Source organism: Microbispora siamensis (assembly GCF_016863095.1).
Classification (GTDB): domain Bacteria; phylum Actinomycetota; class Actinomycetes; order Streptosporangiales; family Streptosporangiaceae; genus Microbispora; species Microbispora siamensis.
In genome coordinates this window covers 1-55575 of record NZ_BOOF01000051.1, presented here as the reverse complement: position 1 = coordinate 55575, position 55575 = coordinate 1, and the positions used below count along the sequence as shown (strand labels likewise).

Annotated in this window: 52 protein-coding genes and 1 riboswitch (1 of these 53 only partly in view); of the genes, 20 read left to right on the top strand and 32 right to left on the bottom strand. The window is 72.3% G+C overall.

What is annotated here, in order from left to right; translation table 11 throughout:
- The 5 genes from Msi02_RS35175 to Msi02_RS35155 form a co-directional block, all read right to left on the bottom strand.
- Positions 1 to 951, bottom strand: partial view of an ABC transporter permease gene (locus tag Msi02_RS35175; RefSeq protein WP_204052149.1) — the 5' portion only. 1287 nt of this gene lie to the left of the window's left edge; only the first 951 of its 2238 coding nucleotides appear in the window; the start codon lies at positions 949 to 951; the stop codon falls past the left edge of the window.
- 79 nt (positions 952 to 1030) lie between these two features.
- Positions 1031 to 2455: an ABC transporter substrate-binding protein gene (locus tag Msi02_RS35170; RefSeq protein WP_204052148.1), complete on the bottom strand. Its 1425-nt coding sequence runs from the start codon at positions 2453 to 2455 to the stop codon at positions 1031 to 1033.
- Positions 2456 to 2516: 61 nt separating this feature from the next.
- On the bottom strand, positions 2517 to 3278 hold the full coding sequence (locus Msi02_RS35165) for an SDR family NAD(P)-dependent oxidoreductase (protein ID WP_204052147.1): 762 nt from the start codon (positions 3276 to 3278) through the stop codon (positions 2517 to 2519).
- A 355-nt stretch (positions 3279 to 3633) separates the two neighbouring features.
- Positions 3634 to 4473, bottom strand: a complete 840-nt coding sequence (locus Msi02_RS35160; RefSeq protein WP_204052146.1) for a phosphoenolpyruvate hydrolase family protein — start codon at positions 4471 to 4473, stop codon at positions 3634 to 3636.
- Between the two features lies 1 nt (position 4474).
- Positions 4475 to 5713, bottom strand: coding sequence for a Tm-1-like ATP-binding domain-containing protein (locus Msi02_RS35155; protein ID WP_239109024.1), 1239 nt, complete (start codon positions 5711 to 5713; stop codon positions 4475 to 4477).
- Between the two features lie 91 nt (positions 5714 to 5804).
- Here Msi02_RS35155 and Msi02_RS35150 point away from each other — a divergent pair, with 91 nt between their 5' ends.
- The 3 genes from Msi02_RS35150 to Msi02_RS35140 all read left to right on the top strand — a co-directional run bounded on the left by Msi02_RS35150 (position 5805) and on the right by Msi02_RS35140 (position 10023).
- A complete protein-coding gene (locus Msi02_RS35150) occupies positions 5805 to 7196 on the top strand; it encodes an aminotransferase-like domain-containing protein (RefSeq protein ID WP_204052144.1) in 1392 nt (463 codons plus the stop codon).
- Between the two features lie 174 nt (positions 7197 to 7370).
- A complete protein-coding gene (gene casG / locus Msi02_RS35145; RefSeq protein ID WP_204052143.1) occupies positions 7371 to 9026 on the top strand; it encodes a steroid-24-oyl-CoA synthetase in 1656 nt (551 codons plus the stop codon).
- 79 nt (positions 9027 to 9105) lie between these two features.
- Positions 9106 to 10023: a DMT family transporter gene (locus Msi02_RS35140; protein ID WP_204052142.1), complete on the top strand. Its 918-nt coding sequence runs from the start codon at positions 9106 to 9108 to the stop codon at positions 10021 to 10023.
- A gap of 51 nt (positions 10024 to 10074) precedes the next feature.
- On the opposite strand, the gene Msi02_RS35135 is transcribed toward Msi02_RS35140, so the two are convergent.
- From Msi02_RS35135 to Msi02_RS44650, 6 genes are all read right to left on the bottom strand, one after another.
- On the bottom strand, positions 10075 to 11679 hold the full coding sequence (locus Msi02_RS35135; RefSeq protein WP_204052141.1) for a beta-1,3-glucanase family protein: 1605 nt from the start codon (positions 11677 to 11679) through the stop codon (positions 10075 to 10077).
- A 180-nt stretch (positions 11680 to 11859) separates the two neighbouring features.
- Positions 11860 to 12489, bottom strand: coding sequence for a PaaI family thioesterase (locus Msi02_RS35130; protein WP_079316733.1), 630 nt, complete (start codon positions 12487 to 12489; stop codon positions 11860 to 11862).
- Entirely contained in the window at positions 12486 to 13355 is an 870-nt protein-coding gene (locus Msi02_RS35125) for a MaoC/PaaZ C-terminal domain-containing protein (RefSeq protein WP_204052140.1), read from the bottom strand. Before Msi02_RS35125 ends, Msi02_RS35130 begins: the two co-directional genes overlap by 4 nt.
- A gap of 55 nt (positions 13356 to 13410) precedes the next feature.
- A complete protein-coding gene (locus Msi02_RS35120) occupies positions 13411 to 15603 on the bottom strand; it encodes an acyl-CoA dehydrogenase family protein (protein WP_204052139.1) in 2193 nt (730 codons plus the stop codon).
- Positions 15604 to 15609: 6 nt separating this feature from the next.
- Complete coding sequence (locus tag Msi02_RS35115) at positions 15610 to 16755, bottom strand: steroid 3-ketoacyl-CoA thiolase (RefSeq protein ID WP_373308333.1); 1146 nt, start codon at positions 16753 to 16755, stop codon at positions 15610 to 15612.
- Entirely contained in the window at positions 16659 to 16976 is a 318-nt protein-coding gene (locus Msi02_RS44650) for an AMP-binding protein (protein ID WP_373308332.1), read from the bottom strand. The genes Msi02_RS35115 and Msi02_RS44650 overlap by 97 nt, the downstream gene beginning before the upstream one ends.
- A 199-nt stretch (positions 16977 to 17175) precedes the next feature.
- Between Msi02_RS44650 and Msi02_RS35110 the strand changes: the two genes are divergently transcribed.
- Positions 17176 to 18108, top strand: coding sequence for a 3-oxoacyl-ACP reductase (locus tag Msi02_RS35110; RefSeq protein ID WP_204052137.1), 933 nt, complete (start codon positions 17176 to 17178; stop codon positions 18106 to 18108).
- A gap of 28 nt (positions 18109 to 18136) precedes the next feature.
- Here Msi02_RS35110 and Msi02_RS35105 read toward each other — a convergent pair whose 3' ends face one another.
- The 4 genes from Msi02_RS35105 to Msi02_RS35090 all read right to left on the bottom strand — a co-directional run bounded on the left by Msi02_RS35105 (position 18137) and on the right by Msi02_RS35090 (position 21880).
- Complete coding sequence (locus tag Msi02_RS35105) at positions 18137 to 19576, bottom strand: hypothetical protein (protein WP_204052136.1); 1440 nt, start codon at positions 19574 to 19576, stop codon at positions 18137 to 18139.
- A gap of 92 nt (positions 19577 to 19668) precedes the next feature.
- Positions 19669 to 20445: an SDR family oxidoreductase gene (locus tag Msi02_RS35100; RefSeq protein ID WP_204052135.1), complete on the bottom strand. Its 777-nt coding sequence runs from the start codon at positions 20443 to 20445 to the stop codon at positions 19669 to 19671.
- A gap of 27 nt (positions 20446 to 20472) precedes the next feature.
- Positions 20473 to 21213, bottom strand: coding sequence for an SDR family NAD(P)-dependent oxidoreductase (locus Msi02_RS35095; protein ID WP_204052134.1), 741 nt, complete (start codon positions 21211 to 21213; stop codon positions 20473 to 20475).
- A gap of 49 nt (positions 21214 to 21262) precedes the next feature.
- Positions 21263 to 21880 (bottom strand): TetR/AcrR family transcriptional regulator, encoded by a 618-nt coding sequence (locus tag Msi02_RS35090; RefSeq protein ID WP_139572198.1) that lies wholly within the window; start codon positions 21878 to 21880, stop codon positions 21263 to 21265.
- A 158-nt stretch (positions 21881 to 22038) separates the two neighbouring features.
- Here Msi02_RS35090 and Msi02_RS35085 point away from each other — a divergent pair, with 158 nt between their 5' ends.
- Positions 22039 to 23574 carry an FAD-dependent oxidoreductase gene (locus tag Msi02_RS35085; RefSeq protein WP_204052133.1) on the top strand — a complete coding sequence of 512 codons (1536 nt, stop codon included), beginning with the start codon at positions 22039 to 22041 and terminating at the stop codon, positions 23572 to 23574.
- 11 nt (positions 23575 to 23585) lie between these two features.
- Positions 23586 to 24758, top strand: a complete 1173-nt coding sequence (locus Msi02_RS35080; RefSeq protein ID WP_204052132.1) for an alpha/beta hydrolase family protein — start codon at positions 23586 to 23588, stop codon at positions 24756 to 24758.
- Positions 24759 to 24811: 53 nt separating this feature from the next.
- Here Msi02_RS35080 and hsaA read toward each other — a convergent pair whose 3' ends face one another.
- The gene (hsaA, locus tag Msi02_RS35075) at positions 24812 to 25978 is read right to left on the bottom strand and encodes a 3-hydroxy-9,10-secoandrosta-1,3,5(10)-triene-9,17-dione monooxygenase oxygenase subunit (protein ID WP_204052131.1); all 1167 of its coding nucleotides are present in this window, start codon (positions 25976 to 25978) and stop codon (positions 24812 to 24814) included.
- 172 nt (positions 25979 to 26150) lie between these two features.
- On the opposite strand from hsaA, the gene Msi02_RS35070 reads away from it, so the two are divergent.
- From Msi02_RS35070 to Msi02_RS35060, 3 genes are read left to right on the top strand one after another with little or no spacing between them, the layout of a single operon-like run.
- Positions 26151 to 27320: a 3-ketosteroid-9-alpha-monooxygenase, oxygenase component gene (locus Msi02_RS35070; protein WP_239109023.1), complete on the top strand. Its 1170-nt coding sequence runs from the start codon at positions 26151 to 26153 to the stop codon at positions 27318 to 27320.
- A complete protein-coding gene (locus Msi02_RS35065; RefSeq protein WP_204052130.1) occupies positions 27317 to 27571 on the top strand; it encodes a ferredoxin in 255 nt (84 codons plus the stop codon). The genes Msi02_RS35070 and Msi02_RS35065 overlap by 4 nt, the downstream gene beginning before the upstream one ends.
- Entirely contained in the window at positions 27568 to 28365 is a 798-nt protein-coding gene (locus Msi02_RS35060; RefSeq protein WP_204052129.1) for an SDR family NAD(P)-dependent oxidoreductase, read from the top strand. Before Msi02_RS35065 ends, Msi02_RS35060 begins: the two co-directional genes overlap by 4 nt.
- Before the next feature lie 55 nt (positions 28366 to 28420).
- On the opposite strand, the gene Msi02_RS35055 is transcribed toward Msi02_RS35060, so the two are convergent.
- A complete protein-coding gene (locus Msi02_RS35055) occupies positions 28421 to 29173 on the bottom strand; it encodes a TetR/AcrR family transcriptional regulator (protein ID WP_204052128.1) in 753 nt (250 codons plus the stop codon).
- Positions 29174 to 29285: 112 nt separating this feature from the next.
- Between Msi02_RS35055 and Msi02_RS35050 the strand changes: the two genes are divergently transcribed.
- From Msi02_RS35050 to Msi02_RS35040, 3 genes are read left to right on the top strand one after another with little or no spacing between them, the layout of a single operon-like run.
- Positions 29286 to 29876 (top strand): NADPH-dependent FMN reductase, encoded by a 591-nt coding sequence (locus tag Msi02_RS35050; RefSeq protein ID WP_204052127.1) that lies wholly within the window; start codon positions 29286 to 29288, stop codon positions 29874 to 29876.
- A 1-nt stretch (position 29877) separates the two neighbouring features.
- The gene (locus Msi02_RS35045) at positions 29878 to 31620 is read left to right on the top strand and encodes an ABC transporter ATP-binding protein (protein WP_204052126.1); all 1743 of its coding nucleotides are present in this window, start codon (positions 29878 to 29880) and stop codon (positions 31618 to 31620) included.
- The gene (locus Msi02_RS35040; RefSeq protein ID WP_204052125.1) at positions 31617 to 33431 is read left to right on the top strand and encodes an ABC transporter ATP-binding protein; all 1815 of its coding nucleotides are present in this window, start codon (positions 31617 to 31619) and stop codon (positions 33429 to 33431) included. Before Msi02_RS35045 ends, Msi02_RS35040 begins: the two co-directional genes overlap by 4 nt.
- Before the next feature lie 36 nt (positions 33432 to 33467).
- Here Msi02_RS35040 and Msi02_RS35035 read toward each other — a convergent pair whose 3' ends face one another.
- The 3 genes from Msi02_RS35035 to Msi02_RS35025 are packed head-to-tail and all read right to left on the bottom strand — an operon-like array spanning position 33468 to position 36621.
- The gene (locus Msi02_RS35035) at positions 33468 to 34214 is read right to left on the bottom strand and encodes an SDR family NAD(P)-dependent oxidoreductase (RefSeq protein WP_204052124.1); all 747 of its coding nucleotides are present in this window, start codon (positions 34212 to 34214) and stop codon (positions 33468 to 33470) included.
- On the bottom strand, positions 34214 to 35695 hold the full coding sequence (locus tag Msi02_RS35030; protein ID WP_204052123.1) for an FAD-dependent oxidoreductase: 1482 nt from the start codon (positions 35693 to 35695) through the stop codon (positions 34214 to 34216). The genes Msi02_RS35035 and Msi02_RS35030 overlap by 1 nt, the downstream gene beginning before the upstream one ends.
- An 11-nt stretch (positions 35696 to 35706) precedes the next feature.
- Positions 35707 to 36621 (bottom strand): VOC family protein, encoded by a 915-nt coding sequence (locus Msi02_RS35025; protein ID WP_204052122.1) that lies wholly within the window; start codon positions 36619 to 36621, stop codon positions 35707 to 35709.
- 252 nt (positions 36622 to 36873) lie between these two features.
- Between Msi02_RS35025 and Msi02_RS35020 the strand changes: the two genes are divergently transcribed.
- Positions 36874 to 37677 (top strand): SDR family NAD(P)-dependent oxidoreductase, encoded by an 804-nt coding sequence (locus Msi02_RS35020; protein ID WP_204052121.1) that lies wholly within the window; start codon positions 36874 to 36876, stop codon positions 37675 to 37677.
- 58 nt (positions 37678 to 37735) lie between these two features.
- Here the strand turns inward: Msi02_RS35020 and Msi02_RS35015 are convergent, their stop codons facing one another.
- The 4 genes from Msi02_RS35015 to Msi02_RS35000 all read right to left on the bottom strand — a co-directional run bounded on the left by Msi02_RS35015 (position 37736) and on the right by Msi02_RS35000 (position 39931).
- Positions 37736 to 38074: a TraR/DksA family transcriptional regulator gene (locus tag Msi02_RS35015; RefSeq protein WP_139572185.1), complete on the bottom strand. Its 339-nt coding sequence runs from the start codon at positions 38072 to 38074 to the stop codon at positions 37736 to 37738.
- Positions 38061 to 38903, bottom strand: coding sequence for a rod shape-determining protein (locus tag Msi02_RS35010; RefSeq protein ID WP_204052120.1), 843 nt, complete (start codon positions 38901 to 38903; stop codon positions 38061 to 38063). The genes Msi02_RS35015 and Msi02_RS35010 overlap by 14 nt, the downstream gene beginning before the upstream one ends.
- A complete protein-coding gene (locus tag Msi02_RS35005; protein ID WP_204052119.1) occupies positions 38900 to 39229 on the bottom strand; it encodes a TraR/DksA family transcriptional regulator in 330 nt (109 codons plus the stop codon). The genes Msi02_RS35010 and Msi02_RS35005 overlap by 4 nt, the downstream gene beginning before the upstream one ends.
- A gap of 330 nt (positions 39230 to 39559) precedes the next feature.
- Positions 39560 to 39931, bottom strand: a complete 372-nt coding sequence (locus Msi02_RS35000; protein ID WP_204052118.1) for a hypothetical protein — start codon at positions 39929 to 39931, stop codon at positions 39560 to 39562.
- Between the two features lie 270 nt (positions 39932 to 40201).
- Here Msi02_RS35000 and Msi02_RS34995 point away from each other — a divergent pair, with 270 nt between their 5' ends.
- The gene (locus Msi02_RS34995) at positions 40202 to 40627 is read left to right on the top strand and encodes a hypothetical protein (RefSeq protein ID WP_204052117.1); all 426 of its coding nucleotides are present in this window, start codon (positions 40202 to 40204) and stop codon (positions 40625 to 40627) included.
- 33 nt (positions 40628 to 40660) lie between these two features.
- Positions 40661 to 42907, top strand: coding sequence for a protein translocase subunit SecD (secD, locus tag Msi02_RS34990; protein WP_204052116.1), 2247 nt, complete (start codon positions 40661 to 40663; stop codon positions 42905 to 42907).
- A 61-nt stretch (positions 42908 to 42968) separates the two neighbouring features.
- Here secD and Msi02_RS34985 read toward each other — a convergent pair whose 3' ends face one another.
- Complete coding sequence (locus tag Msi02_RS34985) at positions 42969 to 43691, bottom strand: glycoside hydrolase family 25 protein (RefSeq protein WP_204052115.1); 723 nt, start codon at positions 43689 to 43691, stop codon at positions 42969 to 42971.
- Between the two features lie 11 nt (positions 43692 to 43702).
- Positions 43703 to 43849: riboswitch (cyclic di-AMP (ydaO/yuaA leader) on the bottom strand.
- A gap of 268 nt (positions 43850 to 44117) precedes the next feature.
- Here Msi02_RS34985 and uppS point away from each other — a divergent pair.
- Positions 44118 to 44843, top strand: a complete 726-nt coding sequence (gene uppS, locus Msi02_RS34980; RefSeq protein WP_275414204.1) for a polyprenyl diphosphate synthase — start codon at positions 44118 to 44120, stop codon at positions 44841 to 44843.
- Positions 44840 to 46321 carry an oxygenase MpaB family protein gene (locus Msi02_RS34975; RefSeq protein WP_204052113.1) on the top strand — a complete coding sequence of 494 codons (1482 nt, stop codon included), beginning with the start codon at positions 44840 to 44842 and terminating at the stop codon, positions 46319 to 46321. Before uppS ends, Msi02_RS34975 begins: the two co-directional genes overlap by 4 nt.
- A gap of 15 nt (positions 46322 to 46336) precedes the next feature.
- On the opposite strand, the gene Msi02_RS34970 is transcribed toward Msi02_RS34975, so the two are convergent.
- The 7 genes from Msi02_RS34970 to Msi02_RS34940 form a co-directional block, all read right to left on the bottom strand.
- Positions 46337 to 47521: an acyl-CoA dehydrogenase family protein gene (locus Msi02_RS34970; protein WP_204052112.1), complete on the bottom strand. Its 1185-nt coding sequence runs from the start codon at positions 47519 to 47521 to the stop codon at positions 46337 to 46339.
- 8 nt (positions 47522 to 47529) lie between these two features.
- Complete coding sequence (gene dmpG / locus Msi02_RS34965; RefSeq protein ID WP_204052111.1) at positions 47530 to 48552, bottom strand: 4-hydroxy-2-oxovalerate aldolase; 1023 nt, start codon at positions 48550 to 48552, stop codon at positions 47530 to 47532.
- 11 nt (positions 48553 to 48563) lie between these two features.
- Positions 48564 to 49472, bottom strand: coding sequence for an acetaldehyde dehydrogenase (acetylating) (locus Msi02_RS34960; protein WP_204052110.1), 909 nt, complete (start codon positions 49470 to 49472; stop codon positions 48564 to 48566).
- A gap of 19 nt (positions 49473 to 49491) precedes the next feature.
- The gene (locus tag Msi02_RS34955) at positions 49492 to 50280 is read right to left on the bottom strand and encodes a 2-keto-4-pentenoate hydratase (protein WP_204052109.1); all 789 of its coding nucleotides are present in this window, start codon (positions 50278 to 50280) and stop codon (positions 49492 to 49494) included.
- 105 nt (positions 50281 to 50385) lie between these two features.
- A complete protein-coding gene (locus tag Msi02_RS34950) occupies positions 50386 to 51459 on the bottom strand; it encodes a ferredoxin--NADP reductase (RefSeq protein ID WP_204052108.1) in 1074 nt (357 codons plus the stop codon).
- Between the two features lie 5 nt (positions 51460 to 51464).
- On the bottom strand, positions 51465 to 53138 hold the full coding sequence (locus Msi02_RS34945; RefSeq protein WP_204052107.1) for an FAD-binding protein: 1674 nt from the start codon (positions 53136 to 53138) through the stop codon (positions 51465 to 51467).
- Positions 53135 to 54001 (bottom strand): alpha/beta fold hydrolase, encoded by an 867-nt coding sequence (locus Msi02_RS34940; protein ID WP_204052106.1) that lies wholly within the window; start codon positions 53999 to 54001, stop codon positions 53135 to 53137. Before Msi02_RS34940 ends, Msi02_RS34945 begins: the two co-directional genes overlap by 4 nt.
- Positions 54002 to 54233: 232 nt before the next feature.
- Here Msi02_RS34940 and Msi02_RS34935 point away from each other — a divergent pair, with 232 nt between their 5' ends.
- The 3 genes from Msi02_RS34935 to Msi02_RS34925 form a co-directional block, all read left to right on the top strand.
- The gene (locus tag Msi02_RS34935) at positions 54234 to 54806 is read left to right on the top strand and encodes a flavin reductase family protein (protein WP_079316703.1); all 573 of its coding nucleotides are present in this window, start codon (positions 54234 to 54236) and stop codon (positions 54804 to 54806) included.
- 62 nt (positions 54807 to 54868) lie between these two features.
- Positions 54869 to 55249 carry a VOC family protein gene (locus Msi02_RS34930; RefSeq protein ID WP_204052105.1) on the top strand — a complete coding sequence of 127 codons (381 nt, stop codon included), beginning with the start codon at positions 54869 to 54871 and terminating at the stop codon, positions 55247 to 55249.
- Positions 55250 to 55360: 111 nt separating this feature from the next.
- Positions 55361 to 55575: hypothetical protein (locus tag Msi02_RS34925; protein WP_204052104.1), on the top strand; the 215-nt coding region annotated here is incomplete at its 3' end.

Below are 55575 nucleotides of genomic sequence, written 5' to 3'. Positions count from 1 at the left end.
ACCCCACACGGCGGCGGACCGCGGCGTGGGCGGCCGGTACCGCTCGCGGGTGCGCACCGCCGCCACCCGCAGCCGGTCCTGCGGCAGCACGATGAGCACCACGAACAAGATGATCATCGGCAGCGAGACCCGGAGGTTGCCGGTCCACGTCCACTCGGTCGGGAAGAACGCCATGACGTACGTCGCCGCCATGCCGAGCACCATCGCGCCGGCGAAGGTGCGCGGGATGCTGCGCAGCCGCCCGAACATGGCCGCCGCGAACGCGTCGATGACCAGCAGCGTGAGCTGGTTGGCCTCCAGCGCGCCGCCGCCGATCGGGGTGACCAGGATGCCGGCCAGCACGGCGAGGGTCGAGCCCATCGCCCACGACAGCATGGCGATCCTGTCGGGGTCGTGGCCGCCCAGCCGCAGCAGGTCCGGGTCGTCCACGGCGCCCCGCATGACCACCCCGACGCGGGTGCGGGTGAACAGCAGCCGCAGCCCGATCGCCACCGCCACGGCGACCACGAGGCAGATGAGCTCGTGGACGCGGACGACGACGCCGCCGAACTCGATCTTCGCGCCGGCCCCGAAGAACATCTCCATGATCCGGGCGTCTTCCGGGTGCCAGATCCACTGGGACAGGTAGACCATCCCGAGCAGGATGGCGACGGTCACGACGATCTTGGTCACGTCCGCCGTCTCGCGCAGCCCCTTCATGATCAGCGTGTGGAGCAGGGCCCCCATGGCGGGCCCGGCCACGCCCACCACGACGATGAGCGACAGCCAGGCCGGCCAGCCCCAGCCGTACGTGAACTGCCAGTACAGGAACGTGCCCAGCATCGCCTGGGCGCCGTGGGCGAAGTTGAAGATTCCCGAGGTGGTGTAGGTGAGGACCAGCCCGGACGCGGCGATGGCGTAGACCGCGCCGAGGACCAGCCCGAGGATCGTGAAGGTCAGAAACGTCGTCATGCGAGGCCTTAGCTCGAAACGGCTGCTCTGGACGGCGAGGACGGCGGCGGGCCGGCGGACCGGCCCGCCGCCGGGGCGATCAAACCTGCGGCTTGATCACGTCGGAGGTGAGGAAGGTGGTCGCGATGCGGTCCTCGTTGAGCTTGGTGCCCCAGGTCGACGGGTCCGTCTTGAGCAGGTTGCTCTTGTCACACGCGAACTCGCCGATGGCGGCCGGGGCGACCTGCTTGTACGTCGAGCCGGTGAGCTTGACCAGCAGGGTGCAGTCGGACGGCATGTTGGCACCCGGGTCGGTCGGGGCGTGCAGCCCGCCGCCGGTCCACTCGTGGATCTGCGACAGCTTGTTCACCATGCACTGGCGGGTGAGGTCGGCGCCGCAGTCCTTGGCCGCGGTGGCCCACAGCAGGAACGCGGAGGTCGCCTGCATGCCGAGCAGCGCGGTCTTGCCGCCCTCGGCGTTGACCAGGTCGAGGTACTTCTTCACCGCCGGCACCTTGTCGGCGTTCTCGAACGGCTGGAAGATCAGGCCGGCGTGGATGTTGTCGCCCTGGCCGCTGGTGTTCCACTTCGCGACGGCGTCGCTGTACCAGGTGGCCTCGAACACCAGCGTCGGGTGAGCGTCCACGCGGTCCAGCGACTCGAGCAGGCTGAAGGCGGCGGGGTCCGGCGACTTGGACGTCCACAGCGCCTTGACGCCGCACGACTTGAACTTCTCCGCGAACGGCACGTAGCTCGGGTCGCCCTCGGCGTTGAGCTGGACGCCGCAGTCCTTCGGCGTGATGCCGATCTCCTTCATGGCGGACTTGATCTTGTTGCTGCCCGTCATCACGGCAGGCGAGTTGGACATGATCAGGTCCACGTCCGAGGCGAACTCGGGGAAGGTCTTCGCGGCCAGCTTCAGCGGGGCGGCGTTGTAGTAGTCGACCGGGTACGGCACGGCCTCGAACTTCATCGGGCCCATCGCGGCGTTCGGCCCGACGGTGTAGCCCGCGACCACCGGCAGCTTGCAGGCGACGCGGTACTGCTCGGCGGCGTCGTCCATCGCGAAGCCCTCGCCGACGAGCATGAAGTCCTGCTTGCACGCCTTCTGCATGACGGTGGCCGCCTGCATGTAGGCCGCGTCGTACTGGTGGCCCACGATCTGGCGGCCGTTGATGCCGCCCTGCTTGTTGCACCACTTGATCATGGTGCTCACCGCGTCGCCCATCTCCTTGGACAGGCCGGGGGCCTTGGTGAAACCGCGGTCGTCGCCGTAGCCGATGGTGATCGCCGTGTCGGTGACGCCCTGGTCGGTGGCGCCCTTGGCGTCACCCGGTCCGCAGGGCGACGCCAGGGTGCCGAACGTCTCCTGACCGCCTGGAGCGGCGGACGACTGCGCGTCGCCGCCACTCGCCGGGACCGCCGCCGAGCCGCCGCGCTCGCCGGCGCAGCCCGCCAGCATCGCCATGGCCATCACGGGGGCCAGGGCACCGGCCGCCACGCGGCCGATCGCCTTGCCGTTCATCCGGTGGTTCTCCTTTCACTGACCGCCAGACGGCGGCAGGTGGTGCGGGGGGTGCGGCGGCTCAGCCGAAGAAGGCCTGCCCGCCGTCGAGGGGCACGGTCGCGCCGGTCAGGTAGCGCAGATCCGGGCCCACGAGCGCGACCACGGCGCGGCCGATGTCCTGCTCGCAGTCGCCGATGTAGCCGAGGGGGATGGTCGTGCGGAACGCCTCCGCCTCTTCGGGGAAGGCCTCCGTCCACCGCTTCAGCCCCGGAGACAGGGCGTGCGGGGCGATGTTGTTGGCACGGATGCCGTCGGGTCCCCACTCGGCGGCCGCCGTACGCGTGAGCGAGCGCAGCGCCTGCTTCGCGGCGGCGTACGCGCCGTACGTGGTCGGGTCCCAGCGGACCATGGCCGAGGTGACGAGGTTGACGATGCTGCCGCCGCCGCGCGCCTTCATGTGGGGGTGGCAGGCCTTCATGAACGCGAACGCGGCGAACGGGCCGCTGCGGAAGCCCTTCTGGAAGTCGGCGTCGCTCATCGACAGCAGCGGGCCGTACGCGCCGGTGTAGGCGTTGTTGACGAGGATGTCCACTCCGCCGAACCGGGTCACGACGGCCTCGACCACCGCGGGGATCGCGTCGATCTCGGTCACCTCGCACTGGAACGGCTCCGCCGTCCCGCCCCGCTCGCGGACCAGCTCGCAGGTCGTCTCCAGCTTCGCCGCCGTACGGCCGAGCACCGCGACGGCGGCGCCTTCCGAGGCGAGGGCGAGCGCGATGCCCTGGCCGACGCCCTGGCCCGCTCCCGTAACAATCGCGACTTTTCCGTCCAGGCTTCCCATACGTCTTCCGTCCGCCGTGTGTTGGGCCGAAATAGTGGTGTGACGCGGCACACCGAAAGCGAGCAGTCTCGCTCAATGGGAACAGGCTGCCTGCCGGGGTGACGGCGTCGCGGGGCCGTCCCGGTCACCGGGAGGGTCGCCTCCGCGCAGGCCGGCGCGGGGTTGGCTGGGCACCGGTGCAACATCTGGCAGGCCGGTGCCCGCACGGGAACACGGCGGAAGACGGCTGTGAGTGCCGGCTCCTCGGCTATCGCGCGACGATCACCGCGTCGGCGATGAAGGCCGCCGCGGTGACCGACCGCGGCGGCAGATCATGGAAGGGTTCGTCCGGGGACCGTTTTCTGCGGCCGGACACTCAGTCCGAGACGGGCCCGCCGAGCCGGAGGCTCTTGAATTCGGTCGCCTGGGCGGCGATCGCCTTCTCCGTGGGGAGGCGTTCCATCGACGACGCCCCGAAGAAGCCCGCGATCCCGTTCGTGTGGTCGAGGACGAACTGGGCGTCCTCCGGTTCGGCGATGGGGCCGCCGTGGCAGAGCACGATGACGTCGGGGTTCACCGCGACGGCGGCGTCGCGCATCTCCTGCACCGCGGCGGCCGCCTCTTCGAGGGTGAGGGCGGTCTCCGCGCCGATGCTGCCGCTCGTGGTCAGCCCGACGTGGGGCACCAGGACGTCGGCTCCGGCCTCGGCCATCGCCGCGGCCTGCTCGGCGTCGAAGACGTAGGGGGCGGTGAGCAGGTCACGCCGGTGCGCTTCCCTGATCATGTCCACCTCGAGCCGGTAGCCCATCCCGGTCTCCTCGAGGTTCTGCCGGAACCTGCCGTCGTACAGGCCGACGGTGGGGAAGTTCTGCACACCGGCAAAGCCCATCGCCTTGAGCTGGTCGAGGAAGGGGCCCATGAGACGGAAGGGGTCGGTGCCGCAGACCCCGGCCAGCACGGGGGTGTCGCGCACGACCGGGAGGACTTCCCTGGCCATGTCGACGACGATCGCGTTGGCGTCGCCGTACGGAAGCAGCCCGGCGAGCGACCCCCGGCCGGCCATGCGGTAGCGGCCCGAGTTGTAGATGATCAGCAGGTCGACGCCGCCGGCCTCGGCGGCCTTGGCCGACAGGCCGGTGCCGGCGCCCGCTCCGATGATGGGCCGGCCGGCCTCGACGGTGGCGCGCAGGCGTTCGAGAGCGGTCTCGCGGTTCATCTCATCCTCCGGTTCGGCGTGCGCTGATGAGGCGGTGCAAGGCTTCGGCCGCGGCCCGGCCGAAGCCCGGATCGTTGATGGCGGCGTCCACGTCGTGGACGGGGACGCCGGTGTCCTTCAGGCCGTCCCGGAGCGCGGCGAAGCAGGCGGCGTCGGCGTCGGGGTCGGCGAAGGGCCCTCCTTCGACGTCGATCCCGGAGACGCCCTTCAACGGCAGGTAGACCTCCACCGGCCCGGTGGCGCGGCTGAGCTTGCCGCCGATCCTGGCCCCCAGCTCGGCCATCTCCTCGCGGGTCGTCCGCATGAGGGTGACCGTGGGGTTGTGCACCAGGAACTTCCGGTCCGCGAACTTCTCCGGGACGGTGTCCCGGGGGCCGAAGTTGACCATGTCGAGAGCGCCGACGCTCACCACCTGCGGGATGCCGGCCCGTCCCGCCGCCTCCAGCCGGTGGGGGCCTGCGGTGAGGACCCCGCCGACGAGGTCGTCGGCGAGTTCGGTGGTGGTCAGGTCGAGGACGCCGTCGAGCATGCCGGAGGCGGCGAGGGCCTCCATCGCCCGCCCGCCGGAACCGGTGGCGTGGAAGACCAGCACCTCGTATCCGGCGCTCGTCAGGTAGTCACGGGCCTCGTCGACGGCGGGCGTGGTGAGGCCGAACATCGTGGCGGCGACGAGCTTCCGCTCGTCGCCGGCGGTCTCCTGCCGGACCTGGGCGTACCGCTGGGCCATCCCGGCCGCCGCGGCGGCGGCGTTGCCGAGAACCGCGCGCGAGAGCCGGTTGATGCCGGAGATGTCCACGACGGAGTACATGAGGGTGACGTCGACGTCCCCGACGTAGGGGCCCACGTCACCCGAGGCCATGGTCGAGACGAGCAGCTTGGGCACGCCGACGGGCAGGGCCTGGAGCGCACGCGCGGCGACGGACGAGCCGCTGGAGCCGCCGATCGCGAGCAGGCCGTCGAGGCGTCCCTCGTCGAACAGCCGCCGGACGATCACGGCGGCGCCGGTCGCCATCGCGTCCATCGCGGCGCCGCGGTCGCGGGCGTCGCGGAGCCGGTCGAGCTCGGTGCCGGCCGCCCGCGCCACCTCGTCCGCGCCGATGTCGGCGAGTTCCGCCCCGTGGGCGAAGGTGCCCACGTTGATCAGGAGCACGTCGCAGCCGGCGTCGCGCAGCCGGTCGCGGACCCAGCGATACTCCTCGGTCTTGGTGTCCAGCGTCCCCAGCAGCACCACCGTCGCCACCGCGACCTCCCTGTCGTCATCGGCCTGCGCGTACGGACGAGGATGTCGGGCCGTCACCGGATCGGCCAGGCCAATCACGCAGAATTGGTCCATGGCACGTGCGGAACATGTCGACAGCGCCGCGTTGGCCCGCTTGATCGGGGGGTGGCGGGCTGCGGACGTGCCGCTGCCGCACGCGCTCGCCGACGCGCTCGCCGAGCTGATCGCCGGGAACGTGCTGGTCGACGGGGCCGCGCTGCCGCCGCAGCGCGCGCTGGCCGCCGCGCTGGGGGTGTCCCGCGGGACCGTCGCCGAGGCGTACGCGGAGCTGACCGCGCGGGGACGGCTGACGTCCCGGCAGGGGTCGGGGTCGCGCATCCGGCGCGGCCGGAGCGCGGGAGGCGATCACCTCGTCGAGGGACGGCTGGCGTCCTTCGGCCGCACCCGCCGCCCCGTGGAGCTGGACCTCTCCAGCGGCGCCCTGCCCGCCCTGTCGCTGGTGCGGGACGTCGTCTCGGCGGTCGACCTGCGCGAGCTCGACGTCTACCTCGCGGACGACGGCTACTACGCGGCGGGGCTGCCCCGGCTTCGCGCGATCGTGGCCGAGCAGTACACCACGCAGGGGCTGCCGACCGGGCCGGAGCAGATCCTCGTCACCTCCGGCTCCCAGCAGGCGGTCTGGCTGTGCGCGTCGTCCCTGGTCGCGCCGGGAGACGAGGTCCTGGTCGAGGAGCCGAGCTACCGAGGCGCGATCGAGGCGTTTCGTACGGCCGGGGCGCGGCTGACGGGGGTGCCCGTACGGCGGGACGGCCTCGATCTCGACCACCTCGAACGGGTCGCGCATCGGGCCGCCCTCCTCTACTGCCAGCCCGCGGCGCACAACCCCACCGGGATCAGCTGGCCGGCGGCGAGCAGGGAGCGGCTCAGCGAGATCGTCGGCAGGCACGACGTGCTGACGATCGAGGATCGATCCTGCGCCGACCTCGTCCTCGACGACCGCGGGGTCCGGCCCCCGCTGCCCGATCCGGCGAAAGGCGGCTCGGTGATCCGGATCGGCACCGCGTCCAAGCTGCTCTGGGGTGGGCTGCGGGTCGGGTGGATCCGCGCCGAGCGGCCGATGATCGTGCGGTTGACGCAGGCCAAGGCGGCACTGGACCTGGCCGCTCCGGTGATCGACCAGATGGTGACCGCCGAGCTCCTGGCGCAGGCGGATCGGGCCCGGCAGGAGCGCACAGCCCGCCTGCGCGCCCACCTCGCCGAGGCGGCGGCGGTCCTGGCGCAGCGGCGCCCGGCGTGGCGGTGGACGCCGCCGCACGGCGGCACGGCGCTGTGGATCGACACCGGAACCGATGCCGTCGCCCTGGCCGAACGCGCACGGAGGAGGGGCGTGCTGGTCACGGCCGGCCCGGCCTTCTCCCCCTCGAACGCGCAGCGTTCCCGGCTGCGGCTGCCGTTCTGGCGGCCCGTGGACCAGTTCGCGCACGCGGTCGAGCTGCTGGAATGACGCGCTGCTCTCCGGTGGCGGGCCGCTACTGCGCCGTGCCGAGCCCCGGCATGACCATCGGCCGTCCCGGTGACCGGGAGTGCCGGCGTCCCGCGTCCGGCCTTTGCCGACAATTTCGGCCACGGACGGACTCCGGCTCGCGGCGCATCCCGGTATGAAGGGGAACTGATAGGCATGTCGACAGATCCGAGGCTCGCGGCGGCGGCGGTGATGGCCGGGCTCACCGGTCCCGGCGGGGCGTTCGAACTCGCCGAGGAGGAGGTCCTCGGCGCGCGCATGACGGTCTTCAAAAACCGGCGTCGCAACCTCGGAGAGGTGCTCGCCGCCTCGGCCGCGTACGGCGACCGCGACTACATCGTGACGGCGGACGAGCGGCTGAGCTTCGCCGAGCACGCGCGCCAGGTGGCCGCGCTCGCCGCCGCGCTGCGGGAGGAGCACGGTGTGCGCCCCGGCGACCGCGTCGCGATCAACGCGGCCAACCACCCGGGCTGGATCGTCTCGTTCTGGGCGTCGGTGGCCGCCGGCGCCATCGCGGTCGCGTACAACGCGTGGTGGTCACGCGGGGAGGTCGAGTACGCCCTCGGTCACACCGAGCCGAAGGTGCTGGTCGCGGATGCCAAGCGGGCCGCGCTCGCCCCCAAGGGGACGACGGTCCTGACGATCGAGGAGGACCTCCCCCGGCTGATCGAGCGGTACGCGGGCGCTCCGCTGGCCCCGCACGCCGCCGCCGAGGACGACCCAGCGGTGATCATCTACACCAGCGGCACCTCGGGCCGTCCCAAGGGCGCGGTCCACACGCACCGCAACCTCACCTCGGTGGTCGAATACCACCGGATGAACGACGCGCTGGCCCAGGCGTTCGGCGACCCGATGGACCCGGCGGACCGGCGCTACCTGCTGGCGCTGCCGCTGTTCCACATCGCGAGCCTGCACAATCTCGCGGTACCCCGCCTCGCGACCGGCAGCGCCGTCGTGATGCACCTGGGCGCCTTCGACGTGGACCGCGTGCTGCGGCTCATCGAGCGGGAGCGGGTCACCAACTGGGGCGCGGTGCCGACGATGGCCAACCGCCTGATCGAGCACGGCGACCTGTCGGGCTACGACCTGTCCTCGCTGACCGCCTTCGCGCTGGCCTCGGCGCCGTCCTCCCCCGCGTTCAAGCAGCGGCTGCGCGAGGCGTTCCCGGTCGCCCGGCAGTCCCTGGTGGACAGCTACGGCCTGACCGAGTCGTCCACCGCGATCGCCGTCGCCACCCCGGCCGACCTGGAGGAGGCCCCGGGGACGCTGGGCCGCCCGATCACCGCCGTTCGCCTGGAGATCCGCGACCCCGAGGGCAAGCCGCTGCCGGAGGGCGAGGAGGGCGAGGTCTGCGTCCGCAGCCCGTACAACATGCTGGGCTACTGGCGGGACCCGCAGGCGACCGCGCAGGCCGTACGGGAGGACCGGTGGCTGCACACCGGCGACATCGGGGTGATCGAGAACGGGCGGCTGCGCCTCAGCACCCGCCGCTCCGACCTGATCATCCGGGGCGGGGAGAACGTCTACCCCGCCGAGATCGAGAACGTGCTGGCCGAGCACCCGGCGGTGGTGGAGTGCGTCGTGCTCGGCGCCCCGCACCCCGACCTCGGCCAGGAGGTCGTCGCCGTGGTCGTCACGGCGGCCGGGCAGGACGTGGGCGAGGACGACCTGCGGGCGCACCTGCGCGACCGGCTCGCGTACTTCAAGGTGCCGTCGCGGTGGCGGATCACGACCGAGGCGCTGCCGCGCAACGCCACCGGCAAGGTGATCCGCCAGGAGGTCAAGCGCGGACTCGGCATCGCCGACTCCTGAGGCGTGGATCCGGTGCCGGGGGGTAGCGCGGGTAGGCGGATCCGATCACGCCGGACAGCCGGAAGCCGGGGGGACGCCCATGACACGTGTGAGCGAGAGCCGGACCGCGAATGTGACCGGCCCGGCCGCGGGTCATCCGTCCGTGTCGATGGCGCTGGGGGCGCTGTTCGTGTCGGCTTCGGCGGTGCTCATCCACCTGTCGGGCGCCTCACCCGGGACCGCCTCGTTCTACCGCTGCCTGCTGGCCCTTCCCGCGCTGGTTCCGCTCGCGCTGCTGGAACGCCGTCGCGAGGGCGCGGTGGCGGCGCGCCGGCGGGCCGTCACCCTCGCCGCGGGCGCCCTGTTCGCCGGCGACATGCTGCTGTGGACGGCGGCGATCGCCGAGGTCGGCGCCGGGCTGTCCACCGTGCTCGTCAACGTCCAGGTGGTGATGGTGCCGCTGCTCGCCCTGCTGGTGGACCGCGAGCCGCCGCCCCGCCGCTTCTTCGTGTCCCTGCCCTTCCTCCTGCTCGGCGTGGTCCTGGCGAGCGGGGTGGCCGAGGGCGGCGCCGGCGGGAGCCGGCCGCTGCTCGGGACCGTCCACGCCGTGCTGGCGGCCGTGTGCTATTCGGGCTTCCTGTTCCTGCTCCGGCGGGAGGGCCGGCGCGGGCAGGCGGTGCAGTCCTACCTGTGGGTGACCGTCGCCGCCGCCGTCACCTCGCTGGCCGCGGGCGCCCTCTGGCAGGGCGTCGACCTGGCTCCCGGCTGGGCGGCCGTCGGCTGGCTGGCCCTCGTCGCGATCTTCGGACAGGTGCTCGGCTGGCTCCTCGTCGCCGTCGCCGCGCCCCGTCTCGCCAGCCATGTCGGGGCGATCCTGCTGCTGCTCACGCCCGTCGGAGCCCTTGTCCTCGGCTGGGCCGTCCTCGGCGAGCACCCCTCCCCCCTCCAACTGGCGGGCTGCGCCGTGATCCTCGCGAGCGGCACCCTCGTCACCACCCGTTCGGCCCCAGACTCCTGAGCAGGGTGATCCGGCCCGGCGGTACGCCCTCGCACCGCCGGGCCGGACTGCTCACTGAATGGTGAACCGCTGGGCGGCGGTGCCGTTGCAGTCGTAGATCTGCAGGCGGGTGCCGTTCCCGGTGGCGCCGCCGGGGGCGTCGATGCACCGGCCGGACTGCGGGTTCTGGATCGACCCGTTGGACAGCCGCACCCAGTTCTGCGCGCCGGTGTTGTTGCAGTCGTACAGCTGCAACGGGGTGCCGTTGGCGGTACCGCCCGACTGCACGTCGAGGCAGCGGCCGAGGGTGCGCACCGTCTGCCCGCTCCAGGTCCAGAACTGGTCCTTCGCGTACGACTGGCAGTCCCACAGTTGCACCGGCGCGCCGTTGCCGCCCGTGTCGTCGCCCGCGACGTCGACGCACTTGCCGCCCGGGCCGATGATCGGCCGGCCGGAGGCCGTGCCACCGGTGCCGAAGCTCCCGATCGTCATCCCCGCCGACGACGGGTTGGGCTGGTCGATCGTCGGGGCGAACCCGCCGACGTCGTCGTAGGAGAAGCCGTAGGCCAGGTTGTTCAGCGAGTTGGCGTGGATCGTCCTGCTGAACAGGTTCGACGCGGACTGCCCGTAGAACTTCGTCGCGTCCGTCGTCGGCTGGGTGTCGTACATGACCCGGCCGGCCGTCGACAGCGTCGCGCGGTTGAGCGCGGCGCACACCCGCGCGCCGACCGCGAGGATGGCCGCCTGGTCGGGCTGGTTCTGCGGTTGCATGCCGCCGGAGCACGCGAAGACGTCGCTCGTGGCCGGTTTCGTGAGCGTGCCGATGACGGTGCCGGACGCGTTCCTGAACGTCCAGTTCGTGCCGCTGGTGGTGCCGGTGAAGGTGCCCAGCGATGTCTGCACGGTCAACGGGTGCGTGGCGTAGTAGGACCACACCCCGCTCACGTAGGAGTCGAGGTAGGTCGAGGGGAACTGGCCCTTGGCGATGGCGTGCGCGGGCGCGAGCACGCGCAGCGGGAGGCCGTCGGAGGCCCGCGTCGTCGTCAGGCCCGACCACGGCGACCCCAGCCCGGCGAACGCGTCGAGGATGCCGGCGCGGTTGCCGGGGATGCCCTGCGTCTGGGTGTTGCCGGAGGCGTCGGTGACGCTGACCGTCATCGGGATGCTGAACATGTCGACCGTGGTCGAGTTGATGAAGATGCCCGTGCCGCCGTTGCTCGTCCGCGCGAACTCCGTCCAGTCGTAGAGGATGGCGGCGTTGGGGTCGCTGTCGACCCAGGGCGCCGGCTCGACCAGCCCGTTCGTGGTCAGGAAGAACCGCAGCTTCGCGCCCATCGACAGGTAGACGCGGCCGCCGGACAGGTTCGGCGCCAGCGTGACGGTCGTGCTGGCGCCGTTGCCCGGTCCGGGGATCGAGATGTCGGGCGCCGGGACGGGCCCGTTGGGGATCGACGAGGGGAAGCTCCACGGGCGCCACGTCCCCGAGGCGTCCACGTATCCCTGCTGGCCGGTGGCCGCGTTGCGGGCGACGACGTAGACGTACGTCGCGTCGCCCCGGCCGGAGTTGTTGGTGATCTTGAAGGGCAACTGCGCGACGGCGGCGTTCGCCGCCTGCTGCCCGGCGGCGAGGACGACCGCCTGGGCCAGCAACACGACGGCGAGCAGAGCCGCCGCCATCGCCGGATCGACACGTGCATCTCTCGGCTCCTCTGGGGGGTGCGGAGGCAAGCTGTGAGAGCGCTCTCAGTAAAGTAACTTTACTGTTAACAGATCGCTCGTCAAGACCCGTCAACGACGCCACTCACGTGAAGAGCCGAAACTCGGCCTGGCGTGAGAGCGTTTCCCCAGACGGCCGGATCAGCGGGGCCGGTCGAGCTGCTTGTCGATGAACAGGCCCTCGGCGCTGACGCACACCTGCCCGCCCGCGGTGATCGTCCCGGTGGTGTAGATCTTCCGCCCGTCCACGGAGGTCTGCCGGCCGGTCACGGTCAGCCGCTCGAACAGCGGGGTGGGCCGGTGGTAGCGCAGGGTCAGCGTGCCCGTCATCCCGGACACACCGGCCCAGGCGTTCGCGACGCCCAGCGTGTGGTCGAGCAGCAGTGCCGACACTCCGCCGTGCACGCACCCCGGAGGCCCCTGGTAGGGCATGCCCAGCACGACCTCGCCCTCGATGGACCCGTCGTCCCTGCCGTACAGGTGCAGCGGCGGGGCGATCGCGTTCTCCGGCCCGGTCACGGGGTCGTGCCGGGTCACGCCCTCCCCCCGCCACATGTCGACCATGCGCTCGCGCACCGTGGGTGCGTGCGCCTCGAGGTGGTCGGCCACGGCGTTCAGCTGCTCGGCGACCTGGGTCATCTCGACCGCCGACAGGTCGCCCGAGTGCAGCAGCGCGTCGATCACCCGGCGGGCCGCGGCGACCGCGGCGTCCACGCCCTCGTTGTTCGGGGCCGCCGTCAGCTCCGTACGGTCGGTCCGCGTCTCCGTCATGAAATCTCCGCTGTCGCGTGGGTGAGCACGGCGGCGTCGCCACGCTCCGGGCAGGTGGACCGGAACACCAGCCGGTCGCCCTCGCGCCACACGGTGGTCCGGATCGTCTCGCCGGGGAACAGCACCCCGGCGAAGCGCACCGACAGCCCGGTCAGCCTGGTCACGTCACCGCCGAGGACGCCGTCCACCAGCGCCTTGGCCACTATGCCGTACGACGCGAGGCCGTGCAGGATCGGGTGGTCGAAGCCGGCCGCCCGCGCGAAGGCGGGGTCGGCGTGCAGCGGGTTGAGGTCGCCGTTGAGCCGGTAGAGCAGGGCCTGCCCGGGGGTGGTCGGCGAGTCGAGCACGTGGTCGGGCTCGCGGTCCGGCTCCGTCCACGGGGTCTCCGGGCCCGGCTCGCCGCCGAAACCGCCCTCGCCGCGCGCCCAGATCCGCATGGTCGTGGTCCACAGCGGGTCTCCCGAGGAATCGGCCGCCGCCTGCTCCATCTCGATCACGGCGGCCTTGCCCTTGTCCCAGATGTTCGCGACCCGGGAGGACACGACGGCCTCGCCGGCCGCGGGCAGCGGCCGGTGCACGGTGAGCGCCTGCCCGGCGTGCAGGATCCTGCGCAGGTCGATGTCGATGCCGGGCATGCTCATCGCGGTCGGCGGGCGCTCACCCGCCGAGATGCCCTGGCCGGCGACCATGGCGAAGGTGGGCAGCACGCGCAGGCCGCGCTCGTAGGTGTAGGACAGCTCGGGGTCGGCGCCCGCGTCCCTCCCTGCGCCCAGGCTGAGGTGGTAGAGCAGCACGTCGCGGCTGGTCCAGGAGATCTCTCGGGTGGCCGGCGGCGCACCCAGGGCCTCGTCGAGGTCGATCGGCATGCTCCTCAGTCCTCCGCGTCGTCGTACAGGGCGCGCTCGACGAACGTCCTGCCGGTCATGCCCTGACCTCGGGGTCGCGTGGCAGCCCGAGCAGGCGTTCTCCGATGATGTTGAGCTGCACGTCGGTGGTGCCCCCGGCGATCGACATGCAGCGGGAGCTGAGGAAGCGCAGCGCGGGGTCGGACCGCCGGCCCATCCCCTCTCCGGTCAGGGACTCCGGGCCGATCCAGTCCATCGCGGTCTCCCAGACCTCCTGGACGTGCTCGACGCCGATCAGCTTGGCCACGCTGGACTCCGCGCCGGGCTGCTGCCCGGTCAGCGACCGCAGCGTGGTCCGCAGGGCGAACAGTGCGCCGGACTGGGCGTCGCAGAGGATGCCGCCGAGCCGGGTCAGCCGCTCGTCGTCCATCTCGTCCGGCCGTTCCGCGGCGATGTGCAGCAGCGCCTCGCCGCCGCTCCCGAGCGAGGAGTCGTGCGACAGCGAGACCCGCTCGTTGGCCAGAGTCGTGCGGGCCAGCTTCCAGCCGTCCCCCGGCTGCGCGACGAGCATCTCGTCGGGGATGAACACGTCGTCGAGGAACACCTCGTTGAACAGCGCCTCGCCGGTCAGCTCGCGCAGCGGCCGGATGTCGATGCCGGGGCTGGACATGTCGAGCAGGAAGTACGACAGGCCCTTGTGCTTGGGCGCCTCCGGGTCGGTGCGGGCCAGCAGGATGCCCCACTGCGCCTGCCGGGCCATCGACGTCCAGACCTTCTGGCCGTTGATCTTCCAGCCGCCCTCGACCTTCTCGGCCCGGGTGGTCAGGGCGGCGAGGTCGGAGCCCGCTCCCGGCTCGCTGAACAGCTGGCACCACACCAGGTCGCCGCGCAGCGTCTGCGGCAGGAACCGCCCCTGCTGCTCGGGGCTGCCGTGCGCGATCAGGGTCGGCACCACCCAGGCGCCGATGACCATGTCGGCCGCGCGCAGCCCGGCGGACCGCATCTCCTCGGCGATCACGAGCTGGGTGACCGCGCCGGCGCCCTTCCCCCAGGGCTCGGGCAGGTGCGGCGCGGTGTATCCGTGCTCGGCCAGGTACGTCAGCCGGTCGCGGCCGTCGAGGTCGAGGGCCGGCCGCAGCTCGGCGCGCACCTCGGCGCGGATGCGCTCGGCCTCCGGCGGCAGCTCGACGCCGAGCTCGCGGCGCACGCCGTCCAGCGTGAGCCGGGCCACCCTTCGGCGCCACCACGCGACCGAGCCGAGCGTGATGCGCAGCGTCTGCGCCCGGCGCAGGTAAAGGCCGGCGTCGTGCTCCCAGGTGAAGCCGATGCCGCCGAGCGTCTGGATGCAGTCCTTGGCGACGGAGAAGGCCGCCTCCACGCTGGTCGCCCCGGCGACCGCCGCGGCCAGGGTCGCCTCCCCGGCAGAGGCGCCGGTGTCGTCGAGAGCCCGCGCCGCGTCCCAGGCACACACCCGGGCCTGCTCGGCCCGGGTCAGCATCCGCGCGCAGCGGTGCTTGACGCCCTGGAACTGGCCGATCGGGCGGCCGAACTGGTGGCGCACCTTCGCGTACTCCGCGGCGGTGGCGGTGGCCCAGTCGGCCAGGCCGGACGCCTCCGCCGCGAACAGCGTGGCGGCCAGGTCGAGCACGGCGCCGTCGGCGAGGCCGGGCAACGCCTCGGCCGCCACACCGTCGGCGCGCACCCGCGAGAGCCGCCTGGTCAGATCATGGCTGGGCAGGTCCTCGGTCTCCACCGCCTCGCGCGGCAGCACGACCCAGGTCGTGCCGGTCCCGTCGGCGGCGGGCAGCACGAACAGGTCGGCGACGTGGCCGCCGATGACCGGCTCCGAGACCCCGGTGACCACGGCCTCACCGTCGGCGCCCCGGGTGAGGGTCAGCCCGCCGGGCCGGAGGCCGACCGCGGCGGTCTTCTCCCCGCCGGCCAGCGCCGGCAGGTGGGCGGTGTGCCCGGCGCGGGCCAGCACGGCGCCCGCGAGCACCGTGGGCAGGAACGGCCCGGGGACCATCGCCCGGCCCAGCTCCTCCACCACGACGGCGAGTTCGAGCAGCCCTGAGCCCGCTCCGCCGGCCTCCTCGGGCAGGTGCAGCCCGAGCAGCCCCTGCTCGGCCAGCAGCGGCCAGAACTTCGGCAGCTCCTCGTGCTCGGCGTCAACCGCCTGCCGCACCACGGCCGGCGTCACGTGCCGGGCCGCGAAGGCGCGTACGGCGTCGCGCAGGTCGCGCTGCTCGTCGGTCAGTCCGATCGACATGCTTCCTCAGATCCGTTCGATGATGGTGGCCGTGGCGTGGGCGCCGCCCGCGCACATGGTGACGAGGGCGGTCGAGCCGCCGGTGCGCTCCAGCTCGTGTACGGCCTGGGTGATCAGGCGGGAGCCCGTGGAGCCCACGGCGTGGCCGAGCGCGATCGCGCCGCCGTTCACGTTGACCTTGTCCATGTCGGGGTCGAGCTCCCGCGCCCAGGAGAGCACGACCGAGGCGAACGCCTCGTTGATCTCGACGAGGTCGACGTCGGACAGCTTCATGCCCGCCTTCTTCAGCACGTGCCGGGTCGCGTCGATCGGGCCGTCGAGGTGGTAGTAGGGGTCGGAGCCGACCATGCCGGAGGCGACGATGCGCGCACGCGGGCGCAGGCCGAGATCGCGCGCCCGGCCGGCGCTCATCAGCAGCACGCCGGCCGCGCCGTCGCTGATCTGCGAGGAGTTGCCCGCGGTGTGGATGCCCTCCGGCATCACCGGCTGCAGCCTCCCCAGGGCCTCCATGCTGGTGTCGCGCAGCCCCTGGTCCCTGGTGACGACGGCGGTCTCCCCCGTCGGGCCCTCGGGTCCCATCACGGGCGCCTCGACCGCGAGGACCTGTCCCTCGAACCTGTTCTCCACCCACGCGCGTGCCGCGCGCTGCTGGGAGCGCAGGCCGAACGCGTCGGCGTCCTCGCGCGTGATGCCGCGCCGCCGCGCGATCCGCTCGGCCGCGGTGAACTGGTCGGGCATGTCCAGCGACCAGGACGGCGGGAACGGGCTGCCCGCCTCCGGGGTGACCGCCGCGCCGAGGAAGACCCGGCTCATCGCCTCGACGCCGCAGCCGATGCCGACGTCGATCGCGCCGGCCGCGATCAGCCCGGCCACCAGGTGGACGGCCTGCTGGCCGGACCCGCAGGCGCAGTCGATCGACGTGCAGGCCGTGCCGTACGGCAGGCCGGCGTGCAGCCACGCCTGCCGGGTGACGTTGTTGGCCTGCTCCCCCGCCTGGGTGACGCAGCCGCCGATCACCTGCTCGACCGCGTCGGGGGCCAGGCCGCTGCGCTCGATCAGGCCCCGCTGCACGGCACCGAGCAGCTCGGCCGGGTGCAGCCCGGACAGGGCTCCGTAACGCTTGCCGACCGGTGTGCGCACCGCGTCGACGATGACGGCCCCAGTGACGGTCTCAGCCATCGTTCCTCCTGGTTTGCGTTGAAAGCACGGACTTGGCCCACCGGTACACCGGCCGCGAGCAGGTGGTTCGCCAGAGCGTTCGCCCGGGCGTCGAGCTCCGCGAAGCTCAGCCGCCGGGCGTCGCAGACCAGCGCGAGGCGTCCGGGGACCGCCGCGGCGACGGCCTCGAACAGGGATGCCACGTTCAGCGCCATGGAAGGAGGCTAGAAATCATTTCTGTTCCGGGCAACGGCCCAGTCCCGCTCAGTGGTGCCGCCGATCGCTTTCCGCACAGCATGGAGCCCATCCTTGTGCCGCTGGGTGGGATGCCCACGATCGCGGACATCTCGACGAGTCAAAACTAGAATACATACTAGTTTTTGGCACGATCACCGATTGAGCAGGAGCGCGCAGATGAGCTCGAACACGAGCCTGGAGAACAGGACCGCCGTCGTCACCGGCGCGGGAGCGGGCCTGGGCCGCAGCGAGGCCCTCGCCCTCGCGGAACGCGGCGCGAACGTCGTCGTCAACGACGTCGGCCCGGCGGCCGAGGACGTCGCGGCCGAGATCAGGGCGCTCGGCCGCGAGGCCGTCGCGGTGACGGGCGACATCGGCGACTGGTCCATCGGCGACCGCCTCGTCCGGACGGCCGTGGACACCTTCGGCGGTCTCGACATCGTGGTGAACAACGCCGGCGTGCTGCGCGACAAGATGCTGTTCAACCTGACCGAGTCCGACTGGGACGACGTCATCCGCGTCCACCTCAAGGGACACGCCGCGCTGTCGCGCGCCGCCGCGGTCCACTGGCGGGCGGCGAGCAAGGCCGCCGGCGGCCCGGTCTACGGCCGTGTGATCAACACCTCCTCCGAGGCGTTCCTGTTCGGATCGGCCGGTCAGCCGAACTACTCCGCCGCCAAGGCCGGCATCGTCGCGCTGACCCTGTCGACCGCCCAGGGCCTGTCGCGGTACGGCGTGCGGGCCAACGCGATCTGCCCCCGGGCCCGTACGGGCATGACGGCCAACGTGTTCGGCGACGGCGGCGAGGTGGGCGGGCTGGACACCCTCGCCCCCGAGCGGGTGGCCACGTTCGTCGCCTACCTCGCCTCCCCCGCGTCGGAGGAGATCAGCGGCCAGGTGTTCGTGGTGTACGGCGACATGGTGGCCCTCATGGCGGCCCCGACCGTGGAGCGCAAGTTCACCGCCGCCGACGGCGTGTTCTCGGTGGAGGAGCTGGACGCGCAGGTCACTCCGCACTTCCACGGGCGGGACCCGTACCGGACCTACGCGGCCTACTCGGTGGCGCAGCTCGATACGACCGGTGTGCAGAACGTCGCGCGCGCGAAGTGAGAACGCGGGGCCGCGCGCCGTCGCCCGCTCAGACGGGAGTCGGCGTGCGGGACCGAACCGGCCATACGGCCGTACGGACTGAACCGGCGACGGCCGCGGCGAGAACGGGCAGGCCGGCGACCAGGGCGGCGATCGACGGCCACGGTGTCGCGAAGCCCACTCGGGGCGCCGGCTCCCACCCGGACGAGGTCGTGACCGGCCACGCCAGGAGCAGGCCGATGAGGCATCCGGCGGCCACACCCACGGCCGTGCCGATGAAGGCGGCCAGCCCCGCACGGCACGCGGCGGACCACCGCGGCCGTGCGGCCGAGCCGGCCCCGCGCGGTACGTGCCGCGACCGGGCGCCGGGGATCCCACCGGCCGCGACCAGCGCGCCTCCGAGTGCGACGACGACCGCCACCGCGACGACGATCCGCCAGCCGGACGGAGGCTGGTACCCCCGTTCGACGTATGTCTGCGCCACGCCGCCGAGCCGCCGGTCCAGCCGCTGCCGCTCGATCTCCGAGGTGCCGTGTACGGAGGGGTCGACGATCAGTTCGTCGGGCTCGAGGTCCTCGCCGAGGTCCCGGAAGACCTGCGCCGGAAGGAAGACCTCCTTCGTCGAAGGGTCGGCGGGCCTGGCGACGACCGCGGGGATCTGCTTGACCATCGGTGCCGTGGCATCCCCGCCCGAGGAGTCGTACCGGATCGTGACGGAGCGGACCTCGACGTCGTCGGCCGTGACCACCACGGCCGTGTTCTCCTCGTAGGGTGTCGACGGGTCTCCGGTGAGATAGCGGAGCAGCGCGCCGTCGCCGATGACGCCCGACGTGACGACGCCGTATCGCTCCGGCAGATCCACGTTCCCGGCGTGCAGGCTGTAGGGCCGGATCTCACGTTGGCGAAAGCTCTGGACGACGGGAACGCCCGGCAGTACGCGCTGGATGGCCGCGAGTGCGGCCGGTGCGTCCGCCGCGGAGAAATATCGCACGAGGAGGGCCCCGGGCCGGGCCTGGGGTGCGTAGTCGGCTCTGTTCTGTTCCGTCGCGGCGGCCGCCACGATGACCACCGTGACCGCGAGGGCCGTGGCGAGCATCATCGTCACGATCGCGGGCACAGTCCGGGCACGATCACGCGCGAGGTCACAGGCCGCGAGACGAACCGGCGGCAGCGGCCGGACGGAGCATCGCGCGGCGACCCCCAGCAGCAATGTGAGGAAGGGGCCCAGGCCGAGGAGGACCAGGGCGCCGCCCGTCATGGCCACCAGCAGTGTCATGGCCGACCCGAAGTCGTCGTAGTGCCCGTCCTCGTGAGTGGACCACGCGGCCAGTGCCATGATCAGGCAGCCGCTCACGAGGAGAGCCGATCCCCAGATCAGGGGACGCCGGCGTACGAGCGCACCGGGGACGGACGGGACCGACCGCGCCGCGAGCACCACCGCGCCGAGCCCGAATCCCGCGAAAAGGAACGTGAGGATCTCCGCAGCCACGGCTGCAGCCTATGAAGCGGCCGACGCGGGCGCCAGGAGCCGAACGGCGATGACCGCGGAGAGCTGCGCGCCCTCGGGTCGCGCGCCGGCCGTCAGTACGCGTCGGGGCCGCGCAGGGTTGCCTCGGCGCCGCCGTCCACGAAGATGATCTGCCCGGCCATGTGGGAGTTCTCCGGGCTCACCAGCCAGCGCAGCGCGTCGGCCACGACCCCGGGCTCGGCGTAGCCGTTCAGCGGCATGGGCACCGCCCGGTCCATGATCTTCCGCATCGTCTCGTCCTCGAACAGGGGCGCCGACATCGGGGTCAGCACGACGCCCGGCGCCACCGCGTTGAGCGGGATGCCGCATCCGGCCCACTCCGGCGACACGGCCCGTGCGCGCAGCCAGCGGACCAGCGCGGACTTCGAGGCGGGGTAGAGCAGCCGGCCCTCGCCGCGCTCGACCGCTTCCCCGGCCAGGGCGACCGCCCGTGGCTCGTCGCCGTCGAGGCAGGCGCGGACCACCTCGGGGTCGGCGGGCTGGGTGGCGGAGATCGAGGCGACCGCGGCGGCGCGGGGCCGCTCCGCCCGGGCGAGCGCCGGGCGCAGCCCTTCCAGGATCGCGGTCACGCCGAAGAAGTTGACGGTGATCGTGCTCACGGTCACCCCTGAGACGCCGGCGCAGGCCACCACGCCGTCCAGCGCGCCGTCCGCCCTGTCGAGCACCGACTCCACCGCGAGCGCCCGCCCGTCCGGCGTGGACAGGTCGGCGCACACGTCGGCGTCCTTGAGGTCGACGCCGATCACCTCGTCGCCGCCTGCCCGCAGCGAGGCCGCGAGTGCCCTGCCGATGCCCGAGGCCGACCCGGTCACCGCGATCTTCCGTGTCACGTCGTCGCTCCTTGTCGAAGGGGGGCGTCAGGTTCCGGAGCCGCCGTCGACCCGGAGGTTCGCACCCGTGAGGTATCCGCCGTCCGAGGAGGCGGCGAACGCGATCGCCGCCGCGATCTGCTCGGGGGCGCCGCTGCCGAGCAGCGAGCGGATCCGCCCGAAGTAGCGCAGGTCCGCACCCTCGGGAAACTCGATGTCGCGCGTCAGCGGGGTCGTCACCGTGCCCGGGGAGATCGGCACCACCCGGATGCCGCGCCCCACCACCTCGGCGGCGAGGCTCAGCGAGAAGGCCAGCACCGCCCCCTTCGACGCGGCGTACGCCGTCATGTACGGGTTGCCCTGGGTGGCCGCGATCGACGCCACGTTCACGATGACCCCGGTCCGGTCGGGCAGGTGACGCAGCGCCTCCCGGCAGAACAGCGCGGTGCCGACGAGGTTGACCGAGAACAACAGGGTGAGGTCGGCCACGGTCAGCGACTCGATCGGCGTCGTCCGCTGGATCCCGGCCACGTTGACCAGCACGTCGATGCGGCCGAGCGCGGCGGCCGCCGCGTCCACAGCCGCGACCACGGCCCGCTCGTCCGTCACGTCGGCCACGTGCGGGACGTACGCGCCCCGCACCAGCCGGCCCGTTTCCGCGAGGCCCCGCTCGTCGCGGTCCACGCCGAAGACGTGCGCGCCCTCGGCGGCGAGCCGGACCGCGGTGGCCCGCCCGATCCCCGAGGCGGCGCCCGTGAGCAGGACCTTCACGCCCTCGAAACGGTTCATGGCGCCGCACGCTACCGACGGGCGGGCGGGACGGCGGAGGCCGTCCCGGTCAGCGGGAGGCGGCGTTGGAGCGGGGCGCGAGCAGCAGCCGGCAGGCGATGCGGATGTCGCTCTCGGTGTCGGGGACCGAGGCCCGGCCGTTCAGGCTCGACTGCAGCACGCCATACCAGCACTGCATGAGCAGCCGGATCAGCGTGACGTCCATGACGGTCGGCTCCTGGATGCCGAGCGTCCGCAGGACGATCTGCCGGAACGTCATGTCGATCCGGCCGGCGTCGGCCACCGCGGCGGCGTTGGCGGAGTTCGCCGACTGCAGCATCGCGGTGGCGAGCGCGGGGCGGCGCAGCAACTGCCTGCTGGCCAGCACGAGCACGTCGGCGACGGCGTCCTCAGGCGCGGTGCCCGGCTTCGGCTGCGGGACGCTCTCGTCGAACCGGTCGATCTGCTCGGCCATCACGGCGGTGAACAGGTGGGTCTTCGAGGGGAAGTACCGGTACAGCGTGGCGATCGCCACCCCGGCCTCCTTGGCCACCTCGTGCATCTGGACGCGCTCGAGGCCCTTCTCGGCGCCCATGCGCGCGGCGGCCCGCAGGATCCGCAGGTGCCGGGCGCGCTGCTCCGGCGAGTTTGGCTCCGCCGGCGCCCTGACCTCGGCGATCCTCGGCACGTCTCCCCCTGACCTTTCGTGTTTCGCAACGACGATACACAGCCGTACGGGCCCACCTGCCACTGGTCCATACCACTCAGTGGGATGAGCCGGCCTGGCGCGCCTCCTGCTGCGCTTGCCTGTACGCCACCACTGTCAGGGACGACGAGAGGACGGGCATGGCGGCGCAGGCCTGGGACGACGAGTACGACGTGGTGGTGGCCGGTTCCGGCGCGGGAGCCATGACCGGCGCGCTGACCGCCGCGGCGAGCGGGCTGCGCACGGTGGTGCTGGAGAAGACGGCGCTGCTCGGCGGCACGTCCGCCTACTCCGGGGCGGCCGTCTGGCTGCCCGGCACCCAGGTGCAGCGCCGCGCCGGGATCGGCGACTCGGCGGAGTCGGCCCGCGCCTACCTCGTCGCGCTGCTGGGCGAGGCGGAGGCCGACCGGCGGGAGGCGTTCCTCGCGACCGCGCCCGAGGTGGCCGAGTTCCTGGAGCGCGACCCGGCGATCGAGTTCGAGTGGCGGGCCTTTCCCGACTACTTCCCCGCGCCGGGGCGGCTGGACGCGGGCCGCTCGTTCGTGCCGCTCGATCTGCCGGCCGAGCGGCTCGGCGACCTCGCCGCCCTGGTCCGGCCGCCCGTGGACCGCGACCGCGCGGGCCTGGGCCACGCCGAGGGGCCGCTGTCGGCCGGGCGGGCGCTGATCGGCCGGCTGCTGCTCGCCCTCACGAACACCGGGAACGGCACCGTACGCACCGGCACCGCGCTCACCCGGCTCGTCGTCGAGGACGGCCGGGTGACCGGCGTGGAGGCCGCGACCGCCGACGGCGGAACCGTACGGCTGCGCGCCGCGAGGGGCGTCCTGCTGGCCGCCGGCGGATTCGAGGGCGACGCCGCGATGCGCGCGGAGCACGGCGTCCCGGGGACCGCCGAGTGGTCGATGGCCCCGGCGGGTGCGAACACCGGCGACCCGATCAGGGCCGCCGCCGCGATCGGCGCGGCCACCGGTCTCATGGACGAGGCGTGGTGGTGCCCGGGCGTGGCGCTGCCGGACGGCCGGGCCGCCTTCACGCTGGGCTTCCGCGGCGGGCTCATGGTCGACGCGTCGGGCCGCAGGTTCGCCAACGAGTCGCTGCCCTACGACCGGATGGGCCGCGAGATGACGGCGGCGCCCGGCCGCGTGCCGGCCCATCTGATCTTCGACTCCCGCTCCGGCGGGCGGCTCCCGGCGATCTCGCTGCCGGGCCGCCCGACCGAGGAGCACCTCGAGGCCGGCACCTGGGTGCGCGCCGAGAGCCTGCCCGAGCTGGCGGAACTGATCGGCGTGCCGGGCGATGCGCTCACCGGCACCGTCGAGCGGTTCAACGGCTTCGCCGAGACCGGCGTGGACGAGGACTTCCACCGCGGCGAGGACCCCTACGACCTGTTCTTCGCGGGCAGGCCGGAGGACCGGCCGAACCCGTGCCTGGTGCCGGTGGACACCCCGCCCTACTACGCCGCGCGGGTGGTGCTCAGCGATCTCGGCACCAAGGGCGGCCTGCGCACCGACCCCGACGGACGGGTGCTCGACGGGGACGGACGGCCGATTCCCGGCCTGTACGCCGCGGGCAACACCAGCGCCTCGTTCTCCGGGCGCCGCTACCCCGGCCCCGGCGTCCCGATCGGTTCGGCCATGGTCTTCGCCTACCGGGCCGTCAGGGACATGGCACGTTGAAAGGAACGCTGATGCCACTCCCCCGATCACGCCTCACGGCGCTCTCCCTGGCCGTCCTGATCGCCGCGGCGATCATGGCACCCGCCACGGCCGACGCCCGTCCCGTACCTCCAGGGGAGCGGGGCACGCTGCTGTCCGCCCGTCCGCTGACCGGCGCGGCGGGGCTGCCGAGCGCGGCCCGCAACTGGTACGTCACCTACGTCTCCGAGGGCGCCTCGGGCAGGCCCGTCACCGTGTCGGGTGTGGTCTCGGTGCCGGCGTCGCCCCCGCCGCCCGGCGGCTGGCCGGTGATCAGCTGGGCGCACGGCACGACCGGTACGGCCGACGTGTGCGCGCCCTCGGCCGACACCGCAGGCGGGCCCGCGCACGGCTACCTGGCCTCGGTGAACCCCACGCTGGACGCCTGGGTGGCGCACGGTTTCGCCGTCGTGCGCACCGACTACGAGGGGCTCGGCACCCCGGGCGGGCATCCGTACCTGAACGGGCGGAGCGCGGCGGACAGCGTGATCGACATGGTGCGCGCGGCGCGCCGCGTGGACCCGCACATCGGACGGGACTGGTTCGCCGCGGGCCACAGCCAGGGCGGGCACGCCGCGCTGTTCAGCGCCGCCGCCACCGGCGAGCGCGGGGACGTGCGGCTGCGCGGCGCGATCGCGATCGCCCCCGGCGGCTGGGGCTACTCCCAGACCGTGGCCTACCTCCGGGCGATGCCGGGGGCGAAGGACGCGCTGGCCTTCCTGCCCACGATCCTGTTCGGCGCGGCGGCGGCCGATCCGGCGATCACGCCGGAGGAACTGGTCACCGACGAGGTGCAGCCGCTGCTCGACGCGGCGCGTACGGGATGCATGGACCAGGTGCGGGCGGTCGCCGCGGACACGACTGTGAGCAGCGTGTTCCGCCCCGGTGCAGACACCGCGACCCTGACCGGCTATCTGCGGGCGCAGGAGCCGGTCGGGCTGAAGGTCCGGGTGCCCACCCTGGTCGCCCAGGGCACGGCCGACGTCCTGGTGCCGAAGCAGACGACCGACCTCATGGTCGCCGACCTGTGCGCGGGCGCGGCGAAGGTCACGTACCGCACTTATGCCGGTGCCGACCACCGCGGCTCGGTGCCGGCCTCGTTCGACGACGCGCTGGCGTTCGCGCGGACGATTCTCGCCGGGGGAACACCCGCGTCCACCTGCTGACGGCGGTGAGAAGGGGCCCGGACGCGGTGCGTCCGGGCCCCTTTCGCCGTCCGTCAGATCAGGTTGTCCTCGACGGCCAGGCCGAACTCGCCCTTGCCGTACATCGCGAGGGCCCGCTCGACGTCGTTGGCCACGTGGACGCTGCCCGCGTGGGCGTCGCGCCAGGCCCGCTCGATCGGGTTGCCCCGGCTGAGGGAGTTGCCCCCGGCGGTCTTGAACAGGATGTCGATCGCCTCCAGCGCGCGCTCGGTGGCGCGCACCTGGTCCCTGCGCACCCGCAGCCGCAGCTCCACCGGGATCGTCTCGCCCCGCACCGCGTGCTCGTACATCTCCCGCACGTTGCGGTCGGTCTGCAGGATCGCCGCGTCGATCTCCGACGCCGCCCGGGCGACGGCGACCTGCGCGAACTGGTCCTCGGCGAACCGGCCGCCGCCGAGGCTGAGCCGTACGCGGTCGCGCATCGCGGTCACGTACGACCGGTAGCAGCCGACGGCCATCCCGATGACCGGGGCGGTGATCGTGGTGGTGAACACGGTGCCGAACGGGATGCGGTAGAGCGGGCCGGTGTTCACCTTCTGGCCGGGGCCGCGAAGCTGCGCCATCTCGTAGTTGCGCATCACGCGGTGGGCGGGCACGAAGGCGTCCTCGACGATGATGTCGTTGCTGCCCGTGCCGCGCAGCCCGATGACGTCCCACACGTCCGCGATCAGGTAGTCGGAGCGGGGCACCAGCACGGTCATGAAGTCCACCGGCTTGCCCTGGTCGCCGAGGACGAGGCCGCCGACCATCGCCCACGACGCGTGCTCGCAGCCGGAGGAGAACCGCCACCGGCCGGACAGCCGGTAGCCGCCCTCGGTCGGGACGAGCCGCCCGACCGGCGCGTACGACGAGGAGATCAGCGCGTCCGGGTCGCTCCCCCACACCTCGTCCTGGGCGGCCTCGTCGAACAGGGCGAGCTGCCAGGGGTGCACGCCGAGCACGGCGACGGTCCAGCCGGTGGACCCGCACACCGCCGAGATCTCCCTGACCACCTCGTAGAAGCTCACCGGGTCGCTTTCCACGCCGCCGTACCTCTTGGGCTGCAGCATCCGGAAGACCCCGGCCTGGACCAGCTCCCTGATCGACTCCGCCGGGACCCGCCGGTCCTCGTCGGTGGACCGGGCCCGTTCGGCGATCTTCGGCAGCAGCGCCCGAACCGCGTCCAGGACCTCGTTGCTCATCTGGGAGTCCTCCGTGTCACGCTCGTCGGTCAGATGCCGTCCATGATGGTGCGTGGAGCCGATGACCGCATGTCAGGACACTCCCGGCCAATGGGACTCGCCGTCCGGCGGGCCGCCACAGCTCCTACGTTGGCGGACTGAGAGAACGTGCGTCCTGAAGGGTCGGATCAAGGTGACTGCAGTAGAAGCCGGGAACGACGACATCCGCAGAATCGAGGCGGAGGCGGTGCCCACCCGGTTCGCCCGGGGCTGGCACTGCCTGGGCCTGTCGGAGAAGTTCAAGGACGGCAAGCCGCACACGGTCAACGCCTTCGGCCAGAAGCTCGTGGTCTTCCAGAGCGGCGACGGCAGGATCAACGTGCTCGACGCCTACTGCCGGCACATGGGCGGGGACCTGTCGCAGGGCACGATCAAGGGCGACGAGATCGCCTGTCCGTTCCACGACTGGCGCTGGGGCGGCGACGGCCGCTGCAAGAAGATCCCCTACTCGCGCCGCGTCCCGCTGCGCGCCCGCACCGCGGCCTGGACCACCATGGACCAGGACGGCCTGTTGTTCGTGTGGAACGACCCGGAGGGCAACCCGCCGCCGCCGGAGGTCACGATCCCCCGGATCGAGGGCGCGACGCGGGACGACTGGACCGACTGGGTCTGGACCGAGACCATCGTGAACACCAACTGCCGCGAGGTCGTGGACAACGTCGTCGACATGGCGCACTTCTTCTACGTCCACTACTCGTTCCCGACGTACTTCAAGAACATCTTCGAGGGCCACGTCGCCACGCAGATCATGAAGGGCACCGGCCGCCAGGACACCCGCCCGCCCGCGAAGGACGGCGAGCCGAGGCTGCTCGGCAACGACTCGGTGGCGTCGTACCACGGGCCGTCCTTCATGATCGACGATCTGACGTACCACTACGACACCATGGACATCAACTCGGTCCTGATCAACGCGCACTACCCGATCGACGCGAACTCGTTCGTGCTGCACTCGGGGATCATCGTGCAGCGCACCGACAAGCTCTCCGGGCCCGCGGCCGACGAGATGGCCAGGAAGATGAGCTCCTTCATCCTCAAGGGCTTCGACCAGGACGTGCAGATCTGGAAGAACAAGGCCCGCATCGACAACCCGCTGCTGTGCGAGGAGGACGGGCCGGTCTACCAGCTGCGCCGCTGGTACGAGCAGTTCTACGTGGACGTCGCCGACGTCAGGCCGGAGATGGTGGAGCGCTTCGAGTTCGAGCTCGACACCGCCCGCCCGGTCGAGGCGTGGAAGAAGGAGGTCGAGGAGAACCTCGCCCGCAAGGCCGCGGAGCTTTCGGCGAGCACGGGCCGGCCCGCATGACGATCCGCCCCGACAACCGGCTGCTCGACGCGCCCATGCAGCCGGTGACCTGCAGGCGGTGCGGCGCCGGGGTCGAGGTGCGCAAGGCGAGCTGGCACCAGACCAGCGTCCAGTGGAACGCCGACGCGGCCGGCACCTGCCAGGAGCGCCGCGCCGCCGGGCCCGGAGTCTTCCCCGGCTGCGCGGCGCTGCGGGACTCCATCGTCCAGGCCGCGCTCGACGGCGAGATCGCCGTACCGGAGGAATCGTGATCGACAAGGACGTGTACGGCCCCTGGGCCGTCGTCGCGGGCGGATCCGAAGGAGTGGGCGCGTCGTTCGCCCATCGGCTCGCCGACGCCGGGTTCGACCTCGTGCTCATCGCCCGCAAGCCCGGGCCGCTGGCCGAGACGGCCGAGCAGGTCAGGGCCAAGGGCGTCGAGGTGCGCACGCTGGAGCTCGACCTGACCGACCCGGGCGCGGTCAAGGCCGTCCGCTCGGTGACCGACGACGTCGAGGTGGGCCTGCTGATCTTCAACGCGGGCGCCAACAGCTACGGCCACGAGTTCGTGACCGGCGACCTCGACCGGGTGCGCGGGGTCGTCGACCTCAACATCACCGCCCAGCTCGCGCTCACCCATCACTTCGGCGCGCTGATGCGGGAACGCCGCCGCGGCGGCATCATCCTGGTCGGCTCGCTCGCCGGATACATGGGCCAGGCGCAGATCAGCGTCTACTCGGCGGTCAAGGCGTTCAGCCGCGTCTTCGCGGAGGGACTGTGGCTGGAGCTGGGCGAGCACGGCGTGCACGTGCTCGAACTCGTCCTCGGCGTCACCCGCACTCCGGCGATGGAGCGGGCCGGGCTCCGGATGGACCTGCCCGGTCTCAACGTGGCCGAGCCCGACGACGTGGCGCGCGAGGGCCTGGAGCACCTCGCCGACGGCCCGGTCTGGATCGCGGGCGGCAACGAGGAGACGGCCCGCAAGCGGAGCGGCTTCCCCCGGGCCGAGATGGTCCGCAGGGCCCACGAGGCGACGAAGCGGATGATCCCCCCGCCCAGCTCCTGAACGCGCTCGCCACCACGACAGGCGGTCACCCCTCCCGGGTGGCCGCCTGTCGTCTTCATACCTTCAGCCGGGCGGCGATGCCGTCGAGGACGCTGTCCAGCCCCAGCTCGAACTGCCAGTCGTCGTCGTCCTTCCTGACGCCGCCGCGGATGTAGCGCTCGAACGCCGGATAGCGGCCCGACTCCAGCAGCCACCTCATCCGCGACGAGTAGAGGGTGCGCAGGTCGTCCATCTTCTCCGCGCCCTCCTTGCGCATCAGCCTGACCATCCTGATCCTGGCGGTGGTCGCCCCGGTGACGAACGCGCCGACCGTGCCGATGACCGTCATCGCCGTGTCGGGGTCGAGGCCGAGGCCGTCCAGCGACGCGAGCAGCCGGTCGGTGCGCGCGACGAAGTTGGGGGTCAGCGGCCCGGTCTGGGCCGTGGTCTCCACCAGCCAGGGATGGCGCAGGATGAGGGCGCGCAGCCGCAGGGCGGACACGCGCAGGACCTCCCGCCAGTCACGGCCCTCCACGGCCCGCGCCTCCTCGGCGTAGACCGCGTCCACCATCAGCTCGATCACGTCGTCCTTGCCGCGCACGTAGCGGTAGAGGCCCATGGTGGCGACGCCCAGCCGCTCGGCCAGTCGGCGCATGGAGACCGCGTCGAGCCCTTCGGCGTCCGCGATCTCCACGGCCGCCGCGGCGATCTGCGCGTGGGTCAGCGCCGCGCGGGGAGGCCGGGCGGGGCGCTCCATCCGCTGCCAGATGGACTCGTGGGCGCCGTCCCCAGTGTCGTCGGCAGTGTCGTCCGCTTTCTTCCCGGCCATCGTCGTGCTCCTCCCGGTTCGATGTGTACATCGTACTCGGACTTGTACACCGTACGCATCGGCGCGTACGGTGTACTCGTTGCGTACGCCGTACACACCTCGTGGAGGAACCATGCCCGGAGAACCCCGGCTCAATGTGGCGATGATCATCGGCAGCGTCCGGGACGGGAGGGTGGCCCCCCTCGTCGCGAACTGGTTCGCCGGTCAGGCGGAGCGGCGCGACGACCTCGCGCTCGACGTGATCGACCTGGCCGAGACCCGGCTCCCCGACGGGCTGCGCGGGCACTTCGGCGGCGAGCGGCCGGAGGAGGTCGTCGGGCTGCGGCCCCGGGTGGAGGCCGCGGACGCCTTCGTCGTCGTGACCCCCGAGTACAACCGCAGCTTCCCCGCCGCGCTCAAACTGATGATCGACAGCTACCACCGGGAGTGGGCGGCCAAGCCCGTCGGGTTCGTCTGCTACGGCGGCATGTCCAGCGGCCTGCGGGCCGTCGAGCAGCTCCGGCTGGTCTTCGCCGAGCTGCACGCCGTGACGATCCGCGACTCCGTCGCCTTCCAGAGCCCCTGGACGCTGTTCGACGCGGAGGGGAACTGGCCGAAGGACCCCGCTGGCCCGGAGGGCGCCGCCAAGGTCATGCTCGACGAGCTCGTGTGGTTCGGGCGGGCCCTGCGCGACGCGCGCGCGGCCCGGCCGTACGGGGGCTGAGATGGGCTCCCTGCTCCGCTCCGGCCTGCGTCCCCGTCGCGGCGTCGTCGCCCTGATCGCCGTGCTCCAGATCGCGCAGGCGCTCGCCGCCCTCCTGCTGCCCACGTTCAACGCCACGCTCATCGACGACGGCGTGCTGCGCGGCGACACCGGGCTGATCGTGCGTCTCGGCGGTGTCATGGTGGCCGGGACGCTGGCACAGGTCCTGTGCTCGGCCGTGGTGGGCGTCCTCGCCGCCAGGACCGCCGCCGCCCTCGGTCACGAGCTGCGCGCCGCCGTCTACGCGAAGGTCCAGGAGTTCTCCTCCCGGGAGGTGGGCCGCTTCGGGGTGCCATCCCTGATCACCCGCACGGTCGGCGACGTGCAGCAGGTGCAGACGCTGGTCTTCATGGGGCTGACCGGCCTGGCCGCCACGCCCATGATCTTCCTCGGCGGGGTGGTCATGGCGCTGCGGCAGGACCTGCGCCTGTCCACGCTGCTGCTGGTCGCGCTGCCGGCGCTGTCGGCCGTCCTGTGGGCGATCCTGCACCGGCTCACCCCGCTGTCGCAGGCGACGCAGCGCGGCGTCGACAAGGTCAACCGGCTGGTGCGCGAGCAGATCGCCGGGGTCCGGGTCGTCCGGGCGTTCGCCGCCGAGGACCGCGAACACGCCAGGTTCGCCGAGGCCAACGGCGCCCTACAGGACTCCGCCGTACGCGCGGCGCGGCTGACGGCCGTCATGTATCCCGCCGGCATGCTGATCGGCAACCTCTGCGGCGTGGCGGTCGTCTGGTTCGGCGGGCACCTCGTCGACGACGGCGTCACCCAGGTGGGCTCGCTGGTGGCGTTCCTGAACTACCTGGCCGTGATCCTGGGGTCCGCCCTGCTCGCGACCTTCACCGTCCTGGCAGCGCCGCGCGCCCGGGTCTCCGCCCTCCGGGTGCGCGAGGTGCTGGAGACCGGGACCGAACCGATGGAGCCGCCGACCGGCACCGATCGGGCCTGGCGGGGCCGGATCTGGAAGGGCGAGGTGGAGGTCCACGACGCGCACGTGCGCTACCCGGGGGCCGAAGAGCCGGTGCTGCGGGGCGTGAACCTCCTCGTCCGCCCCGGCGAGACCGTCGCGGTCGTCGGCTCCACCGGCTCGGGCAAGACGACCCTGCTGAACCTCGTGGCCCGGCTGCTCGACCCGACCGGCGGGCGGGTGCTCCTCGACGGCACGGACGTCGCGTCGCTGCCCCCGGAGGAGCCGGCCGGCGTCGTCGGGCTGGTGCCGCAGCGGCCGTACCTGTTCTCCGGGACCATCGCCGGCAACCTCAGGTACGGCAGGCCCGAGGCGACCGACGCCGAGCTGTGGCACGCGCTGGAGACCGCGCAGGCGCGCGACTTCGTGGAGGCGCTGCCGGAGGGCCTGGAGACGCCGCTCGGCCAGGGGGGCGCGTCGCTGTCCGGCGGCCAGCGGCAGCGCCTGACCGTGGCGCGGGCCCTGGTCGCCCGTCCCCGGGTGCTGCTGCTCGACGACCCGTTCTCCGCCCTCGACCCGCTCACCGAGCGGGCGCTCGCCGACGCGCTGGCGCGGGAGACCCGCGACGTCGCCGTCGTCCTGGTCGCCCAGCGGATCTCCTCGATCCGGCACGCCGACCGCGTGGTGGTGCTCGACGAGGGCCGCGTCGCCGGGTCCGGCACCCAGGAGGAGCTGATGACCTCGTGCCCCGCCTACCGCGAGATCGTGTTCTCCCAGACAGGCCAGGAGGTGGCCGCATGACAGCCCGGAAGCGAGGCGCCGTCCGGCGTCTGCTGGAGACCGCCCGCCCCGAACTCCCGCTCGCCGTGGCCGCCCTGGCCTGCGCGGCCGGGTCCGTGGCCCTGACCGTGGCCGTCCCCCGGCTGCTGGGCGCGGCCACCGACCTGGTGCTGTCGGCCGTGTCCGGGCACCACCGGGTGGACTTCGCCGCGACCGGCCGGGTCCTGCTGGGCGCCCTCGCCTGTTACCTGGCCGCGTTCCTCCTCTCCTTCGTCCAGCAGCGGACGACCGCGACCATCGCGCAGCGGCTGGTCTTCCGGCTGCGGGAGCGGACCCAGGCCAAGCTCGCGCGGCTGCCGCTGGCCTACTTCGACGGGCGGCAGCGGGGCGACGTGCTCTCCCGCGCCACCAACGACGTCGACAACGTCGGCCAGACACTGCAGCAGGTGCTCAGCGTGGCGGTCACCGCGCTGCTCACGCTCGTCGGCGTGCTGGTGATGATGGTGTGGACCTCGCCGCTGCTCGCCCTGGTCTCGGTGGTCATGGTGCCGCTGTCCGTCGTGGCGGCCAGGGCGGTCGGCAGGCGGGCCCAGCCGAGGTTCGCCGAGCAGTTCGCGGCCACGGGCCGGCTCAACGCCCACATCGAGGAGACCTACACCGGGCACGCCCTGGTCAGGGTCTTCGGCCGGCGGCGCCAGGCCGTACGGGAGTTCGGCGAGCGCAACGACGCGGTGTTCCGCGCGGGGTTCCGGGCACAACTGCTGTCCAGCCTGATCGGCCCGTCGATGTCGCTCGTCATGAACCTCAACTACGTGCTCGTCGCGGTCATCGGCGGCCTGCGGGTGGCGGCCGGCGCGCTGTCGGTCGGCGACGTGCAGGCGTTCATCCAGTACTGCCTGCAGTTCGGGCAGCCGGTGAACCAGGTCACGTCGATGTCCACCCTCCTGCAGTCGGTGCTCGCCTCGGCCGGGCGGATCTTCGAGCTGCTCGACGAGGACGAGGAGGAGCCCGTCGCCGATCCCGTCCACCTTCCGGCCACGACCACCGGGCGGGTGACGTTCGAGAACGTCTCGTTCCGGTACGCGCCGGATCGTCCCCTGATCGAGGACCTTTCTCTGGTCGCGGAGCCGGGGCAGACCGTCGCGATCGTCGGCCCGACCGGCGCGGGCAAGACCACGCTGATCAACCTGCTCATGCGCTTCTACGACGTCACGGGCGGGCGGATCACGGTGGACGGGGTGGACATCGCCCGGGTGCCCCGGCAGGAGCTGCGCGCCAGGATCGGCATGGTGCTCCAGGACACCTGGCTGCGGCACGGCACGATCGCCGACAACATCGCGTACGGCGCCGGCGACGTGCCGCGCGAGCGGATCGTCGAGGTGGCCAGGGCGACCGGCGTCGACCACCTCGTGCGCACGCTGCCCGACGGGTACGACACGGTGGTCGACGACGACGGCGAGGGGCTCAGCGCGGGCGAGCGCCAGCTCGTCACCATCGCCCGCGCGTTCCTGGCCGATCCCCCGATCCTGGTGCTCGACGAGGCCACCAGCGCCCTCGACACCCGCACCGAGGTGCTGGTGCAGCGGGCCATGACCTCGCTGCGGGCCGGGCGCACCGGTTTCGTCATCGCGCACCGGCTGTCGACCATTCGGAACGCCGACCTGATCCTCGTGATGGACGAGGGGCGGATCGTCGAGCAGGGTACACACGACGAGCTCCTGGCGGCGGAAGGCGCCTACGCCCGCCTGTACCGTTCCCAACTCACCGGGGCCCAGCTCACGGGGGCCCAGCCCGCGGCGCCGGCCACCGTCACCTGGTACGACCGGACATGACCGGCGTGCCCTGCATGTCCGGGGCCGGGACGGCGGTCAGCTGTGCGAGCCGCCGTCCACGCGGACCTCGACGCCGTTGAGGTAGGCGCCGTCGGCCGAGGCCGCGTACGCGATGGTCCCGGCGATGTCCTCGGGGCGGCCGGGCCTGCCCCAGAGGGGATAGGTGCGCGCGTACCACGACGTGTCGACGCCGGCGAACGTCTCCCTTTTGGCGGTCAGCGGCGTGGCGACCCCGCCGGGCGAGACCGGGACGACGCGGATCCGCCGCGACGCGAGCTCGGCGGCGAGGCTGATCGAGAACGACAGCAGCGCGCCCTTGGAGGCGGCGTATCCGGTCATCCACGGGTGCGCCTTCGTCGCCGCCGTCGAGGTGACGTTCACGATGACCCCGGTGTCGTCCGGGATGTGCGGCAGCACCTCCCGGCAGAGCGTGACAGGGGCGAACACGTTGACCGCGAAGATGGTCCGGTAGTCGTCGAGCCCCACCGACTCCAGCGGGGTGACCCGTAGCACTCCGGCGACGTTGGCCAGCACGTCCACCCGGCCGAGGCGGGCGACGGCCGCGGCGGCGGCCGACACCACCGCCGTCTCCTCCGCCAGGTCCGCCCGGTGGGGGATGAACCGGTCCGTCCCCGCCAGCTTCCCGGTCTCCGCGAGCCCGTCCTCGTCCCGGTCCACCGCGAACACCGTGGCGCCCTCGGCCAGCAGCCGTACGGCGGTGGCCCGCCCGATGCCCGACGCCGCCCCGGTGAGCAGCACGTTCTTGCCGTCGAACCGGTTCATCACGCCTCCTTGGCGACCGCGCGGCCGGCGCGGCGGCCGAAGAAGGTGCCGTCGCCGAGAGAGGTGCCGCTGACGTATCCCTCGCCGTGGATGCCGGAGGAGGCGCGTCCCGCGGCGTACAGGCCGGGGATCGGCCGCCCGGACTGGTTCAGCACCTCGCCGTCCACGGTCGTGCACAGGCCGCCGAGCGTGAAGCCGGCGGCGCCGGTCCCCTTGCCCGCGCTGTCGCGGTCGCCCATGCCGAATCCCAGCCGCGGATCGGCGGCGGCGAACGGCCCCTTCAGCGGGCGCAGCCACTTGGGGTCCTTGTGGAAGTAGGGGTCCTCGCCGCGCTCGGCGTGCCGGTTGTACACCGCGACGGTGTCCTCCAGCGCGCCCTGCGGCATGCTGAGCGACTCCTCCAGCTCGGCGAGGGTCTCGGCCACGAAGACCGGGCGCACGCCCCACAGGTCCCGCGCGGGGATGTCCTCGTAGCCCTCCTCGTCGATGATCGCCCAGTACGGCGCGGGCTGGTGCCGTACGGCGGCGACGCTGAACAGGCCGGGATAGACGTCCTCGTTGATGAAGCGCCGGCCGAGCCCGTTCACGAGCATGCCGCGCACCAGCATCGCGGGCAGCGCGGTCATCGCGATCTCGACCTCGCCCATGCGGCGGGTGGCCGCCCCGAGCGCGGTGGCCATGCGGATGCCGCCGCCGTCGTCCAGGCCGTCGCTGACCTTGCCGTGCCCGAGCAGCACCGGAGCGTGGTCGGCGAGCATCTCCTCGTTGTCGACGAACCCGCCGGTGGTCAGCACCACTCCCCTGCGGGCGCGGTAGGTCACCTCCTCGCCGTACCGGCGGGCCACGACCCCGGTGACCCGGCCGTCGCCTCCGACCACCAGGTTGGTGGCGCGGGTGTCCGCGTGGCAGGCGGCTCCGGCCGCCCGCGCCGCCTCCACCAGCCTGTCCATCAGCAGCCGGCCGCCCCAGCTCTCGACTGCCGGGCGGTGGCCGCGCGGCACCGGCCGCGCGACGGTGTTGTACGGCCAGGCGTTCTCCCCGAGCCACATCAGGCCGTCGGTCGTCGGGGGCATCCAGCTCGGCGCGTCGAAGAACGACTCGTTGAACGGCACGCCCCTGGCCCGGAACCACTCGAAGTGCTCGACGCTGCCCTCGCAGTACAGCCGCAGCTTCTCCTCGTCGGCGTGCGGGCCGAGCGCCGCCGTGAGGTAGGCGAACATGGTGCCCGGGTCGTCCTCGAAGCCGCAGGCCCGCTGGATCGCGGTGCCGCCGCCGAGATACAGCTCGCCGCCGGACATCGCGGACGAGCCGCCCGGTCCGCCCGCGCGCTCCAGCACCAGCACGTCCGCGCCCGCCGCGGCGGCCTCGTACGCGGCGGCCGCGCCGGCGCAGCCGAAACCGACGACGAGCACGTCGCACTCGTGGTCGAACGCGGCGACGGAGGCCGCGGGTACGGGCTCGACCGACGGCCGGGGAGTCATCGGCGGCTCACTCACTTCTTCGGCACGAAGGTGGCCAGCGGCTCGGAGCCCGACCAGTCGTGGCCCCAGTAGCTGTCGGCGGTGATCTCCTCGGCCGTGTAGTACGTCTCGTCGACGAGCATGCCCTCGGTGCCGTACTCGATGTCCCAGCCGCCGGGGGCGCGGACGTAGAAGGAGACCATCTTGTCGTTGGTGTGCCGGCCGAGGGTGGAGGAGATGGAGAAGCCCGACCTGCGCACCCGGTCGAGCGCGATGCCCACGGCGTCCAGGCTGTCCACCTCGACCATCAGGTGCACCAGGCCGGGGTCGCCGGCGTACCCGGCGGGGCAGACCGCGAGGCTGTGGTGGCGCTGGTTGACGCCCATGAAACGCACCCGGCGGTACGGCGGCTTCCCGCCGCCCATCTTGATGGCCCCCCGGGGCAGGAAGCCGAGCACCTCGGTGTAGAAGGAGACGGTCTCGTCCATCGCGGTGGTGGGCACCACGACGTGGCCCATCCCCTGCGCGCCGGTCACGAAGCGCTGGCCCAGGCCGGTCACGACCGGGCTGTGGTCGAGCACGGGGCCGAAGAAGACCTCGACGGGAACGCCCGCGGGGTCGGTGAAGGCGATGACCGCCTCGGCGTCGCGCTCGGCGGACTCCTCCTCCGAGAGCACCTTCACCGGCGTGCCGGACGCCTCGACGGCCCTGCCGACGGCGGCGAGCGCGAACTGGTCGCGCACCTCCCAGCCGACCGCGAGCACCCGGTCGGTGTCGCCGGGCAGCACGGCGAGGCGTGCGCGGCGCTCGTCCATGCGCAGGTACAGACCGTCCGGGTCCGGTCCGGACCCCTCGGCGAAGCCGAGCCCGTCGATGAGGAGTTCGCGCCAGCGCCCGATGTCACGCGTCTGGACCTTGAGGTAGCCGAGTCCTCGGATCTGCGTCACTTGTGCTCAATCCAATCTGCCGGTCGGGGGGCCGAGCGTCGCTCCCCACCGTGACAGACCCCGCGCCCGGCCGCCCCCGCCCTCCCGCTGAGTGAGAGTCCCCGGCGGGCCCGCTGCCGTACGGGGCTTCGACCCCGCCTCCGACCTCGGCCTGACGACCTGACCGGCCCGTCCCACTGATCGGAAGCGGCCCGGCTCGCGGCGGCGGGGACGGCTAACCTCTCGCGTTTCCGGCGATGGAAGGGCGGGCACATGGGCGACGGGCGGCTGGCCGGGCGGACGGCCATCATCACGGGCGCGGGCGACGGGATCGGCAGGGGCGTGGCCCGCCGCTTCGCCGCCGAGGGCGCGAAGGTGCTGGTGGCGGAGATCGACGAGGAGACCGGCACGCGGACCGCCCGGGAACTGGCCGCCGAGTTCGGCGCCGACGCCAGGTTCGTCCGCACCGACGTCACCGACCGGGCCCAGGTCGAGGCGATGGTCGAGGCCGCCGCCGAGGCGTGGGGGCGGATCGACATCCTGGTCAACAACGCCTGGGGCAGCGTAGGGCCGATGGGCCGGGTGGAGAACAAGACCGACGAGCAGCTCGACCGCGGCTTCGCCATGGGCTACTACGGCCCGTTCTGGGCGATGCGTGCCGCGTTCCCGCACATGAAGCGGCAGGGCTGGGGCCGGGTCGTCAACATGTGCTCCCTGAACGGCGTCAACGCCCACATGGGCACGCTGGAGTACAACTCCGCCAAGGAGGCGCTGCGCACGCTCACCCGTACGGCGGCCCGGGAGTGGGCGCCGACCGGCGTGGTGGTGAACGCGGTCTGCCCGGGCGCGAAGAGCGCGGCCTTCGCCCGCAGGATGGCCGAGAACCCCGAGCTCGAGGCGGCGGCCGGCCGGTCGAACCCGATGGGCCGGATGGGCGATCCCGAGCTGGACATCGCTCCGGTCGTGCTGTTCCTGGCCGGCGAGGACGCCCGCTACCTGACCGGCAACACGCTGTTCGTGGACGGCGGCGCGCACATCAACGGCGTGGCGTGGGCGCCCGACCTCGACGCCTCCTGAAGCCCGCGGGCGCGCCCGCTCCGCACCGGTGGGCGGTGGCGGAGCGGGCGCGCCGGCGTCAGCGGGCCTCGTGGCGCCGCTGGCAGGCGATGCAGTAACGGGCCATGGGCCGGATCTTCAGCCGGCCGAACGGGATGACCGCGGTGCAGTCGGCGCACCGGCCGTAACTCCCCTCCTCGATCCGCTCCAGCGCCTTGCGCAGCTCGGCGACCGCCCGCTCGGTGGCGGCGACGTCGGCGAGCAGGGCGAGCCTGGCGGTGTCATCGTTGCCGCCGTCGACGGCGGCCCGCAAGTCGCGCAGCTGCACCTCACGCCACTGGAGCTGCTCCTCCAGGTCGGCGCGCATCGCCTGCGTCTGCGGCTCGCTGATCGCGGTGAACTCGTCACTGGTGGTCATCGTCGACGTCCTTTCGTCCGATGGCAGAGGTGCCGGAAGTGCCGGAGGTGCGGTGCTCGACCGTGGACAGCAGGCAGGCCAGCCCTCTGACGGTCGCGTTGGCGGGATCGGCCGCGGGGCTGACGGTGATCCGCAGCTCCGCGCAGAGCTTGCGGGCCAGCTCGGGGTCGCGGGCGCCGCCGCCCGTGATCAGCAGGCCCTGCTGCCGGGCGGTGGCCCGCAGCGCGGCGGGAACGCGCGCGATCAGGTCGGCGACCATCGCCACGACCCGTTCCCGCGCGTACGGCGGGCAGCCGGTGCCCTCGGCCGGGTCGCCCGCGGCGACCTGTACGGCGCCCGCGTCGGCGATCTCGCCGGCCCGGATGACGACGGCCTCGGCGATCCCCGCCCCCGCGTCGAGCAGGAGCCGGGGCCTCGGGTCGGCGATGTCCACGCCGCAGCCGACCGCCGCGGCGAGCGGCTCCTCGACGATCCTCACCCGGCAGCGGGCGGCGCTGCTGACCGCCGCGTACGCCGCCCGCCGGTCCAGCCGGGAGGCCGCGACGGGCACGCCGAGCAGGACGAGATCGAGGGACGGGTGCCGCTCGGTCACGGCGTCGCCCAGCGCCGTGCGGACCAGCCGGGCGCAGGCCGGCATGTCGGCGACCATGCCGTGCCGCACGGGCCACTGGCGGGCCGTCCCCGGACCGCCGCACGCCGAGGGCCTTTCCTTGATCGCCGTGCTGCCGGACAGCAGCAGCCGGGTCCGCGCGGTGCCGAGGTCGAGGGCCAGAGCCGCTCCCCCGCCCCTCCTCCCGTTGACACCGGTCACGCCGGTCATGACCGTCATGCCGACAACCGGGTCTCGCCGGCGCAGGAGGCGCACTGCTGCACGTGGGGCGCGAGCCGGAGCCGGTCGAGCGGCAGGAACGCCTCGCATCGGGTGCAGGTGCCGTAGAGGCCCCGGTCCATCCGCTCCAGTGCCGCCTCGATCGCGGCGACGTCGAGACGCGCCTGCCGTACGCGCACGGCGGACGGACGGGTCCGGGCCAGCTCGGCCCGGGCGGCGTGGAGCCGCTCCTCGAGCAGCATGCGCAGCTCGGACAGCTGCGCGGTGTACCGCCGGCACTCCTCCATGAGGAGGCGCGGCGACCTGATCTCTGCCATAAGCGGCATCACTCCAGGTGAGGGATGAGGTTGGCGCGCGAGCACGCGCGCCATCGACGCACCGGTGCTGGTGCGCGAGACGAGTACGCGGGCGGACCCGCGTGATGGTGGTCAAGGGCTCGGAAGGCGACCCCGCGGAGCCGGAACACGGGACGACCGCCCGCCCGGGCGGCCGAGGCGGGACGGCGGGGTGCGGGTGCGCGAAAACGGGCACCGGGTCACCGGTCGCGTCGCCGGTCGCCTGACGCGCCGGGCCGGTGCGGCCGGGGACGGGTCAGGCGTGCGACGACGAGGACCGGGACGGTGCCGCGGTTCCGGCGCGCCCCGAGCGAGCTCGTGTCACAGGGCCTGTGGTGGGCTGCGCGAGCCGGCGGTGCGGTGCCCGGTCTGTTGTGGACTGAGGACGATGTCCTCGTGGTGCCGGGCTTGCACCGATGCGGAGACGGGAGCCGCCGGTGCGGCCGCCGCGGTGCGCGGCCGGAACGGGAACGGCAGATGCTCGGGACCGGCGGCGCCCGTGGGCAGGGTCGCCGACTGCGGCGTCCACGCCCCCGGCGTCCACACCTCGGCGGCGGCCTGCGGCGCGCGCTGGGCGGGATCTCCGCCATACCAGGCGGGCGTGGATGCGACCAGCGCGAGGGCAAGCATCAGCAGGCCCACCACCAACGTGAAGGCGGTGGACCCGCACGTGCCACGTCGTGAGGTCGCCATGAGACCGACCATAACCCACCTTCGCGAAACGGTCATCTGCGTTTCCCGCTGCCCGTTTCTCCCGATCGGTCCGCGCCCGATTTCCGCCATTCGCTGTGTGTACCCGTTCTCCGAAACCATTCCCGTCCGCCCGGGTGCGTTCTCCGTTCCCCCCCGGATGCCGTTCCCACCGGCACGGGATGCGGCACCCGGGCGCGGAACTCGCTACGGTGGCCGGAAGACCGGGTCTCGTGAGAGAGGGCCGAGCCGTGCGGAAGGGAGGGAAGGCTCGTGCGACGCAGGCTGACCGCCGCGCTGCTGCTCCTGCTGCACGCGATCTTCCTGACCGCCGGCGGGGTTCCCGCGTCCGCGTCCGTGTCCGCGTCCGTGTCCGCGTGGGAGACGCCGCACCGCGCGGCGGGCCTCCAAACAGTGGGCCACCAAACAGCGGGCCACCACACCGCAAGCGCCCGGATCACCGACACGCGGATGTGCCCTCCGGCGCACGCCACGCGGCCGGCCCAGGGCGACCCGCCCCGGGTCCAGGCGGGCGCGAGCGGTCCCGGCGTGTCCGGCGGGCCGGTCGTGCTGCCCAACCCGGCGACGCCGCGCGGCGGCACCCGGGTCACCCGGGCCGGGCCGCACCGCGACGGCCTGCCCGCACAGTGCCCGCGCCGGGCCGCCTCGGCGCGCGCTCCTCCCTCCACCGCGTACTGAGACCTTTCCCGCTCGTACGCCTGTGGAGGCTTCATGTCCCGTGCGCCCCTGTGGCGCGCGGTGGCGGCGCTCGCCGTCATCGCGACCTCACTGCTGCTCGCCCTCACCATGGCCCCGCGTCTCGGTCTCGACCTGCGCGGCGGCACCCAGCTCGTCTTCGAGACGAAGGACTCTTCCACGGTCAAGGCGGACGCCGACGCCACCGACCGTGCCCTCGACGTGCTCCGGCGCAGGGCGGACGCCCTCGGAGTCGTCGACCCCACCCTGGTCCGCTCCGGCGAAAGGCGGATCATCGTCGAACTGCCCGGTGTGCTCGACCCGCGCGAGGCCGCCGCGGTCATCGGCAAGACCGCTCAGCTCAACTTCCATCCGGTGCTCGGTCCCGCCGAGGACGGCGACAAGGACGCGGTCGCCGACGAGAGCGGCCAGAAGCTGAAGCTCGGCCCGGTCGCCCTCAGCGGGGCCGGCGTCACCGACGCCGCCGCGCGCAGCGACCCCCAGATGGGGCCCGGCTGGTTCGTCACGATCGACTTCAAGGAGCCCGGCCCCTGGCGGGAGCTGACCGGGAAGGCGGCCTGCGCGCCGGTCGGCGACCACAAGCGCCGCGTCGCCATCGTCCTCGACAACGCGATCATCTCCTCACCGCAGGTGGCCGACTCGGTGGCCTGCGACGCGGGGATCTCCGGCGGCACCACGCAGATCACCGGGTCGTTCACGCCGCAGGAGGCGCAGAACCTCGCGGTGCTGATCAAGGGCGGCTCGCTCCCGGTGCCGCTGGACCTGGTCGAGCAGCGGACGGTCGGCCCGACCCTCGGCGCCGACGCCATCGCGGCGAGCGCCAAGGCCGGCGTCGTCGGGGTGATCCTGACCGCGGTGTTCATCGGCGTCGTCTACCGGCTGGTGGGCGTGCTGGCCGCGGTCGCGCTCGCCTGCTACGGCCTGATCTCGTACGCCGGGCTCGTGGCCATGGGAGCAACGCTCACGCTGCCCGGCCTGGCCGGGTTCGTACTCGCGATCGGCATGGCGGTGGACGCCAACGTGCTGGTCTTCGAACGGGCCAGGGAGGAGTACGGCGCGGCGCCCCGCCGCGGCCTCAAGGCGGCCCTCGACCGGGGCTTCAAGAACGCCTGGAGCGCGATCGCCGACTCCAACATCACCACCCTGCTCGCCGCGGGGCTGCTGTTCTGGCTCGCCTCCGGGCCGGTGAAGGGCTTCGGCGTGACGCTGGCCATCGGCGTGCTCGCCTCGCTGGTCTCGGCGATGCTGATCACCCGGGTGCTCGTCGCCGCCCTGATCGGCAGGATCGGCCCCCGGGCCTCCGGCATCGGCTCGATCGGCCGGGTCAGGACCTGGCTGACCCGGCGCGACCCGGACCTGATGCGCGGCAGGCGGCTGTGGCTCGCCGTCGCGGCCGGGCTGCTCGTGCTGGCGGGGGCGGGGCTGGTCACCCGTGGGCTGAACTACGGCGTCGAGTTCACCGGCGGCCGGATCGTCGAGTTCGGCACGAGCAGGCCGGTCGACGTCGCCACGGCGAGACAGGCGGTGGCGGACGCCGGGTTCCCCTCGGCCGTCGTGCAGCAGTCGGACGACGCGATCTCGGTGCGCACCGGGCAGATCGGCGCCGACGACGTGGTCCGCATGGAGGAGGCGCTCGACCGGCGCGTGGGCGAGGTCACCAAGCAGCGTGACGAGCTCATCGGGCCGAGCCTCGGCGAGGAGTTGCGCCGCAACGCGCTCATCGCGCTCGCCGTCGCGCTCGCCGCGCAGCTCGTCTACCTGGCGTTCCGGTTCCGGTGGACGTTCGGCACGGCGGCCGTGGCGGCGCTGTTCGTGGACGCGGCCGTCGTCGTCGGAGCGTTCGCCTGGATGGGCAAGCCGATCGACGGGGTGTTCCTGGCCGCGATGCTCACGATCATCGGCTATTCGGTCAACGACAAGGTCGTGCTGTTCGACCGGGTACGCGAGCTGTGGCCGGTGCGGCGCGGCGAACCGTTCGGCCGCGTGGTGAACACCGCGATCCTGCAGACCGTGCCGCGCACCGTCAACACCGGGCTGGGGGCGCTGTTCATCCTGGCGGCGCTGGCGGTGTTCGGCGGCGACTCACTGCGCGACTTCGCCATCGCCCTGCTGATCGGCATCATCGTGGGGACGCTGTCGTCGTCGTTCGTGGCCGGGCCGGCGGCGATCGCGCTGGAGAGGCGCACCACGCAGCCGCCACCGGCTCCCGCCGCCCCGCGTGCCAGGCCCGTACGGCGCGACGGCTCCGGCGCGGTGGTCTGACGTGATCTGATCGGCCGGGCCAGGCCCCGGGGCGGGGTGTCCCGCCCCGGGGCCCGTACGGCTACGGACGGCCGAGCGCGCGCAACTGGAGGGGCGTCAGCGCGGAGACGTTCTGGTCGATGGGCGAGTCGGTGTACTGATGGATCGCCCAGGACTTCCAGTCGGCGGGCGGCGTGATGTCGCCCGGGGCCTTGCTGTAGTGGGCCACCCACAGCGGGTACTGGCCGAGGCCGTGGCCGTACTCGTTGGCGAAGTTCCAGCCGCTGTAGAACATCGGCCTGGTCCCGGTCTTGGCCGTCACGTACTCCAGCCAGGTCTTGGCCCACTGGTTGACGTGCTCGACGGACTCGCCGTCGCTGGTCTCCAGGTCGAGCACCAGGATGTCGCCGGGCTTGCTCGGCTGCGCGTTCACCACCTCGAGGAAGTGGTCGGCCTCGGCGATGGGGTCGTTGGAGGGATGGCCGTAGTGGTAGACGCCGCGGACGATGCCCTTCTTCTCCAACTCCCGCCAGTGGCGGGGGAAGGACGAGTCGGTCCACGAGGTCCCCTCGGTGGCCTTGATGAAGCCGAACTGCGCGCGGCTGTTCATCCAGTCGTGGTCGGCCTCGTAGCCGGAGACGTCCTGGCCGTACGTGTGCGGGTTCGCGTAGGCAGGGGCGGGCAGGACGACGGCCGCCGTGACGGTGGCCGTGGCGGCCGACATCGCGAAGGTCGCCGCCGCGAGGGCGGAGCGCAGGCGCCGGCGGGAGGGCCGGCTCCCGAGGGAGAGCCGATGGCTGGACATGTGGGGTTGACTCCTTGCTTCCATGCCGCCTACCGGGTTAGCTGACGGGTTCGGGCAGGAAGTGCCCTACGGGCGCATCTGGGGGGCCTGCGCGCCGATTCACCCCGAAGAGAGTGGGTCCCCGGCTCCGCATGACGCGGATTCGGCGGCCGCGCGGTCATCGCGCGGTCCGGGCAACGACACGGCAAGGGTTACGACGGCGGAAGTCGGTCGGTTACCCATTCCGTGTGCCCTAAAGGTACACACACCACCAGAATGGTGTAAACAGGACAAAACACGTCTTTACCTGGCTCGACACCGGCCCGGGCCGCCCTGCCGGACACGCAGGGGCCGCGATTACCAACGATCAGTGTTCACCGCGTCACCTTCTGTGAAAGAGTCCCTCTCCGGAGGGATTCGACGAGTGACTTCGGTAGGGCGGGTGGGGTGAGAGGTATCCCTCGTCACGTCGCCTGTGTCATGGACGGGAACGGCCAGTGGGCCGCGCAGCGGTCGCTGCCCCGCACCGCGGGGCATCGGGCGGCCGAGGCCGCCGTGATCGACGTCATCGAGGCGGCCCACACGGCCGGCGTCGAGTGGCTGAGCCTCTACGCCTTCTCCACCGAGAACTGGCGGCGGCCGGCCGCCGAGGTCGACGTCCTGCTGCGGCTGGTGCGGCGCGCCATCCGGAAACACGCCCTGGCACTGCACACACGCGGGATCCGCTGCCGGTTCCTCGGGGTCACCGATCCGCGGATCCCGCCCGCGCTGGCCAGGGACATCGCCGACCTGATGGCGCTGACCCGCGACAACCGGCGGATGACGTTGACGGTGGCGTTCGATCACGGCGGCCGCCGTGACATCGTCGAGGCCGCCCGGTCGCTGATCCGCGACGGGGTGCCGCCCGAGCAGGTCACCGAGGAGAGTTTCGCCCGCCGGCTGCCCCACCCCGATATGCCGGAGGTGGACCTGGTCATCCGCACCTCCGGAGAACAGCGGATCTCCAACTTCATGCTCTGGCAGGTGGCGTACGCCGAATGGGTCTTTCCCCCTGTGCTGTGGCCCGACTTCCGGGCCGAGCACTTCTGGGAATGCCTGGAGGTCTACCGACGGCGCGACCGCCGGTTCGGCGGCGTACAGGCGCCGGCTCCTACAGGAAAGGGATGTCGATGAGCGACGCAGCAGCAGCCGGAACCGACGCCGATCCGCTCGGCCCTGGATCGATGCTCTACCGGTTGACCCGGCAGGCACGCTGGGGGCTGGTGGCGACCCGGGCCATCGTCCTGGAGGCGGCGCACCCGCAGATCGGCGCCGCACTGATCACCAACTCGACCTTCGTCGCGCACCCCTGGCGGCGGCTGCGCAACACCGTGCTCAGCTCACAGCGGATGGTCGACCCCGACGCGCGGGTCCGGCAGCGGGAGGCGGCCCGGCTCAACCGCCTGCACGCCCGCATCACCGGCACCGACGCCGAGGGCCGCCCGTTCAACGCCGCGGATTCCGAAGCGCGTGCCTGGGTGGTGGCGACGCTCTTCGAGTCCACGGTCACGATGTGCCGGCTGAGCGGCGAGTCCGTCGACGGCCCCACCTTGGACCGGCTGTACGCCGAGTTCCAGGCGTTCCTCGCCCTGATGGACCCCTACGGGGGCAAGCTTCCGCCCACGGTGCGGAAGTTCTGGCGCTACTACGCGTCCGTGGTCGAGGAGCGGCTGGAGAACACCGAAGCGGTCCACATCGTCCTCGACCGCCTGTTCGCGCAGGTGCCCGCTCCCCCGCTGCTCCGCGACCGGCCGGCCGTGTGGGCGGCGGGCAGGGCGCTTGCCAGTCCCGCGGCCACCGCGGTCATCGTGGCGTCGCTGCCCGAGTCGCTCCGCGCGCGCCTGGGGCTCGCCGAGTTGCCGGGCACGCGCACGCTGATGCACGCCGCCTACCTGTCCACCCGGCTCGCGACCCGGGTTCTGCCGGAGGCGTGGACGCGGCTCGACACGGTCATGACCGTGCTCGACCCCGCGTACGCCCCGCAGCGGAACGGCGGCGCGCCGGCCGGGCTGCCCCTGCTGGACGGGCTGCCTGTGCTGGACGGGCTCCGCCGGGGCGCGGCGAAGGCGGGGGCGCTCCTGCGCCTGCTCACGCCCGATCCGGAGACGGCGGCCGACGGCGACTCGGCGCTGCGCTCCGCCTCGCGGTTCTTCTCCGAGGTCCTGGACCAGACCGGCGACGGCCACCTCGACTGGCCCGACCTCGCCGCGATGGCCCGGGAGATCGCCACCCGTCTCGACCTGGACGCCCAGGACGAGGACCGCCTGTTCGCCGCCTTCGCCGACTGGTGGCGCGAGCTGCAGAAAGAGCTGGACACCGACGGCGACGGACGCATCACCGGCCACGAGTACGCCGCGGCCGCCGCCGCCATGGCGGGCTCCGCCCTCATCAGGATCGCCGAGGTCCTGTTCGACGTCACCGACACGGACGACGACCAGGTCATCGACGCGCGGGAGTACCAGGCTCTCTTCCGCACGGCGTTCGACCACGACCCGGGCGGCGGCGACGCCGGCGAGCGGCTGACCCGGGGCGAGTTCGTCCGCCGGTTCCTGGGCTTCATGGCGGGCCGCCGGCACTCCGGCGGCTACGACCGGATGTTCGCCCAGGCCTGACGGCCTCGCCCGGTGCTAGATCATCGAGCGCATCGGCCCGTGCGGCGGCTCGATGCCGAGCTGCGTCAGCGCGGAGACGTGGAAGACCGAGCCGGGCACGTGGATCGCGTGGGCCAGCCCGACGTGGGCGTCCCGCCAGAAGCGCTGGATCGGGTTGTCCACGCGCATCGCGTTGCCGCCCGACCGCGCCACGATCTCGTCCATCGCCCGCACCGCGCGCCAGGCCGCCTGGACCTGGGTGCGGCGGCCCACGGCCCGCTCGTCGAAGGTCACCTCGCGGCCGGAGGCCACGATGTCGTACATCCGCGAGGCGTTGTCGAGCAGAGCCGCCCGCGCCGCCGCGATCTCGGCCGCCGCCTCGCTGATCGCGTACAGGACGTACGGGTCGTCCTTGATCCTGGTGCCGGTGATCTGCACGCGGCCCTTCTGGTACGCCATGTGCTGCGCGAGCGCGCCCTCGGCGATCCCGATGACCGAGGCGGTGATGCCGAGCGGGAACGCCGCGGAGAACGGCAGGTGGTAGAGCGGGTTGGTCAGCCCCGCCTCCCTGGCCTGGCTGCCGTCCACGACCTTGTTGTACGGAATGACGCGGTAGTCGGGAACGAACGCGTCCTTGACGATGATGTCCTTGCTGCCGGTGCCGCGCAGACCGACGACGTTCCAGGAGTCCTCGACGATCTCATAGTCGGACCGGGGCAGGATGAGGTGCAGCGAGGTCGGCGGCTGGGCCATCTTGCCTTCGGCGTCGCCGAGCATGCCGCCGAGGAAGATCCAGTCGCAGTGGTCGGTGCCCGAGGAGAACTGCCAGCGGCCGTTGAAGATGTAGCCCCCGTCGACCGGCCGGGCGATGCCCATCGGCGCGTACGGCGAGGCGATCCAGGTGTCCTGGTTCTCGCCCCAGATCTCCTGCTGGACGCGGGGGTCGGCGAACGCCATCTCCCAGGGGTGCACGCCCACGACGCCCGCGACCCAGCCGGTCGATCCGTCGAGGCTGGCCAGCTTCATGATTGTCTCGGCGTAGTCGCGCGGGTGGAACTCGAAGCCGCCGTGGGTCTTCGGCTGGAGCATCCGGATGACGCCCGCCTCCCGCAGCACCTTGGCCGCCTGGTCGTCCAGCCGGCACAGCGCCTCGTTGGAGGGGCCGAGCGCGCTGATCTCGTCGGCCCGCTGTGTGATCGCTTCGAGTACCGGGTTGGCCATGGCTTTTCTCACTTCTTCGCCGCGAGGGCGACTGCGATTTCGATGAGCTGGTCTTCCTGTCCGCCGATGAGCTTGCGGCGGCCGGCCTCCATGAGGATCTCGGCGCCGGACACGCCGTACTTCCTCGCCTGACGGTCGGCGTGCTTGAGGAAGCTGGAGTAGACGCCCGCGTAGCCCATGGTCAGGGTCAGCCGGTCGAGCAGGCACTCGCCGTCCATGATCGGGCGGACCACGTCCTCCGCAGCGTCGATGATCTTGAGGGTGTCGATGCCGGTGCGGATGCCGAGCTTGTCGCTGACGGCGGCGAAGGCCTCCAGCGGCGTGTTGCCGGCACCGGCGCCGAACCGCCGCACCGACCCGTCGATCTGCTTCGCCCCTGCCCGTACGGCGAGGATCGAGTTGGCCACCCCGAGCCCCAGGTTCTCGTGGCCGTGGAAGCCGACCTGGGCGTCGTCCCCCAGCTCGGCCACGAGCGCGGCGATCCGGTCGCTCGTCTGCTCCATGATCAGCGCCCCGGCCGAGTCGACGACGTACACGCACTGGCAGCCGGCGTCGGCCATGATCCGGGCCTGCTCGGCCAGGACCTCCGGCGGCCGGCTGTGCGACATCATCAGGAACCCGACCGTCTCCAGGCCGAGCTCCCTGGCCAGGCCGAAGTGCTGGATCGAGACGTCGGCCTCGGTGCAGTGGGTGGCGATCCTGCAGATGCTCGCGCCGTTGTCGGCGGCCTCGCGGATGTCGTCCTTGACGCCGACGCCGGGCAGCATCAGGAACGCGATCTTCGCGCGCTTGGCCGTGGCCACCGCCGCCTTGATCAGCTCCTGCTCTGGGGTGTGGCTGAATCCGTAGTTGAACGACGAGCCGCCGAGGCCGTCGCCGTGCGTCACCTCGATGACCGGCACGCCCGCGTCGTCCAGCGCGGCCACGATCGACCGCACGTGCTCGACGGTGAACTGGTGCTGCTTGGCGTGCGAGCCGTCCCGCAGACACGAGTCGGTGACCCTGATGTCGAGGTCGGCGCTGTAGGGCATGGTCGATCTCCTTATGCGTGGATGCGCTGCGCGAAGCCCTCGCCGACCTTGGTGGCGGCGGCCGTCATGATGTCGAGGTTGCCGGAGTAGGGCGGCAGGAAGTCGCCCGCGCCCTCGACCTCGACGAACACGGCGACGCGGGCGAGCCCGCCGCTGACCGCCGTCGGGTCGTCGAACTGTGGCTCATGGAATTGGGGCTCGGTCCGCAGCCGGTATCCGGGCACGTAGGAGGCGACCTCGGCGGCGACCTGCTTGATCGAGGCCGCGACGGCGTCCCGGTCGGCGTCGACGGGGATCGAGCAGAAGATCGTGTCCTGCATGAGCATCGGCGGCTCGGCCGGGTTGAGGATGATGATGGCCTTGCCCTTCGCGGCGCCGCCGATCGTCTCGATGCCGCGCGCGGTCGTCTTGGTGAACTCGTCGATGTTGGCGCGGGTGCCGGGACCGGCCGACGGAGAGGCCACGCTGGCCACGATCTCCGCGTACGCGACCTCGGTGACCCGCGAGACAGCGTGGACGATCGGGATCGTCGCCTGGCCGCCGCAGGTGATCAGGCTGACGTTGGGGGCGTCGAGGTGGGCGCCGAGGTTGACGGCGGGCACCACCGCGGGCCCGAGCGCTGCCGGGGTCAGGTCGACCGCCTGGATGCCCAGCTCGCGGTATTTCGGCGCGTTCTCCCTGTGCACGTACGCCGAGGTCGCCTCGAAGACGATGTCGGGCCGCTCGTCCTGCGCCAGGAGCCAGTCCACGCCCTCGGCCGAGGTGATCAGCCCCCGGTCGGCGGCCCGCTTCAGCCCGGAGCTGTCGGGGTCGACGCCGATCATCCAGCGCGGCTCGATGTGCTCTGAGCGCAGCAGCTTGTACATCAGGTCGGTCCCGATGTTGCCCGAGCCGACGATCGCGGCGGTCGCTCTGGTCATGGAAGTCCTCTTATCCGGATTATTCGAAGCGAGCGGACACGGAGCCGAGCCCGGCGAACTCGGCGCGGAAGACGTCGCCGGGGCGCACGTCCACGGCCCTGGTGCAGGACCCGGGGAGGATGACGTGCCCGGCCTCGAGCTTGACCCCGAACGAGGCGACCTTCCTGGCCAGCCAGGCCACGGCGGTGGTGGGATTCCCGAGCACCGCGCTGGTGTTACCCCTGGTGATCTCGGTGCTGTCACCGGCGTACAGCACGGCCTCGATGTCGGCCAGATCGAGGCCCTTCGGGCTCACCCGGGCGTCGCCGAGGATCACCCCGGCCGAGGACGCGTTGTCGGCGATCGTGTCGGCCAGGCGGATTCGCCAGTCCCTGATGCGGCTGTCGATCAGCTCGATGCTCGGCACGACGTACTCGGTCGCGGCGAGCACGTCCTCCTCGGTGCAGCCCTCGCCGGGCAGGCTCGCCCCGAGCACGTAGCCGATCTCCACCTCGATCCGGGGGTAGCAGTAGCGTCCCGCCTCGATCGGCTCGTCCTGCGACAGCACCATCTCGTCGAGCAGGTGGCCGTAGTCGGGCTCGTCCACGCCCATCATGCGCTGCATCACCGGGGAGGACAGCCCCACCTTGTGCCCGTACACGCGGGCTCCGGCCGCCAGACGCCTACGGATGTTCGCGAGCTGGATCTCGTAGGCGTCCACCACGTCGATGTCCGGGTAGGTCTCGGTCAGCGGCTCGATCGGCGCCCGGTCCCGCTCGGCCGCCCGCAGCCGCCCGGCCGCGTCCGCCCGCAGCGCCTCGTCCAGCATCGGGGTCCTCCCTCGTGTCCTACTGATGGTCAAAGGGTCGCGTCATGACCGCCGCCCCGCCCGCCGGTCTCCCGCTGAGTGGGAGCGGTGGGGCGCTGCGCGAGGTCAGCCGTCGTAGGTGACCTTGAGCCGGTCGCTCAGCGGGATGGCCTGGCAGGCCAGGATCAGGCCGTCGGCGAGGTCCTGCCGGTCGAGCACCGTGTTGTGCTCCAGCTCGACCTCGCCCTCCAGCAGCACGCAGGCGCACGCGCTGCACGACCCCTCGCGGCAGGAGTACGGCGCGTCCAGACCGGCCTGCAGCAGCACGTCGAGCAGCTTGTTGCCTTTCGGCCAGGCCAGGGTCCGCGTCTCGCCGTCGAGTTCGACCTCGACCGTGCTCGCCGGGCCCGCCGAGTCGAGCACCACCCCGCTCTCCGCGAACGGGTCGGTGGTCAGCGACTCGAACTTCTCGACGTGGACGCGCTCGGGCGGCGTGCCGTGCCGGGTCAGGACGTCCACGGCCAGGTCCATGAACGGCCCGGGGCCGCACACGAACGCCTCCAGCCCGGCGTACGGCCGGGTCAGACCGGCCAGGCCGGCCGCGGTCGGCAGGCCCTGCACCGACTCCAGCCAGTGGATCACCGTCAGCCGGTCGCCGTGCTCGGCGGCCAGCGCGACCAGCTCGTCGCGGAAGATCACCGAGCTCTCGTCCCGGTTGGCGTAGACGAGCACGACCGAGCCGGTCCCGCCGCGCAGGCACGACTTGAGTATCGACATCACCGGCGTGACGCCGCTGCCGCCCGCGAGCAGCAGCAGGTCCTCGTCGAGCGAGGCGGGGGTGAACAGCCCCGAGGGCCGCAGCACCTCCAGCACGTCGCCCTCCGCGACGTTGTCGCAGATCCAGTTGGACCCGTAGCCGCCCGGGGTGCGCTTCACCGTCACCTTGAGCTTGTCGTCGCACACCGGTGAACTGCTGAGCGAGTAGCAGCGCGCCGCGCCCTCGGGCCGCGTGGTGGGCACCCGGATCGTCAGGAACTGCCCGGGTTTGTAGGTGAGCCTGGCCGCGTCTCCCCCGGCGGGTTCCAGCACGAGCGAGTGGGCGTCGGCGGTTTCGCGGATCACCTCCACCACCCGCACCCTGAGCGGTCCCGGCTGCGTCGTCCCTTCCGCAGTCGCCTCTCCCGCAGTCGTCTCTGCCACTGCGGTCACGTCCTGGCCGTGCTCGTCGTACGCGCCCGCAGGGCCGCGTGCCGTGCGGCGATGTAGCCGAAGACGATGGACGGGCCGATCGTGGCCCCCGGGCCTGCGTACTCGTTGCCCATCACCGACGCCGAGGTGTTGCCCGTGGCGTACAGGCCCTCGATGGGCGCGCCGTCGGCCCGCAGCACCCGGCTGTGCTCGTCGCACACCAGGCCGCCCTTGGTGCCGAGGTCGCCGACCTCGAGCCGGAAGGCGTAGTACGGCGCCTTGTCGATCACGTCGATGTTGGGGTTCTTCAGCGTGGGGTCGCCGTAGTAGCGGTCGTAGGCGCTGTCGCCGCGGCCGAAGTCCAGGTCCTTGCCTGTGCGGGCGAAGCCGTTGAAGCGCGAGACGGTCTCGGCCAGCGCGTCCGCCGGGACGCCGATCTTCTCCGCCAGTTCGGCGATCGTGGCGGCCCGGAACGCGATGCCCTGGTCGTAGAACGACTGGGGAATCGGCATGCCCGGCAGGATCTGGGCGAACGGATAACGCGCCCGCGCCTTGGCGTCCATCACGAACCAGGCCGGGACGTGGCCGCCGGCGAGCTGCTCGTGCACGAAGTTCACGTACGGCGCGGACTCGTTGGTGAACCGCCGCCCGTCCCGCGACACGATGACCGACGGCGGGATGCACCGCTCGGACACGAGCGGGATCGTCGCCCCCGCCGGATGCCGCACGGCCGGCATCCACCAGGCGTCGTCCATCAGGTCGAGGGCGGCGCCGACACGCTCGCCGGCCAGGATGCCGTCGCCGGTGTTCTCCCTGGCGCCCATGCCGAAGTCGGGCTTGGCGCCCTCCGGCAGATATCTCTCACGCAACTGCGGGTTGTGGTCGAAGCCGCCGGTCGCCAGCAGCACGCCGTACCGGCCGCGGACGCGGATCGTCCTGCCCTCGCGCTGGGCCACGATGCCGGTCACCACCCCGTTGTCGTCGGTGACGAGGTCCGTCATCGGGGTCTTCAGCCAGAGCGGGACGCCCGCGTCCTTGAGCGCCATCCGCAGCCGCGCGACCAGCGCGCGCCCGCCGGTGGCCATATGGCGGCGGCGTATCACGTTGGACGACACCCGCCAGGCCGCGACGACCGAGGCCCAGCGGCCGCGCCAGGTGCGCTTGACCATGGCCAGGTCGTGGTAGTCCTTCGCGGTGATCCACAGGCCGAGCGGGCCCTTCATGCTGTTCGGCCGCTGGTACTTCTCGTCCTCGCCGAGCTTGCGGGTGTCGAACGGCAGGGCCTCGATCGACCGGCCGAGCGGCCGGCCGCCCTCGTACTCCGGGTGGTAGTCGGCGTATCCCTTCACCCAGAAGAACCTCATCCACTTGCTCTTCTCGAGAAGTTCCATCGCCGCCGGGCCGTTGTCGACGTACGCGTCGAGCCGGGCGGCGGGGACGCGGCCCTCGGTCAGCAGGTCGAGGTAGCGGCGGATCGACTCGCGGCTGTCGTCGTGCCCCCTGGCCCGCAGGGTGGGGTTGTTGGGGATCCAGATTCCGCCGCCGGAGATGCCGGTGCTTCCGCCGAACTTGGAACCCTTCTCGACCACGACGCACGACAGACCGCTGTCGTGCGCGGTCAGCGCGGCGGCCATGCCTCCGCCGCCGCTGCCGACGATGACGAGGTCGAACTCCTCATCCCAGCCGGTCACCGCTCGTCCTTCCTGGTGAGGAAGGCCAGCACGACGCTCTCCCACGCGGCTTTCTGCTCGATCATGACCCAGTGGCCGCAGTTGGGGAACACGTGGACCTCGACCTCGGGGATCGTCCGCATCGGCAGGAGCGCCATGTCGACTGGGCTGACCCGGTCGTCGCGGCCCCAGGTGATCAGCGTCCTGGCCTTCAGCTTGTGCAGCATCGCCCAGTAGGGCGGGGCGTCCGACTTCGCGGCGGCCTTCTGACCGGCGGCGAAGGCGGCCTTGCCGTACATCCGCCGCGCGGCGGCGAGCGTCTCCGGCTCGGTGGCCAGCGCCCAGCGCTCCTCGATCAGCTCCTCGGTGACGAGGGCCGGGTCGTACACCATTGAGTGCAGCCACTGGATGAGCCGCTCGCGGGTGGGCTCCTCGGTGAACTCCATCAGGAGCTTGATGCCCTCACCCGGCGATGGGCTGAAGATGTTGCGGCCGATCCCGCCGATGGTCACGAGGCGGCGGATCCGGTCGGGGTGGGCGAGCGCCACCTGGGTGCCCACGATCCCGCCCATCGAGTTCCCGATCACGTCGACCTGCTGGAGCCCGAGGCCGTCGAGGAAGCGGATCACGGCGCCGTTCGCGGCCGCCATCGGATGCTGGTCGGTCGGGTCGCTGACCCCGAATCCGGGGAACTCCAGCACCAGGCAGCGGAAATGCTCGGCGAACGTCGCCAGGTTGCCGCGATAGTTACGCCAGCCGGTCACCCCGGGCCCCGATCCGTGCAGAAGCAGCAGCGGCGGGCCCTGTCCGGCCTCGTGGTAGCGCAGCACGCCCTGGTCGGTCGCGAGTTCCCGCAGGGTCGACTCGTAGGTCAGCTCCGTCATCGTCCGTCCCGAATCGCAGGAGTGTCGGATTCCGTGACGCTAACTGGACAGATGCCGCGAACAGGGTGATCATCCCGATGAGCGAGACCGGGGCGGGCGGGCCCGGTGACCTGCTCGGACCGTGACGCCGCCCGTACGCGGCTTCCATTGACCGGGATCCCCGTGCGATCCGCCCGAGAGGGGGTTTGTAAGTTCGTTACCTGAGGCACCGACACGCACGCGAGGTGAGTCCATGACCGCTGCACCCGCCGACCCCGAGTTCACCGAGGTGGCGCCGCCGACGCCGGCCGAGTTCCGGCGCGCGCTGGGCATGTTCGCGACCGGCGTGACCGTGGTCACGGGCCTCGACGACGGCGAACCGGTGGGCTTCGCCTGCCAGTCGTTCGCGTCGGTGTCCCTCGAACCGCCGCTGATCCTGTTCTGCGCCGACCACAAGGGCCGCGCCTGGCCGCGGATCAGGAAGTCGGGCCGCTTCTGCGTGAACGTCCTCGGTGAGGACCAGGTCGACATCTGCGGCCGGTTCGGCTCCAGCAAGGGAGCCAAGTTCGCGGGACTTGACTGGGACCTGTCGCGATGGGGCACCCCGGCGCTGCGGCAGGTGCTGCTGCGCGTCCACGGCGAGGTGCGCGACGTGCACGTCGCCGGCGACCACGACGTGATCATCGGCCACGTCCGCGAACTCGAACCCGTCGACATCGAGCAGCGCCCGATGCTGTTCTTCCGCGGCCGGTTCGGAGTGGACCAGGACGACCAGGCCGCCGCCCTCGGCCCCAACCTGTGGGGCTGGGGCGACCACTGGGGCTGAGATCTCTTCGGGCGGATCATCACTCCCGCCGCGGCCCGATCAAGCTGTCCTAGGGTGCGGGCATGCATCGGAGCCGCGTCTACGCCATCCTGATCGACTCCCCTGAGGGCGAGGCCGCCGAGGCCGCGGCCTTCTGGTCAGCCGCACTCGGCGTCCCCACCCGGACCGACCCTCAGGAGCCGCAGTTCGTCTCGTTGCACGAGGCGATTCCGGGACTCACCGTCGCCGTACAGGCGATCGACGGCGCACCCCGATACCACCTGGACATCGAGACCGATGACGTCGAGGCCGAGACCGCACGACTGACCGCTCTCGGCGCCACACAGGTGGCGCGTTGGCTGGATTGCCACGTGCTGCGCGTACCCGGCGGCCAGCTGGTCTGCGTCCTCCCCGTGGCGAGCGACCCGGATGCCTTCGCCGCAACCGCCAGGACCTGGCCCTGACCTCGTCCTCGCCTCCCACCTGTAACTCCAGCTAATCGCGCCGTCCGGTTGCTCGACGACGTGCAGTGCCGGGAAAATTAATACAGGTTTTCGAATCATCGAGGGGATGTGATGGATCTGTTCGACCGTGATCCTGATCGCCCCCGTCGTTCGAATAATGCCGACGGCGGCTGGTGGGATCAGCTGACGGCCGATTCCCCACTGTGGTCGTCCGAAGGTTCGCTCGCCCACGAGCATTTTCCGATCCTCGGCGACGCTGCCGGCAGCACCGACCACAGCATCGGCAGCGGCACCGACAGCGTGCTCACGGGCGGTGAGGACACCGG

Coding starts and splice junctions, on each gene's coding strand:
- Msi02_RS35170 (WP_204052148.1), bottom strand. CDS start 2,455: ATGAACGGCAAGGCGATCGGCCGCGTGGCGGCCGGTGCCCTGGCCCCC.
- Msi02_RS35165 (WP_204052147.1), bottom strand. CDS start 3,278: ATGGGAAGCCTGGACGGAAAAGTCGCGATTGTTACGGGAGCGGGCCAG.
- Msi02_RS35160 (WP_204052146.1), bottom strand. CDS start 4,473: ATGAACCGCGAGACCGCTCTCGAACGCCTGCGCGCCACCGTCGAGGCC.
- Msi02_RS35150 (WP_204052144.1), top strand. CDS start 5,805: ATGGCACGTGCGGAACATGTCGACAGCGCCGCGTTGGCCCGCTTGATC.
- casG (WP_204052143.1), top strand. CDS start 7,371: ATGTCGACAGATCCGAGGCTCGCGGCGGCGGCGGTGATGGCCGGGCTC.
- Msi02_RS35140 (WP_204052142.1), top strand. CDS start 9,106: ATGACACGTGTGAGCGAGAGCCGGACCGCGAATGTGACCGGCCCGGCC.
- Msi02_RS35135 (WP_204052141.1), bottom strand. CDS start 11,679: ATGGCGGCGGCTCTGCTCGCCGTCGTGTTGCTGGCCCAGGCGGTCGTC.
- Msi02_RS35130 (WP_079316733.1), bottom strand. CDS start 12,489: ATGACGGAGACGCGGACCGACCGTACGGAGCTGACGGCGGCCCCGAAC.
- Msi02_RS35125 (WP_204052140.1), bottom strand. CDS start 13,355: ATGCCGATCGACCTCGACGAGGCCCTGGGTGCGCCGCCGGCCACCCGA.
- Msi02_RS35120 (WP_204052139.1), bottom strand. CDS start 15,603: ATGTCGATCGGACTGACCGACGAGCAGCGCGACCTGCGCGACGCCGTA.
- Msi02_RS44650 (WP_373308332.1), bottom strand. CDS start 16,976: ATGGCGCTGAACGTGGCATCCCTGTTCGAGGCCGTCGCCGCGGCGGTC.
- Msi02_RS35110 (WP_204052137.1), top strand. CDS start 17,176: ATGAGCTCGAACACGAGCCTGGAGAACAGGACCGCCGTCGTCACCGGC.
- Msi02_RS35095 (WP_204052134.1), bottom strand. CDS start 21,213: ATGAACCGTTTCGAGGGCGTGAAGGTCCTGCTCACGGGCGCCGCCTCG.
- Msi02_RS35085 (WP_204052133.1), top strand. CDS start 22,039: ATGGCGGCGCAGGCCTGGGACGACGAGTACGACGTGGTGGTGGCCGGT.
- Msi02_RS35080 (WP_204052132.1), top strand. CDS start 23,586: ATGCCACTCCCCCGATCACGCCTCACGGCGCTCTCCCTGGCCGTCCTG.
- hsaA (WP_204052131.1), bottom strand. CDS start 25,978: ATGAGCAACGAGGTCCTGGACGCGGTTCGGGCGCTGCTGCCGAAGATC.
- Msi02_RS35065 (WP_204052130.1), top strand. CDS start 27,317: ATGACGATCCGCCCCGACAACCGGCTGCTCGACGCGCCCATGCAGCCG.
- Msi02_RS35055 (WP_204052128.1), bottom strand. CDS start 29,173: ATGGCCGGGAAGAAAGCGGACGACACTGCCGACGACACTGGGGACGGC.
- Msi02_RS35050 (WP_204052127.1), top strand. CDS start 29,286: ATGCCCGGAGAACCCCGGCTCAATGTGGCGATGATCATCGGCAGCGTC.
- Msi02_RS35045 (WP_204052126.1), top strand. CDS start 29,878: ATGGGCTCCCTGCTCCGCTCCGGCCTGCGTCCCCGTCGCGGCGTCGTC.
- Msi02_RS35040 (WP_204052125.1), top strand. CDS start 31,617: ATGACAGCCCGGAAGCGAGGCGCCGTCCGGCGTCTGCTGGAGACCGCC.
- Msi02_RS35035 (WP_204052124.1), bottom strand. CDS start 34,214: ATGAACCGGTTCGACGGCAAGAACGTGCTGCTCACCGGGGCGGCGTCG.
- Msi02_RS35030 (WP_204052123.1), bottom strand. CDS start 35,695: ATGACTCCCCGGCCGTCGGTCGAGCCCGTACCCGCGGCCTCCGTCGCC.
- Msi02_RS35020 (WP_204052121.1), top strand. CDS start 36,874: ATGGGCGACGGGCGGCTGGCCGGGCGGACGGCCATCATCACGGGCGCG.
- Msi02_RS35015 (WP_139572185.1), bottom strand. CDS start 38,074: ATGACCACCAGTGACGAGTTCACCGCGATCAGCGAGCCGCAGACGCAG.
- Msi02_RS35010 (WP_204052120.1), bottom strand. CDS start 38,903: ATGACGGTCATGACCGGCGTGACCGGTGTCAACGGGAGGAGGGGCGGG.
- Msi02_RS35005 (WP_204052119.1), bottom strand. CDS start 39,229: ATGCCGCTTATGGCAGAGATCAGGTCGCCGCGCCTCCTCATGGAGGAG.
- Msi02_RS35000 (WP_204052118.1), bottom strand. CDS start 39,931: ATGGCGACCTCACGACGTGGCACGTGCGGGTCCACCGCCTTCACGTTG.
- secD (WP_204052116.1), top strand. CDS start 40,661: ATGTCCCGTGCGCCCCTGTGGCGCGCGGTGGCGGCGCTCGCCGTCATC.
- Msi02_RS34985 (WP_204052115.1), bottom strand. CDS start 43,691: ATGTCCAGCCATCGGCTCTCCCTCGGGAGCCGGCCCTCCCGCCGGCGC.
- Msi02_RS34975 (WP_204052113.1), top strand. CDS start 44,840: ATGAGCGACGCAGCAGCAGCCGGAACCGACGCCGATCCGCTCGGCCCT.
- Msi02_RS34970 (WP_204052112.1), bottom strand. CDS start 47,521: ATGGCCAACCCGGTACTCGAAGCGATCACACAGCGGGCCGACGAGATC.
- dmpG (WP_204052111.1), bottom strand. CDS start 48,552: ATGCCCTACAGCGCCGACCTCGACATCAGGGTCACCGACTCGTGTCTG.
- Msi02_RS34960 (WP_204052110.1), bottom strand. CDS start 49,472: ATGACCAGAGCGACCGCCGCGATCGTCGGCTCGGGCAACATCGGGACC.
- Msi02_RS34955 (WP_204052109.1), bottom strand. CDS start 50,280: ATGCTGGACGAGGCGCTGCGGGCGGACGCGGCCGGGCGGCTGCGGGCG.
- Msi02_RS34940 (WP_204052106.1), bottom strand. CDS start 54,001: ATGACGGAGCTGACCTACGAGTCGACCCTGCGGGAACTCGCGACCGAC.
- Msi02_RS34935 (WP_079316703.1), top strand. CDS start 54,234: ATGACCGCTGCACCCGCCGACCCCGAGTTCACCGAGGTGGCGCCGCCG.
- Msi02_RS34930 (WP_204052105.1), top strand. CDS start 54,869: ATGCATCGGAGCCGCGTCTACGCCATCCTGATCGACTCCCCTGAGGGC.